This window comes from Nitrospirota bacterium (genome assembly GCA_016194305.1).
In the GTDB taxonomy this organism is placed as follows: Bacteria; Nitrospirota; Nitrospiria; order JACQBW01; family JACQBW01; genus JACQBW01.
The window spans coordinates 1-57,124 of sequence record JACQBW010000011.1; the positions used below are offsets into that span (position 1 = coordinate 1).

Below are 57,124 nucleotides of genomic sequence, written 5' to 3' on the forward strand. Positions count from 1 at the left end.
ACATTAGAATTAAACTGCATATATTTACCGGATTCATGAATTAAGGCGAGCGTATCCCGGTATCCCGCTATTTCCTGTTCAGATCTGTTTTTAGGGGTTGTGGTTTTCAAGACCAAAGCTTCAATCCGATCGTGAGGGGCGTTAATTCCCTCCAATCGATTGGAGGATTCATTGGATTCAATGATCGCAGTCTGTTTTAGACTTTCCAAAATTTCGGGGGACTGTCGAGTGTAAAGCTCCTGTTTTCCACGGCACTCTCCAATGGCGCGGAGTGTTGCCAGTTGATTGGAATCAAATGTGAGCGCAATTAAATAGTTAGAATCGAGTGAATGCATATCATTTTTCCAACAATAAGGTAATTTACCATATAAATAGGGTAACATCAATATAATTTTACCCCATTTATACTCTGGTTTACCCTATTTTAGACACAAACTCCAAGATTTCATCAATTTGGGTGAGCTGAAAAACACCCCGAATTCCCTGAGGATGGAAATTGGTAAAAGGACGATTAATGAGATTCTCTTTTTCGACTTTCCCTTGATTGAGAATAAAGGTCTTGATGATCTGAAGAAATTCCACCTGGTTCGCGGAATAGTCATTATGATGAGCGATAAAGTCGTCAAAAGCTTGCGCAATGACTTCGGAGCGGGATTGAAGTTTTTGGATTCCTAAAATATAACGGATAAAGTCGATAAAATGAGCGTTTTTGTTATCATAGACACGTTGCAAGACCTCCTCAGTGACATACGGATCTTCACTCCTGAGAAGTTCGGCCAGGCGCGAAATATCGTAGTCATCAACCGGCTCTCCTCTTTTAAGTTTTTGCAAAACCTCATTTCCAATTAAAAGGCTATTGATTTTCTCTTCGACTTTGTGACGATACTCTAATACTGTAGCTCGTTCCATTTCCGGACCGAATTCGACCCACTCTCTGACCAGAATAATATCTTCCAGATTGAGCTTTTCCATTTCGTTTATCTTTTTTTGCCGGTGTTTCATTAAACCACGCAAACGGACACGAACCTCTTCGAGACATTCTTCAGAAAGCGCTGCCCAAAACCTTTCTTCTTTAATTTTTCTGATCGTCTCTTCTTCTGCACGAATCTGATTAAGGGTCAAAGGGAGTGCGTCTATTTTCTCGCGAATGGTCTCTTTCATCCTATTTAGAGTTTCATCATCTCTATCCAATAACGCAGTTTGGGTCACGATGATATCGATATCAAAGCGGAGGGCATCGAAATCCTCCGCAGAACGGGTCCGCATTAAGGGGAGTATATTCTTTCGGAGATTCTCGATTTCATGGAGTCCGAACCCATACCAAGCAGTCTCTTCAGCAACAACAGACAATTCCTGGGTTTTTTCTTTTACCCGAACCGTCCCTTTGGGCAGGGAGGCAATATCCGCCCGGATCCCTGAAATGGTCTTTTCAAGTACAAGTTGGTCTCCCACCGTCAGGGCCGAAGTCGCCTTATCAAGCCGAACTCCAAAAAGCCTCTCCGGTACAGAAAGAGTGGGAGAGGGTTCTTTGCCAGGTGGATTCATTTGGAAATAGGCAAAGTTTTTCCAGTGATCGATAATGAGAAAATAAGCTTTATTCTCACCCTGGCCGAAAAGGTTTGGGCAAAGCCGCGTTCCCCTCCCTATCATTTGCCAAAACTTGGCGCGCGAGAAGACGGGCTTGGCAAAAACCAGGTTCACCACTTCCGGAATATCGATTCCAGTATCGAGCATATCGACCGAGATGGCGACTTTTAGCGGATCCTTTGGGTCTTTAAATTGATCGATCAATCCCCCTTCTGTTCCGGCACGGGGATCATGTGAGTCAATCACTCTGGCCAGCCTCCCTTTATATTCGGGATAGAGCTGGTTAAAATGTTCTTCCAAACGCAACGCGTGCTGATGGGAAATCGCAAAGATAATTGATTTTCCTGGACGGGTCCCGGTCTCATCTTTGATGCACTGTTCCATAAACTCACGAACAATCAGTTCATTGGTGCCGGAATTGGTGACCTGTTTTTCGAGGTCTGTTCCTTCAAAATCAATATCTTCCAGGTCTTTTCCCTCTTCGATCAGCTTTTTCTGGATTTGAACCGGAAGTTGTCCCGCTTTAATCCCTTCAAGTTGAAACCGGGATTGAATTGATAACACTTTAAATGGAACCAGGTAAGGAGGAGAGTTGTTTACCGCTTCTTCAAGTGTATAGTTGAAAGTTGGATCTTCGTTAGGAGTTTCAAAAAGCTGAAAAGTGTTACGGTCGATATATTCAACGGGAGTAGCAGTGAGGCCCAACTGATAAGCATCAAAATGGTCCAGAATTTCTTTATAGCGATTATAGATACTTCGATGGGATTCATCCGCCACAACCATATCAAAATAACCTGGAGAAATCGTCGGGTAAAGGCTGTGCATTGTCGGATAGGTGGAGAGATAAACTCTTTTTTCTGGCAACGGCTCTTTTGAAGAGATACGCGCCCAGGTTGCGTTGGGAAGATGTTCCTTGAAGGCATTGCGAGCCTGTTTGAGGAGTTCATTCCGATCGGCCAGAAAAAGAATCCGTTTCACCCAATTGCATCGCATTAAAACATCGATCAATGCAATGGCGACACGAGTTTTGCCGGTGCCAGTGGCCATCACCAGCAAAGCTTTTCGATGTCCTTGAGTGAGTGTTTCTAAAACCCTCCGGATTGCTTCAATTTGATAGGGCCGCCCGACGATCTTTGTATCGATTAGAGTGGTTGAAAGGGGTTTACGTTCTAGATTTTGGAATCGGACCCGTTCCAGGTCGGCTTGGGTATAGAACCCATAGATCTTTCTGGGCGGGTAACGGGAATCATCCCAGAAAAAGAGGTTATTCCCGTTAGTGTAAAAAATAAAGGGACGAGGATGTCCCATTTTTTCGAGGCCATCCGCATACTGTTTAGCCTGTTCCCTCCCAATTTCAGCATCGACGGTTGACCGTTTGGCTTCGACCACTGCCAGCGGTGAACCATCCCGGGCAAAAAGGAGGTAGTCACAAAACCCGGTTTTCGACAATGAACCGAATTGATGAAGAATCGGATGTTCGGAAGTGACCAGAGCAGGATCTTTTACATTCCATCCAGAAGCTTTTAATCGCTTGTCGATGATCTCCTGCCGGGTTTGCGCTTCGGACATCGGGCCCCTTTAAATTTACAAATAAAACTCTTTTCATTATAAATAGTTAGAACCTATTTGCAAACGGGATTTTTGTTAACGGCAGGCCTAAAGAACTCATGATTCCAGATTCAACGTTTACAGGTAACCCTGGACGGGCTCCTAGGAATTTCCACGCGGCGCGTGGAGAATTTCTGTGATCTTCAACAGCAGAGGAAAAGAAAGATCAAATTGTCTCATATAAATGGTTACACCAATTCAAGCCGAACTTTCCGGCCGACAATGGCAGCAGCACGTGTTAACGTTGCCAAGGTCACGCTTTCATTATCTGGGTCTAACAACCGGTCAAGCTGAGCCCGGCTTGTTTCCATGCGGCGTGCCATTTCTATTTTTGTAATTTTCCGTTGCTTCATGGCTTGTTCAAGTTGCCATGCCAAGACACGCTTGATTGCCGTAGCCTGCACTTCCTCGTAAATACCCTCTTCTTTGAGAAAATCATCGAACAAGCTACCGATATGTTTTTTCCCCTTCATGGTCATATACTCCTTTTATTGCTCTATTTCTCTCTGCCGTTGTCGCGCCAAAGCGAGAACATCCGGTGGAGTCTTTTGGGTCTTTTTTATAAATCCATGTAACAACATCATTCGACCAGTGTGAAGGGAGAAAACCACTCGCGCAATCCGTCGGCCTGTCAGATTGCTACGCACCTCCCACAGGCCATCACCCAAAGGGCGACAGGTTGGCATTCCAACGGGCCACCCATATTCAACAGTCGCTATGTCGTTTCCGATGATCCGTCGATCATTTCTCGGCAACTCTTTGAGCCACTCACGTACTGGTTCTTTGCCGTGTGCATTCCGGTAAAAGGTGGCATAAATCTTTTTAATCGGAACCAAGCCAATACCTTTCTCAAAGGGATAAAATAATTATGTATCAAAAAAGATACTTTGTCAAGTTGATTAGATACCGGGCAATAGTTGCATTGACTTCTTCCGCAAACGTCAACCCTAGTCCCCGCTGGCATTGCTCATAATACTCCACCACCCATTGCAACACTGCCTTGGCCTCATCGAGTGAAAAGTCCTATCGCTCATTTATTTGCTTAACAGCCACTTCGGATCGGTGAAGGAAAGTTTTTTAAGAAGAGTTTTGAAAGCCGGATGTTTCATATCATTACTTTACCAAAAGTACCCACTTTTATAAACTGGGTACTTATTGAAAAGTAGGATTATTTTATAGAACCATGCTGTAAAATATTAATGCAAACTAGATATCACTTCCCTCAGCCTTTCTATGGGATAAAAAGCATTTTTCGTGGCACTCATAGGTGTTCGGTTAATTTCGGCATTCATCTCCATCAACTGCTGTCCCTCGGCTCCTTGGGCTTGAAGGATACGGAACTCGTACTGCTTGGCGAAATCAATCATAAAACCAAGAACTTTTCTGTTCTGAGTTTTTGTAAACCCAATCTCTTGATACTCCTGCACAAGTTGGTTTATTAGCTCGGAACGAAAGCCCTCGTGTTGAAGATTGTCTGACAGATGATCGAGGAACAGATTCTTGATGTTTCTCAGATCTTTCTTGAGAATTCCCGGCACCAGAAACGTATAGAGGGTTTCCTCGTTTGTAAAGAGAAGATGTTTCTTTCTCTCAAACCTGAGCAAATTAGCATACCAGTTTCCGAGACCTTCGGTTGTGGGTGGAACATGACATGGTTCAGTAACAGGGCATTCAAGCGCTTTAAGAAGGTTCAAGGTGCAGTGCATCCATCTCATGCCGTCAACCTTTGAAAGATTTTCCCTAATTGAGGATTTTTCCTGTCTTTTAAAAATGTGCCGGCTTCTGATATCTTGATTACCAACTCCGATTCTCGGTAGTTTTTGAGATCGCTATATTTTAATACAAGGTTGATACAAACTAAAGGACAGATAAAAATGATGCCAACCATTCAGATAAGCCAGTCCAAGATTGATCGTATTATCCGTCCTATTTTGGGTCAATACTATGGGTCAGAAGATTCTTATCAGGATGTCCATGTAAAAATTCTCGAGCTTAGTCCTCAATCAGAAGAAGAGATCAAAGCAATTGCCTTAGAAGTCAAAAAGAAACATATAAGAGATTTTCTACATAAAAAGTTCTCGGAAAAAAGCCTCTATGAGCCTATCGAATCTCAAGGAGATGAAAAATTTACTTTCGAAAGCATACTGGCTGATAAAGAAACGGAGGTAGAACCAGAATCCCTTAGCATGGAGCCTGCTGCAAAATCAATTTTAAATTTCCTTATAAAAGAAATGGTCGATGGTAAATCATTGAACTGGTCCATTCTCTCGTTATTGAGAAAATCGTCAGAATTACTCAAACGACATCATCGCAGATGGGAAAAATGGGAAGAGGACATTCTACGAGAAAATTATATCCGCGGAGGCAGTTTGGCAGTTGCATTGTTTTTGAACAGAACTGTAAATGCCATCACTTCAAGAGTGTTTTATTTAGGAATAAGAAGGTATCCGCAACAATTCCAAATCACTAAAGAATATTCAAACGTTCAAGGGGAAAATGTTATTAAGAGAGAACAGTTAAAGAAACGTTCCACTAGAAATAGTGACCACAAGCGGCTTGAAAGTCTACGTGTAAAAAAAGAAAAGCTCCGTTTAGAAGAAAAAGAAGGATTAAAAAGGAAACGAAAACTGAAACATACTCGGTAAATGTTAAAAGCAAAAACTTCCGAGCAACTATCCGGAAAAAAGATTGGAAAAGGAAATGGAAATCGGAAAGGAAGTCGCAATGCCACCTTCCGAAAGGAAAATCGGAAAAGGCTTTCAATTGAAATTTCCGGAAAGAGGAAAGTGGAAAACACCGCTACGGGAAAAGCTGGAAATGGAAATGAAAAGAGGAATCGTATTTCCGCTTGATGATTCCCTTTTGTATCGGTCCTGTGGAGTGAAGGTGAAATATGGATAATATTCATTTTGAAAATACCCGAAAAACAGGAGAAAGATCTTCTATTATATGTCGGCAAAAAAGACTTCATTTAAACCCTTAAAACATTTACGCTTTTTCCTTTTTATGATTTTCGGAATTCAATAGCCTCTTCAATAGATCATTCAATAGAACTTTCAACGTCTGTTTCTGGGTTGAACTGCCCCCGGTTATTTGAGGAAAAAGTCGACTGTTAATTATTTAACCGGAAGAATAAAAGATGGGCTTGCAACGGGGTGAGACAAATTGACAAGGACTATGTCATCTCTGTTATCGAAGTTATTTTGGTGGGGCTTCAAAACTCAATTGAACGACCTGTCCTGTAGCAAAGGATAGCCAGTTTGAATCTGTTAACCCTCCTTTCAAAACCTCTTCAATATGGGAAAAGTAAATTCTCTTGGGCTTTCTTAATGTCTGAGCCGTATACTTTCGAAGGGAATCAATTCGCTCTTTTTGCGAGGTGATCACAAACAGAGTGCTATCTTCAGGCAAAGAGGAGAGCTTTTTCACAAATCTGCTCCGGATCAGGTTTAGCCCGTCCATTTCAATTAAAAGATCTTTACGGCCGGTCTGGCTTTGAATCTTTAATTCCAGGTCAGCATAATGGGTGCCTTTTACATGAAATTGATTCTTCATCTTCATCTGACCATCATCCAGGATAGACAATATTTCGTACCTCTTTGTCTCCCTTTCTTCCCGAAAAATTCTTCGAATGATCAGGGTCAACCAATACTCGTGTTGGAACAGGTGATCCGGAGGAACTTGAATCTTTAAATATATCGGATCATACCCGTGACTCAATAATATTGAAGCTCCCACAGGCGTTAAAAAGCAGAAAAGTTTAGAGGGCATGAAGGGGTAGTAAACCTTCCTGATTATTTTTCTTCTCGCCATAGTGCCAAGCTTGGCGTAAATCTGCTGGAAATGGAGAGAACGCCGCCCGGTATCGAGACCCCGATAAAACTCAAAGGCTTCTTTAATTGTACTTGGACCGAAGGAGAGATGCCGGAGCCATTCGAGGTCTCTCTGTTTGAATCCTGAATACACAAGCGTCATAGAAATTTTTCCTAATTAAAATGCCAGTTCCGATATGTTTTCTCTTTCAAATATATCCCAGTCAGGTATGACCAAAGTATGACCAGACCCCTGGTTATCCACAGAATTGGTGGTAACAGAAAGAAACGTCTGGAAATCTTTAACTGATTGATTTATATTATGAAAACTAATTCCAGTTAGAAATCAGGCCCTTGTGAAAAATGGTTAAATTGCTTTCACACGGCAGAGGTCGCAGGTTCGAGACCTGCATCGCCTATATCTTTTCAATCTCGGAGCCCGAAAGATCCCATTCCTGAAAATTCCTGTCGCTCTCAAAACCATCCGTAATCGCTTCCTTAACAGGGTTCAAGGCCTGATTGCATTTCCCTCCCGATAACTATTTTCTCTTCACTTTCTACTCTGTCAAACCTTTCTATCTCTGATCACTGTCCAAAATAAACAGTTAGTTCGTTGCAGTGTCCAGACAGATAGACGAACTGGAACGCACCCAAATTTCAATGAAAATCACACGTTTCGAAATAGTCAAGTCAAATAGATTAGACAATTCGTCTAAAATAAGCACGGCGCTCCAACCCAATGTCTTCAGATTTAACCTCGTAATAGATTGTTTTTATAAGATAAAATTCGTTCTTGCCAGGTCATCGTTTTGGCCAAAATTCATTGGTACAGGAATTGCTATTTTATCTTAATACCAGGAAGAGAAAGATGACCCATTAAATAGAAAGTGGGCTGACTGGGATAATAAGATAATGCAATGTTCAAGATGTAAAGGTCATGTGGTTATGGAACTATATCAAGATCTGAGAAGTGAAACCGGTAAATGCGGATTTTATGGATGGCGTTGCTTGAATTGTGGGGAGGCTGCGGATTCAAATACTCAGTCTCACCGTTATCAACCGTTTTCTCCCCGGATGCCAAGAATTAGAAAATGGGGACACCGGTTGCTTAAATAGGACTTTAGGCAGGCATGCCTTGAATTAAATATAAAGGAGACTTTAAAATGTTAAATTTACCTAAAAAAGAAGCTGAAGTCAAAACAAGTGCACCCTGGAGATCTTTTTGGAATCGGAGCGCGAAAGAGAGGGAAATGGACCGACTGTATCGGGAAATTTTTGAAGGGCCCTGGTTTAGTTTTGGCTGGCCCAAAGAATTAAGAGCGCTCGAAACCGAAAAGGGCGCTCTCGTCCCGAGGATTGAGGTTTATGAGGATCAAAATGACGTGGTGGTCAAAGCCGAGCTTCCCGGAATGAAAAAGGAGGATCTGGAAATCAAACTTCGAGGGGATATTTTAACCATCAAAGGAGAAAAAACCGTCGAGGAGAAAACAGAAAAGAAAGAATATTTCTATTCTGAATGCAGCTATGGCGCTTTTGAACGATCCATTGAGATTCCAATCAGTGTCTTGGCTGACAAAATTACCGCGAATTTCAAGGATGGGTTATTAGAAATCCGTCTTAGAAAAAATGAAGACGTCAAGGGAAAAGAGATCAATATAAAAGTGGCCTGACGTTTGGCCGGGTCAAATCGACCAGTTCGATCATGCTCGAACTTAAGCAATAACCGGATGTGAGAATCTAAAATGCTGGTTTCCTCTGTGGAAAAAATAGGCCAGACTATCCGGATCAAAAAAATAGTGCTTCCTTTTGACTTTTCGGACTGTTCACGTCAGGCTCTGAATTATGCGGTCTCCTTTGCCAGAGTTTTTGAGGCCAAGATTTTCCTCCTGCATGTCGTGGCCTTATCTCCCTATGTACCTGAAATATCCATTTCGCTTGAAGGAGATCAACTCGGATTGAAAAAAAAACTGAGTGAAATGGTAAACCGGGAAGTGTCCCTGATTAAGGAAATGGGAATTGAGAGTGAAGGATACTGTGTTATTGGAGAACCAACTCTTGAAATTGTCAACTTTGCAGAGGAGCAATTTGCGGATCTGATCATGATGGGTACACATGGACGGACCGGTTTTACCCATATTTTGTTGGGAAGCACCACTGAGCGGGTTATTGAACGCGCACCTTGCCCCGTGTTGACCCTAAAGGTCAAGAGAGAGGCGCCTTTGAAATCTGAAATGCAAACGACAAGCCTAAGCGGGAACGAAAAAAGTCACATCCCTCCTGCAGAAAATAGGAATTCCGGATCTTGTCGGGTCTGTTCCGAGCCTGCACAGGATATAATTTGCGATAAATGCAAGGTTCGCATCCAGGCTGAAGCCTTTGAGCAGAAATCAAAAGTTGAAAGGGCGGGGAAGGTCGAAACAGCCCGGAAATAGCGGATGACACGTTCCGTATCTCCTATCCATTCAAGTTAACAGTTTCCATATAGTCTGCTACCCGGCATCGCCATTTCATTTCTTCTTCGATTCGGTGTCTTAATGCGTCCGCAGGTGCTGGCTCTCCATGCGTAATAAAAGTCTCCTTCGGTGAGCTCTCAAATTGTTTTAACCAGTTCAAAATTTCACGGTAGTCGGCATGGGAAGAAAGCTGGTCAATGGCGACCACCTCCGCATTGACCGGAATATAGTGCCCATGAATTTTTATACTTTTGGCTCCATTCACCATATCCGCTCCCCTAGTTCCCCCTGCTTGAAATCCGACAAATAATATGGTGTTCCTCCCATCGGGAGCAAAAGCTTCGAGATGATGAAGAATTCGACCGCCGGAGGCCATACCACTCGCTGAAATAATGATCATGGGATCCCTCAGGCTGTTCAGTTTCTTTGATTCCTCCAAACTATTGACAAAACGGGCGGCCGATCCCAGATCCCGGCATTGTGCCAAAGTCAATCGATGTTCCTTTTGATGTTCCAAATAGATTTCGGTCGCTTCAACTGCCATCGGACTGTTCAGGTAGACTGGGATATCCGGAATGGCATTTGTAGATTTTAGGCGATGGATGTAATAAAGAATCGTTTGGGCCCGACCCACGGCAAATGATGGAATCAAAAGAACTCCTCCCCGTTTTACCGTGCGATTGATGACTTCTGACAAAACGATGCCAGGGTCTGCCGGATCGTGAAGCCGGTCTCCGTAGGTCGACTCGAGTACCAGATAATCGGTTCGACGGACTACGACGGGGGGATTCATGATCAGATCTTGAGGCCGGCCCAAATCTCCAGTAAATAAAACAGAGGTCCGGGGGCCCGTCAGCTTGACGAGGGAAGAACCGACAATATGGCCCGCCGGCTGGAATCGACAATGAATACTATTTCCAAGGTCTATCTCCTGGTCAAAGTCGACAGGAACTAACCGAAGGAGCGACCGCTCTGCATCCTGACGGGTATATAACGGCCGGGGCGGGACATGTTTTGAATAGCGATGCGCATCAGCAAACTTTGCTTCTTCCTCCTGAAGGTGTCCGCTGTCCGGTAGAAGGATTGAACAGAGATCCCTTGTTCCCTTACTGCAATAAACCTTTCCCGTAAATCCATTTTTCACGAGTAGGGGAAGATATCCGGTGTGATCGATGTGGGCATGCGTTAATACCACAGTATCTATTTCTTCAGCGCGAATGGGTAACGGGGCCCAATTTCTTAATCTGAGTTGTTTGAAACCCTGAAAAAGTCCGCAGTCTACAAGAATTTTTCGTTTACCTTCTACTATTAAGTATTTGGAGCCTGTCACGGTGCCGGCGGCGCCTAGAAATGTAATTTCCATATCTCTATCCCTGGTCCAGTTTTATCCTTGCGTTGATCATGCCTCGCCTTCGGGTTCTAACCTGAGTTGAGCGATTCGCCAGGGAATGTACTTCCATTGCGAACGATTCCCGAAAGGTGTATAAAAAAGGATAACTCAATCTTCAAAAGTGTCCCCCGGTGAGGAAGTACATCATTAAAATCATTTAGAAGTCAAGCTTCCAGTCCGAGCCCAAATGAAACAAGATCGAGATAATTATTTCAAGAATGCCATGAAACTGAAAATAGGTGTTATGGGGTCTGCAACGGGTAAGCTTTCCAAGGAGCAGAGATTGATTTCCTACAAACTCGGCCAAGCGATCGCCGAAAATGGCTGTGTCACGATAACAGGCGCATGTCCCGGATTGCCCTTCGAAGCGGCAAAGGGGGCAGCAGAGGTGGGCGGCCTCGTTGTCGGAATTTCGCCGGCACTCAGCAGATCGGAACATATCATGAGGTATCGTTCTCCAGTAAAGTACCACCATATTTTGATTTACACAGGAAGCGGTCTGATGGGACGAGAAGTGGTCAACATACGAAGCTCTGATATCATCATTATTGTTGGTGGCCGATCGGGAACATTGGGGGAATTTTCGATCGCGTATGATGAAGGAAAGCTCATCGGTATTCTTGAAGGAAGTGGCGGAATCACTTCTGAAATAAAAGATATCGTCAGAATCATCAAAAAGAAAACCGGATCAAAGATGATATACGACAGCAATCCAAATACCCTCGTTCAAAAACTGATCGAATATTTCGCTCAAAAAACATAAATCCTTGAATGGATAAACACCACGTGGAGTCCGTGAGAAGTCCTTAAATATTTGATTGATTTATTCCTTACCAAACGCTAAATTAACATGAGTCTCGCATCATTGTTCATACTAAGATCAAACAGCCTTCGTCTATTTTTGGTATAATGGAATTCTAATGGAACTGACTAAAAAGAGAATTGTCGTAACGGGAGGCGCGGGATTTTTAGGTTCCTATCTGACCGAAAAACTCAAAGTTCGGGGATGCCAACAGATTTTTACTGTCCGGAGCAAGGAGCTTGACCTCACAGAACATGAAAATGTCAAACGTCTCTACCGGGAGTTCAGACCTGATATCCTGATTCATCTTGCAGCGGTCGTAGGCGGTATCGGCGCCAATCGAGATAACCCGGGGAGTTTTTTCTATCAGAATCTCATTATGGGAGCCTTATTGATGGAAGAAGCTCGGCTTTACGGCCTGGAAAAATTTGTCGCTCTGGGAACAATCTGTGCTTATCCTAAATTTACTCCTGTTCCCTTTAAAGAAGATGCCTTGTGGGACGGGTACCCTGAAGAGACAAATGCCCCTTACGGGCTTGCAAAAAAGATGATGCTGATTCAGTCTCAGTCTTATCGACAGCAATATGGATTTAATTCGATTTACCTCCTTCCGGTCAATTTATATGGTCCAAAGGATAACTTTGATACCCGATCTTCCCACGTGATTCCCGCATTGATCAAGAAATGCATAGAAGCCGTTCAACTGGGAAAAAAAGAAATTGTCGTTTGGGGAACAGGACGTGCAACCAGGGAGTTTTTATATGTCGACGATTGTGCGGAAGGAATTCTGCTCGCCACTGAAAGGTATGATAAAGCCGATCCGGTAAATCTGGGTGCAGGATTTGAAATTTCGATCAAGGATCTGGCCGAATTAATTGCAAAACTCTCCGGTTTTACCGGAAAAATTGTTTGGGATGCGACAAAACCGGACGGTCAACCCCGTCGCTGTCTCGATACAACGCGGGCTTTTAAGGAATTCGGATTTAAAGCAAGCACTCCTTTTGAAGAAGGGCTGAAGAAAACAATTGCATGGTATTTTGAAAATCAGGTCTAACAATATTGAATGCCAAACTTTTGCCTTCAATGTGACAACCTTAAATGACAAGGAGTCTAATGATTAAGAAAAGCCTGGCCTGTTTAATTCTTTTGATGTCCATTCAACCCGCATTTGCAATTGACGATGTCAATGACTATCCAATCACCACGAACGTCAGAGGGTTATCCGGTTATTATTATGTCGATTCCGTTCAAACCCTTCAGCCGGGAAAATTTCAGGCCTCTCTTTTTGGAATTGGATTTTCAAATGATGCGGCTGACTATAAAAAGGGGACCGGTGAAGCGGTTTTGTCTGTCGGATTGCTTGACGGATTTGAAGGCGCTCTGGTTATTCCCTATATTGTACAAAGCGGAAGCATGAATGGGCTGGGAGATATCAAACTTGCAGGCAAAATTCATTTATTGGATCAGCTTGACGAAGACATTCCTGCTCTGGCTCTTGCCGCTTCTATTGAATTTCCCACCGGAGATAATAATAAAGGTCTTCGGATCGTCAACAGTTACGGAGCCGATCTGATGCTGGTCGCCCAGTCTAAAATCGATCTTCCCGATTATTCATTTAATCTGGTCGCCGAAGGGGGCATTTATGCCCAGGATATCAGTCAAACAACAGAGGAAAGGCATGCTCTGTTTGGAGCCGCCGGTCATTTTCCACTCGATGATATATGGGTCATCATTGTTGAAGGAGTGGGTACCAGCGGATATGGAAACAGTCTGGACTATACCACCTTTTCCGGTTCGTTGCGCCTCTTTATGAAAAAGTTTACTCTGACTGCGGGCATTGCGAGAACTCTGGCTACTGGACAAAATGCTTCAACCGGCAACAGCGTGCAAGGTTCTCTCAACTTTCCGTTCTAGAGACAACAGAGCAACAACCATTCTGCAGTAGCCGGTTTTTAAAAACGGTGCGATCTGCAGGTTGTTCAAAAACCTCCAGATACTAGGCCGCAGTTTTAAGGGCGATTGAGGCGTACATTACAAAGTACGCTGAAAACGGCCGAAAAACGAGAATGCAGCAGATGGACTTTTTCAACAACCTACTAGTTTCCCGGTTTGGGTCTTCTCGCTCTGGTCATAACCGGCATCATATAGACCTCTTTGCCTCGAAGCGCCTCTTTTTTCTCACCGAACTTTTTTTCTCCGGCTTTTTCTCTTTTTTCGGACTCTGATCCCCGATGTTTGCGCTGAAATCCCCGGTCCGCCCGCCCATCCCGGTCGCGATATCGAGAATCGGTTCGAGATTCGGAGCGGAAGCCTCTTTTGAATTCATCCTTATCGTTGTTTTCGACAGGTTCAACATGGTCAAACAGGTAAAGAAGCGCCGAAGCGACATCCTCCGGTGTATAAACCGAATAAAGCTCTTTTAACCAGGGGGTATATTTTTTGACGGCTCCTTTATTTAATACCTCAGCGATCTTGTTTTGAACGCCCTTGATTCGAGCATTTTTCACCTCGTGGTCTGAAGGAAGCTCTTTCTTGTCGATTCGAGTTTTCGACTGCGCCTGGATCGTTTTAAGGTCCCTGAATTCATGAGGCGAGATCAATGTGATTGCCACCCCTTCCATACCCGCACGGCCGGTGCGGCCAATCCGGTGAATATAGGTTTCAGTATTCTTGGGAAGATTGTAATTAATGACGTGAGAAACCGCCGACACATTGAGCCCACGGGCAGCGACATCTGTTGCCACCAGAATTTTCACCGTACCATCCCGGAATTTTTTCATCACCTTGTCCCGTTGCGCCTGACTCAGATCCCCGTGGATCGCTTCACTGACATGGCCGGCTTTGTTTAAGCGGGCTGTCAGTGTATCCACGTTTTGCTTGGTTTCACAGAAGATAAGCGTCAGAAGAGGCTGATGGACATCGAGAATCCTACAGAGGGCGTCAAACCGGTGGTGTCCGGAAGTTTCATAATAGAATTGCGTGACGCTTTCAACCGTAACATTTTTCTTGCTGATTCGAATTTCATGCGGGTTTCGCATATATTTACGTCCAATCTGTAAAATTGGATCAGAGAGAGTGGCTGAAAATAAAAGAGTCTGCCGTTCTTTTGGCGTCTCATTTAAAAGGGTCTTGATATCGTCTATAAAACCCATGTCCAGCATAATATCGGCTTCGTCCAAAACAACAGTCTGGACATTTTGAAGGCGAAGGGTTTTGCGATTCAGGTGATCGATTAATCTCCCGGGCGTTCCCACAACGATGTGAGCCCCCCTTCTCAAACCGTCCAGCTGGACAACGATAGACTGGCCTCCGTAAACGGGCAATGAATGGATTCCTTTGTCTCTGCCGATCCGGTTGATCTCTTCAGAAACCTGGATTGCCAGTTCCCGGGTCGGCGCCATAATAAGCGCCTGGACTTTTCGGTCCGATGGGTCAATTTTTTCGATAATGGGAATGCCAAATGCGGCTGTTTTTCCTGTACCAGTTTGAGCCTGTCCAATGACATCGGCACCGTTTAATGCATATTCAAGCGTGCTGACCTGGATGGGAGAGGGCTCTTTAAAGCCCATTCGCGCCAAGGCTTTCAATACGAGCGGGCTTATTTTAAAATCCTCAAATAAAATCTTCTTTTCGGAAGAAAAAGCCGGACTGGGGATTTCGGGGGGCATGGGTGTAGAATGAGATGGGCGCATCTCTCGCGTCAAACTATCCATTATTGTTTGTTCCATTCCTGGTAAAAGATTAGTTTATGTTGAAAGGAGTGACTCAGACAGATCAAACAAGATTTGAGAGGACATTTCAGCAGAAACTAACGTGATTGCCTGGCGCAATCATCTGTTTATTAAATTATGACTTGTGACTATATCTCATGCGGTGGTGAAATTGCAAGTAAATTATTTTTATGTCAGGCCGATTTTGAAAAAAGCTTTTTTGTTGTTCTCCTGTTTCAAAACTTGTATGATGCCGACAAGGTATTTGAGGATAAGATAGATAGGGTGTACCAGGCGTAACCTTCTATCAAGGCAAACTGCCGGCGACGGCAGGACGCAAAGCCATCGGGTCTCACCTTTCTGTTTGAGATAGCCGGGTTGCCGAGGTGACAAGATTGTCTTGTCGTTTCGGCAATCCGGCTTTTTTTACGTTTAAACGAAAATGAGCGAATGAGGGTAGATGCCTACTAAAGTCTTCGAAACCAATCGCCGGAACTTCAGAAGAATAGAAGTTGAATTAAAGGGTTCCTTTAACATACTCGGTCAGGAACAAAGTGAAGGATGTGCAGAAATTCAGAATGTGGGATTTGGTGGGGCCATGTTTATCGCCTCCGCTCCGTTAAACCGTGGGGAATTAATCGAAATGACGATCTACTGTCGTGAAATCGAAATTCCTTTTCACGCTCAGGTAGTCTGGATTGAAACATTGACTCCTAGTTTACCCGTTGAATTTAAGTTTGGGGTCAAATACACAAAGATTTCCGCGTTAGAACAAAATTACCTGTCTTTGATTATCGGTTCGATTAAAAAATAGTTCAAAGAAGAGAACTCAGGTGTCAGGAATTCATACTGTTCGATTCTCTCGAAACGAGGTATTGGTAAAGATCCTGATGCTCAGTCGCATTGATTTCATTTTCAAATTCTATGCCGATGCTGCCAAATTCTTTTTTCTTTTCTTCCGTTCGGATCTTTCCGGAAAACTGATAGTCGACCGGTCCTTTTCCCACGTCACAGAATAATTTGATTTTGACTCGCGATCCTTTGATCACCTTCTCTTTTGTGTAAACTCCGATGCCCCGTCTCGAGATTTCTTCTATCGGACCGGATATTCGGGTCTCTGATTCAAGCATTTCAATTAGCGCCAGTCCGGATAATGGAATTCGAGGATATTTTCGGTTGAATTCTGCCATTCATGACTCCTGTCTAATTGGGGGATTCTTTAAAGATATCGTATCGTCTGGACCTGTCAAACCGAGGAAGGAGTTACTTCTTTTTTTCTTCCAACTTTTTTAAACGGGTTTCCACAATAAAGCGGTTCGGATAACTAGGCAATATTTCCCGGAAAGCCTGAATAGCCTCCTCCTTTCGCCCGATCTCTTCGAGACAAACACCACGCTCGTATTTTGCTTCAATCCAGTATGGGGAATCTGAAAAAGTCTTGATAAACGCCTCCATTCCCTTCAATCCTTCTTCGTACTTTTGCTCAATGAGCGATGTCATGGCGACCTGAAATGAGGCCCGGTCGACCCATTTTCCCTTCGGATATTTCTTGATCAGTTCTTCCCATTCTATTTTGCTCTGTGCCAAATCACCCTGGTTGAAGTAAATGTCCCCGATCTTATAAAGATATTCATCTTCGTTGAGATGATCCGGGGTTTCTTCGATGAGCTTTTGATACTCTCCGATTGCCAGTCGCGGTTCGTTAAATTCCTTTTCATACATTTCGGCAAGATGCCCCCGCGTGGAAAGAACGAAATCTGACGCCGGATAGTCGACGATGATCTTGTGAAAGTAGTCGAGACCTCTCTGGGGCTCTTTGAGATATAAATAGGAAATCATCCCGGCCCAGTAGTAGGCTTCTGGGGCCTGCCGGCTTTTAGGATAACTTTCTGCGATCTGGAGGTAAATCGAGCGGGAGGTCTGGTAGTTCCCAGACCGGAATGCTTTTTCGGCCTCTTTGAGCTGAGTTTGGACTTGGTGCGAACAGGTAGATAAGGAAAGGACTATAAAGATCAGGATTCCGGCCGCAGAGACGTAGGTCACTACGTCTCCTCTTTTCAAGATTCCTGCTCCGGGTCATTCTCATCTTCTTCCTTCTCTTTCTCAACCAACATAGCCGTGGCGACAACCCGGTCCTTTTCCCCGACATCGATCAACTTGACCCCTTGAGTGTTGCGGCCGATTTCTCTGAGAGTATTGATCTTAAGCCGAATGATCTTCCCTTCCGCAGTAATCAACATCACATCTTCATTGTTAGAAACTTGAAGGATGCCCACAACATTGCCGTTTTTATCGCTCGTCTTTACCGTGATAATCCCTTTTCCCGCACGTCCTTGAACCCGGTATTCCTTCAGCGCGGTCTTTTTTCCAAATCCTCTGTCCGTGACAGCAAGAATCGAAGCGCCTTCTCGTTCATCAATAATCTCCATCCCGACAAGCTCATCTCCCTGATCCAGGTTCATTCCACGGACGCCACCCGCCGTTCGACCGGTCGGACGTACCGAATCTTCCTTGAACCGGATTCCGATTCCAGAGCGGCTCCCGAGAAAGATTTCCTCATGCCCGTTGGTAAGTTTTGCAGAAATCAGACTATCCCCCTCATCCAGTGAGAGCGCGATGATCCCGCCTGCACGTACATTGCTATAAGAATCCAGTGTGGTCTTCTTAATAGTCCCTTTCCGGGTCGCAAACACGACAAAACGATCTTCCCGAAATTCTTTCACAGGAAGAATCGCCGTAGGTAGCTCATCCGGACCCAGCGACAAGAGGTTGACCAGCGCCTTACCTTTCGAGATGCGGCTTGCCTCTGGAATTTGATAAACTTTCTGCCAGTAAAGCCTCCCCTTGTTCGTAAAAAAGAGGATATAATCATGCGTATTTCCCACGAAGAGTTGGCTGACAAAATCCTCTTCTTTTGTTCCCATGCCGATTTTTCCCTTGCCCCCTCTTCTTTGGGAACGGTAGATTGAAACGGGATGCCGCTTGATATAACCGGTATGGCTGATCGTAATAACCATCTCCTCGTCGGCAATCGTATCTTCGAGATTGATCTCGGCACTCTCCGCGATAATTTCAGTTCGCCTCGGGTCGCCGTATTTCTCTTTCACCGCCAGAAGCTCCTCCTTGATGATCTTCTTGACCAATGCTTTGCTGGCCAGGATCGATTTCAGATATTCAATTGTTTTCAGCAGCTCCTGATACTCTTCGATCAATTTCTGACGTTCCATCGAAGTGAGTCTCTGGAGACGCATATCGAGAATCGCCTGGGCTTGAAGGGTAGAAAGTTCAAATTGGCGCATCAACCCTACCCGCGCCTCCTCCGGAGTCGGAGAGCGTCGGATTAAGCTGATCACCTCGTCAAGATGATCAAGGGCGATCTTGAGTCCTTCAAGAATGTGTGCCCGATCTTCCGCTTTACGAAGTTCAAAGCGCGTCCTGCGAATGACGACATCCTGGCGATGATTGAGAAATACCGTGAGGATTTCTTTAAGATTCAGGACTTTGGGTTGATTGTCCACCAGGGCAAGCATAATGACACCAAATGTCGATTGCATCGCGGTATGTTTATAAATCTGGTTTAGGACGACGATCGAGTTTTCTCCCCGCTTGGTTTCAACAACGATCCGCATACCATCTCGGTCCGATTCGTCGCGCAAGTCGGAAATACCTTCAAGTTTTTTATCGCGGACCAACTCAGCGATTTTCTCAATCAGTCGTGCTTTGTTAACCTGGTAAGGAAGCTCGGTAATGATAATCGCCTCACGATCAGATTTTCCGATCTGTTCCGTCCGGGCTCGTCCCCGCATCTGAATAATTCCTCTGCCAGTACGGTAAGCGCTTTGAATGCCGCTAAATCCATGGATAAATCCTCCCGTTGGAAAATCTGGACCTTTGATGGCTTCGCAAAGCTCATCGATTGTCGTATCTGAGTTTTCCAAAAGGAGCGTGGCACCATCGATAACTTCTCCGAGATTATGCGGAGGAATATTCGTTGCCATTCCCACCGCAATCCCCGCTGACCCATTGATGAGAAGATTAGGAATTCTTGACGGTAAAACCAGCGGCTCGATCGTGGATTCATCATAGTTTGGACCAAAATCTACAGTCTCTTTATCAATATCGGCTAACATCTCTTCAGCCAGCGCCGCCAGTCTCGCTTCGGTATAGCGCATCGCCGCTGGCGGATCTCCGTCAATAGAACCAAAATTGCCCTGGCCATCTACGAGCATATAGCGCATGTTAAAATCCTGTGCCATTCGGACCATCGTATCGTAAATGGCCGTATCGCCATGAGGATGAAAGTTACCCATGATCTCTCCGACGATTTTCGCCGATTTCCGATACGAGCGGTTATGAAGGAGACCCATTTCATTCATGCCATGAAGGATTCTTCGATGAACCGGCTTTAGCCCGTCACGGGCGTCGGGAAGTGCCCGCCCCACAATGACTGACATCGAGTAGTCAAGGTAGGATGTTTTCATCTCCTCATCGATGGGGATATCAATTTCCTGATTCTGACGCTCCTGGGGATCTGGCAAGTTTTTCTTCCTTCCTAAATGTCTAGATTTTTCACTTCAAGAGCATGTCTCGAAATAAACTCACGTCTCGGTTCTACCTGGTCGCCCATTAGAACGGTGAATACATCATCTGTTTTAACCGTATCATTGAGCGTCACTTTCAACAAAACTCTTGATTCAGGATTCATGGTGGTTTCCCACAACTGATCTGGGTTCATTTCACCCAATCCTTTATAACGCTGTATACTTAATCCTTTTTTTCCGTTTTCAAGGATCGACGCAACCAGCGCCGAAACGGTAGAAAAAGATTTTTTCTCGGTGGGTATCTTCTTGCCCGCTTTTCCCTTCTTTTCCCCCTCTTCCGACGTTTCATTTTCTTCCAGAAAAAAGGGCGGATAACCCAGACCGAGGACCACGGGAGAGACCTGCAACAGTTCTTTAAATTCCGCCGTATTGATCCATCCTTCATCAACCGTCAGTTTTTCCGTATCACTCTCTTTCTTGAGCTTATTGACAATCTGAAACCCCTTATGTTCCTCATCTTGTTCCAGGCTGACCGTGATAGAATATTTCGGATAGTGTGTTTCAAAATATTTTTGGACTGCTTTTATGATTTTTTCTGTTTTTTTCTCGTTTTTCAGAGCCCCTTTTAATAACTCTGGCTCCAATACATAGGCGCGTATCAGCTCCAGGGGCGCATGTTTTTTCGAAAATCGTCCCAAAAGCTCTTCATAGTGAAGGAGTTTTTTGAGGTTCTGTTTTAAAGCGGGGCCCGTAAATTTCTCCCCTTGATCGCCATATATTGTCACGCTATCAGAGACCGTATCGATCAAATATTCACGCATGGCTTCTTCATTCTTGATATAAAGTTCCGATTTCCCCTTTTTCACTTTAAAAAGTGGGGGCTGGGCTATAAAAACATATCCCTTTTCGATCAATTCTTTCATCTGCCGGTAGAGAAAGGTCAACAGGAGAGTCCGGATGTGCGCGCCATCCACGTCTGCGTCAGTCATGAGAATAATCTTGTGATACCGTACTTTTGACACATCAAAATCATCCTGTCCAATTCCGGTTCCCAGCGCGGTGATCAGCGTCCGAATCTCGTCGCTGGTCAGCATTTTGTCAAATCGCGCCTTTTCCACATTCAGTATTTTTCCTTTCAGGGGAAGAATGGCCTGGTTTCTACGGTCTCTCCCCTGTTTTGCGGAACCTCCCGCCGAATCCCCTTCAACAATAAAGATCTCGCTCAAGGCAGGATCCTTTTCGCTGCAGTCAGCCAGTTTTCCTGGCAGAGATCCGACTTCCAATGCATTTTTTCGCCGGATCAGGTCCTTGGCCTTTCTTGCCGCTTCACGGGCACGAAGTGCATTGAGACTTTTTTCGACTATTTTTTTTGCCGTGGATGGGTTTTCCTCAAAAAATGATCCGAGCGCCTCATTCACCGCCGCTTCGACCAGTCCCTTGACTTCGCTGTTCCCGAGTTTTGTTTTGGTCTGCCCCTCGAATTGCGGATTAGGAATTTTGACTGAGATGACAGCTGTCAATCCCTCGCGGACATCGTCTCCCGAGAGGGTCTCCCCTTTTAAAATATTATTGAACGAACCATATTGGTTGATGGTGCGGGTCAATGCGGCTTTGAATCCGACAAGATGAGTTCCACCTTCTCTTGTATTGATGTTATTGGCAAAAGAAAAAATATTTTCCGTGTAACTGTCGTTATACTGGAGGGCCACTTCCATGATGAGCCCCTCTTTTTCCTTGGAAACGCTAATTGGTTTGTGGAGCGGAGTCTTATTCTCGTTGAGAAGTTCGACAAACTCCTTTATCCCCCCTTTATAATTAAACTCTTCCACTTTGCCGGTGCGTTCATTGGTCAGCGAAATGAACAGGCCTTTATTTAAGAAAGCAATTTCCCGAAACCGGGTCGCAAGGGTCTCGCTGATAAACTCCAGTCTCTCAAATATCTGCAGATCGGGCTTAAAAGTAACTCGGGTTCCTCTTTTTTTTGTTTTTCCGGTCAGGGCAAGTGGCGCACATGGCTTTCCTCTTTCGTAACGCTGGGTATGGACGCCACCGTTCTGCTTGATTTCAAGTTCCAACCATTCTGAAAGCGCGTTAACCACAGAAACCCCAACACCATGAAGACCTCCAGAGACCTGGTAGACTTTGTTGTCAAACTTTCCACCGGCATGGAGTACCGTTAAAGCCACTTCAGCCGCGGAGATTTTTCGATCTGGATGCATTCCGGTTGGAATTCCTCTCCCATTGTCGAGCACGGTAACAGAATGATCTATATGAAGGGTGACTTCGATTCGATCACAAAACCCGGCCATCGCTTCATCGACACTGTTATCAACGATTTCGTAAACAAGGTGGTGGAGGCCGTCAATACCGGTTGATCCAATATACATTGCCGGTCGTTTACGAACCGCTTCGAGACCTTCTAGAATTCTGATATTTTCGGCGCCGTAAATGTTCTCTTCCATTTTTTCCTTTTGTCAGTCGACCTGACAGATTGTGGTTCAGACTCTCATCGGCATGACGACACTGAGATATTTCTTGTCTCCCGGATCTTTAAAGAGCGTTGGACTTAATGGATCTTTGAGTTCTATCAGAATATCTTCATTGTCGATGACTGAGAGGATATCGAGCACATATCTTGCGTTAAAACCCGTTCCTATTTTCTCCCCTTTATAAACAATCGCGATTTCGTCTTCCGCCTCCCCTAATTCGGAAGATTGGGAGTTTAGGATAAGCTTGTCTCCGTCGAATATAAAATGTACGGCATGGGTCTTTTCTTTCGATAATATCGCCACCCGGCGAATCGCCCGTTCCAATTCCCACTTTTTAACTAATACCGATTTGTCGTTCCCTTTCGGAATGACCTGGGTATAATTGGGATAGTTTCCTTCCATCAGCCTGGAATAAAGGGTCAAATCTCCTTTTTTGAACAGAATCTGGTTTTTAGAAAGACTTAGGATGATATCCTCTTCTCCCTCCTCGATCAATTTTTTCATTTCAAAAATCGCCTTTTTGGGAACGACGACCTGAAAATCCTTTTCTGATTTTTCTTTTGGAATGAGCCGCTCCATCTCTTCACGTTCTATTGCCGCCAGACGATGTCCGTCTGTTCCGACAAAACGCACGATCTCTTTACCTCCCTGACTCTGAATGTTGATCAGGAGGCCATTCAAGATATAACGTGAATCGTTCTCCCCTACAGAAAAAATGGTCTTTCTAAAGAGCTCGGACAAGATTTTAGCCGGCACCCGAAGCGATATTTCTTCTTTGACCTGTGGGACGAGCGGAAAATCATCTGCTCCAAGGGCGGCGACTTTGAATTTTGATTTTCCCGATTCAATCTGTACCCACATATTTTCTTCCTGCCGAAGCGTCACGGGCGGTCCATCCGGAAGCTCTTTGACAATTTCATATATTTTTCTGGCCGAAAAGGTTGTTTTCCCTTTACGAATCACGTCTGCGGGATAGCTCCCGAGAATCGAGATCTCCATATCCGTCGCAAACATCGTCACGCGGTTATCCTGATCGGCTTCCATGAGGATATTGGAAAGAATCGGCATTGTATTTCTTCTTTCGACGACCCCTTGTACACGCTGGAGACCTTTTAAGAGCTCTCTCCTCTCAATGCTAATTTTCATAGGATCCCCCGAATTGCAGTCTTGCCCTGAGATTAATGACTCTAGAAACTTCATTGATATTCATCTTTTTTTCTGTCCGACTATAATTCCTTGATCTGGCGCCTGATCCGGTCAATCAAGATCTTTCCTTCCCCATCTGCCTGGTGAAGCCTTTCCATGCGACGGCAGGCATGGATCACAGTAGAGTGATCTTTTCCGCCAAAATGTTTTCCGATCTCCGGAAACGAAAGATCGGTCAACTCCCTGCACAGGTACATCGCAATCTGCCTGGGGTAAACCAGGTTCTTGGTTCTTTTTTTAGATTTGAGTTCGCTTGTTTTGACATGGAGCTTTTCAGAAACAATCTTCTGAATGTCTTCTGGTGTAATAATCTTCTTCTTTTCGACGATGATATCCTGTAATCCCCTTTTTGCCAACTCAATGGATAACGGCTCTCCCGTCAGAGATGAGAGCGCCCCGACCCTGTTTAAAGAACCTTCCAGAACTCGAATATTGTTTTTGATATGTGTGGCCAGAAAAAGGGCAAGATCATCGGGAAGATCGATCTTGTCTACGTCTGCTTTTTTTCTGAGAATCGCAATTCGGGTTTCAAGGTCAGGCGGCTGAATGTCCGCAATCAATCCCATTTCAAATCGCGACCGGAGCCGCTCTTCAATATCTGACATTTCCTTCGTCGACCGGTCGCTTGAGAGAACAATCTGTTTGTTTTCCTCATAAAGGGTATTAAAAGTGTGAAAAAACTCTTCCTGGGTTCTTTCTTTTCCCTGAATAAACTGAATGTCATCAATCAGGAGCAGATCGGTATTGCGATATTTCCCGCGAAATTCCTGCATTTTATCGTATCGTATCGAATTAATTAGCTCGTTGGTAAACTTTTCAGACGGAAGATAGACAATATTTAATTGGGGATTTTTGATATGCATTCTATTCCCAATGGCATTGAGCAGATGTGTTTTTCCTAATCCCGCTCCCCCGTAAATAAAAAGTGGATTATAGGATTTTCCTGGTCCCTCGGCAACCTTCAGCGAAGCGGCATGTGCAAACTGATTAGAGGAGCCGACCACAAAGGAACTAAAGACATGTTTTGGATTCAATCCTATTTTTCTTTTCTCTTTATCCACTCTTCGTTCAGGAACGGCCACTGACTCTTCTTCTGTTTTTCCTTTTGTTTCGTCAATGATAAAGATTATTTTTATGTCCTTTTGCTGAGTCAGTTTCTTTAAATTTTGATCCAATTGTTCTTTATAATGGGTATAAATATATTCTCCAAAGAATTTATTCGGAGCGAAAATAATAAAAGCATTTTCTTCAAAATTCTTATACCGGAGCGGTTTGAACCACATATCAAAGCTCTGTTTATTGATCTGGTTCTCAATAAGGTTTAGGTTTTGGTCCCAGATTTCTTTCATAGTCCGACCAAAAATCTTGGCTGTAGATGGTTAAAAGAGAGGTTTTTTGATCGATTTTGACGCTGGATTCGGCATTTGAGACGACATCTTTGTCTAAATTTTATGTTCATCCTTTTTTCAAGTTACCAACAGAGTTATTCACAATTGTTAATAACTTTTTTTAGTCCATTATTTCAACAGGTTCCATTAATTTTTTTGATTGTCTTCCAGAAATTAGATAAAGTTATTTATCAAATAAATCAATAACTTGCGTATTTACAGGGTTGTTTTGTGATAAAACTATAACAAACTTGATTTTTAAATACAAGGTAATTTAATATTCCTTTTTACCTATGAACAGTTGATAAGTATTTTATTAAAAAAATCACCAGATTTATGAGAACAAAATCATTTCAATTTAAATGAGTTACGAACTTTTCCACATTTTTTCAGTCTCTACTAAGACTACTATTATTTAATAATAATTTATAAAGATAAAAGAATACAAATTTAAAAAACTTAAAATTAGACCTTGACTTAAGACCAAAATGATCATAAATTATCGAGTTTGGATCACTCTCAATTTTTTTGAAAGGTTAATTCATGTCGCAGCTATCGGATACATACGGACAACCAAGCAAGTTAAAGAGAAAAAGAACCCATGGATTTAGGAAAAGAATGTCTACTGCGGATGGGAGAAAAGTTCTTAAGAGACGAAGAGATAAAGGGAGAAAGAGATTAAGTGTTGAATAATTTTTTTCAGAAAACTCGTAAAAAGGAAGGAATAAAACTGAACTGAAAGAGAGTTCAAACGAGATCAAGATAAAGAAAAGCAGGGAAATACAGTCTATTTTTGAAAAAGGTCAAAAAGTCAGAGGAAAACATTTTGACCTTATTTTTTTGGAAAACAGGCTCTCATTCTTCAGAATAGGCCTCATCGTCGGTAAGAAATGCGGTCGGGCCGTTGAGCGAAACTATATCAAAAGAATTTTCAGAGAAATTATATACCGGAGAAAATGGGAGAATTGTTTTTCGGTAGATATGCTGGTTGTTCCTAAAGGAGAGTCCAAAACCATTTTGTTTTCTAATCTGAAAGAAGAGTTTTTTTCTTCGGTGCAAAAAATTCTCCGTCAGGGCCCCCATCTTAAAAATTAAACACGCCTCATTAAAAAAAACAAAAAAATGACAAGAGCGGTGGTTTCAATTATTCTTTTTTATCAAAAATGGATTTCGCCTCTTTTTCCGCCCGTTTGTCGCTTTTATCCTTCCTGTTCTCACTATCAGATAGAGGCTTTAAAGAAACATGGTTTCTTAAAGGGTGTCTATTTGGGAATCTGCCGCATAATAAAATGTCATCCCTTTCATCCCGGCGGATATGACCCTGTGAGATAGCGCTTAGTATTTTTTCCGATCTGAGAAATGGATTTATTTTAAATGGATTCAAACGAAAAAAGGCTTATATTATTTATCATTATTTCCGTTGTTATCTTATTCGGAAGCGCCTATCTTTTTCCTGCCAAGACGCCTCGCCAGGATAAAATAGTTCAGCAGACCCCGGTGCCTCCCGCAAGAGACTCAAAAAACGTCCTATCACTCCCGAGCCCAGCTTCTGACCCGATTATCGCGGCAGTTTCATCGGACGAGAAAGAAGTCCTTGTGGAAACGTCTCTTTATAAGGCCATTTTGACCAATAGGGGAGGTGGTATAAAACAGTGGGAATTGAAGAGCTATTTTGAAAGCGATCGGACGACCTCGGTCAAACTTCTCCAGAGCGGCATATCGCTTCTTCCTCTTTCAATAGAAGTCGGAGAGGGAAGAGATCTTTTTTTAAACGGCATCTATTCCGTGGAAGGAAAAAACCTTCATTTATCCGGGGACCAAAAAGAGGGAACAATCACTTTTTCATTACGGGACTCAGTCACAGGGAAAGCCATTCAGAAAAAACTAACCTTTCACAAGGATACGTATACGGTTGATGTGGAGATCAGAACCGAGAACATTTCAAACTATGCGTTCTTGCTCGGTTCTAATTTTGGAATTCACCAGTGGGGAGACAAATCCTTTGTCGGATTTATCGGACCGACCAGCCTCGTGAACAACAAGGTTATAAAAGAAAACACCGCGAAGTTAAACCAGGACGTTCTCTATGATGGAAAGGTGGGCTGGACCGCCTTACAAGACAAATACTTTCTCTCCGCGTTGATTCCGGGTGATGAAACAGACCGGGGTCTGGTCAAAAAAGTCAAGGAAGGGGAGTATACCGCGGGAAACCAGGTTGCTCTGAAAGAACCCGCGGCATCCCTTCGAAAGTACACACTTTTTGCCGGTCCAAAGAAGCTGTCTGTACTGGAATCGCTGAATGTCTATCTCGAGGAAACCATCGATTTTGGCTGGTTTATAGCGGGGAGTTGGGCCATTGTCAGAATGATCGCCAAGCCGCTCTTTTTATTTTTAAACTTCTTTTATGCCTTTACTCATAATTACGGAATAGCGATCATTCTGCTCACAGTATCGATTAAAATTCTCTTCATTCCCTTAACGCATAAGAGCTATAAGTCGATGAAAGGGATGCAGACCGTTCAGCCACTGCTTGCGGAGATTCAGAAGAAGTTTAAAAACGACAAGGTTCGTCTTAACCGTGAGATTATGGAACTTTACAAAACCCATAAGATTAACCCATTAGGCGGATGCTTGCCCATGGTTCTTCAAATTCCTGTATTCGTAGCCCTTTTTAACGTTTTTTATACAACGATCGAGTTACGACAGGCTCCTTTTTTTCTCTGGATTACGGATCTCTCAGATTATGATCATAAATATGTTCTACCTGTAATCATGGGAATTACCATGTTTATCCAGCAAAAGATCCAGCCGACCAACATGGATCCGAAGCAGGCAAAAATCATGTTGATTCTTCCCGTCATTTTCACTTTTTTCTTTTTGAACTTCTCTTCGGGTCTGGTGTTATACTGGATCCTGAATAATATACTCAGTGTTTCCCAGCAGGTCATTACGGCAAGATATTTTTCCGGTCAAAAGGCAAAAGCTCTGACGGCATAAAATGGCACACCCTTCAGACGAAGAGACGATTTGTGCGATATCAACTCCCTTGGGGAACGGGGGTATCGGCGTCATCCGTCTAAGCGGCACGAAAGCCATTACGATCGGGGATCGCGTCTTCCAATCATCCCAAAACATATTCCTGCAAGATGCGCCGACGCATCGAATCTTCTATGGCAAGATCCTTGACCCGCGATCAAAAGTCATTCTTGACGAAGTCATCGTTTCTCTCATGCGCGCACCGAAATCCTATACTGCTGAAGATGTTTTGGAATTCAGCTGTCACGGGAACCTCCGCTCCTTGAGGAAAATATTGACCCTTTTGATTCAGGAAGGGGCCCGGGAGGCGCTGCCGGGCGAATTTACAAAAAGGGCTTTTTTAAACGGCCGGATAGACCTCGTTCAGGCTGAAGCGGTCATGGACCTGATTTCAGCGGAATCCGAAGCGGGGAGACGACAGGCACTTAAGAACCTAAGCGGAAAATTTTCAAAAATCATTTCAGAACTTCGTGATGAACTCATTGCCCTTCTGGTTAAAGTCGAGGCCAATATTGATTTTTCGGAAGAAGAGATTGAAGTGGTGTCAGCCGAAGAAGGGGAGCGGGCAGTCCAAAACTTGATTGATAAGGTTGAAACCCTTTTGAAGACTGTTCCAGATGGACGTATCGCTCGTGATGGCTATCAGGTCGCTCTCGCGGGACGGCCCAATGTGGGGAAATCGTCCCTCTTGAACCGATTGCTCGAAAAGGACAGAGCGATCGTCACTCCGTTCGCAGGAACGACGCGTGACATGTTGGAAGAGTCGATCATGCTTCGGGGATTAATGATTCGACTGGTGGACACTGCCGGAATCCGGTCGACTCTGGATCAAGCGGAAAAAGAAGGTATTCGGAGGACGGAAGAACTTCTTCATCAGGCCGATTTGGTCCTATGGGTTATCGATGCAAGTATGGGTTGGACCGAAGAAGATGACAAAGAGATTGATAAAATTAGAAAGAAAAACTATCTTATACTGATAAATAAGATCGACCTGATTTCTGACACGCCCTGTATTGATAAGAGGGGGATTCCGAAAGAAAAGGTGTTGATGATATCGACCTTGGCGAATCGGGGCATCAAAGAACTGGAAGAGAGAATGGTTGAAGAGGCTCGACGCACGGAGAGGCCCCTTTCAGAGGAAGAATCAGTCGTATTCAAGGGAAGGCACGAGAATCAACTCAAGGAGGCAAAAAGATCGCTTCTCCAGGCCCTGGATTCAATAAATCGGCAGATGTCCCATGAATTTGTAGCACTTGATTTAAAGGGGGCGGCAGACGCACTGGCGGAGATTCTCGGCATTTCGGCCCCGGAGGAACTTTTAGACCGGATTTTTAAAGAGTTTTGTATTGGAAAATAAATGACCCGAAGCGTAGAGCCAGGAAAATGACGTGGATTAAGTCGTACAAAGAAATCTATGACCTGATTGTGATCGGGGCGGGACATGCTGGCTGTGAGGCAGCGCTTGCGTCGTCCCGAATGGGAGCCAAAACTCTCCTTTGCACGATCAGTCTTGACAGGATTGCTCAAATGTCATGCAATCCTGCTGTCGGCGGGATTGCCAAGGGACATATGGTACGCGAAATTGACGCCTTAGGCGGAGAGATGGGGAAAAATACCGATAAAACTGGAATCCAGTTCAAAATGCTCAATACCCGGAAAGGTCCTTCTGTCCGAGCACTTCGGGCGCAGGCGGACAAGATTCTTTACCGAGAGGAGATGACCCGGACGATTTTGAACCAGGAGAACCTGGAGATTCTGGGGGAGATGATCGATCGGATTACGGTTGGAGATGGCCGTGTTGATGGCGTTGAAACGTTTAGCGGTAAAAAATTTTTCGCCCGTTCGGTTATCATTACGACAGGAACATTTTTGCGCGGACTGATTCATATCGGTCAGACCCATTTTCCTGCGGGGAGAGCAGGAGAGAAAGCCTCTGAAAATCTTTCAGATTCTTTTTTGGAACTTGGATTTCCGTTGGGACGGCTTAAAACCGGTACGCCTCCAAGAATTGACGGCCGCACAATCGATTTTGTAAAAATGACTCCGCAGTTTGGGGATTTGTCGCCTCAACCCTTTTCATTTGACACGAAACAGATTCCCCTTCGACAGGTTCCCTGTTATCTCACCTACACCAATGCTAGAACCCACCAGGTGATTAAAGACAATCTAGACCGTTCCCCGCTGTTTAACGGAGCCATTGAAGGTGTCGGGCCCCGGTACTGTCCATCCATAGAAGACAAGATCTTTCGTTTTGCAGACAAAGAGCGTCATCAGGTCTTTCTGGAGCCAGAGGGACTGGAGACAGATTCTTGGTATCCTAACGGCGTTTCGACCTCGCTCCCCATCGATGTCCAGCTTGCTTTCATACGAACTATCCCAGGCTTGGAAAAAGCAGAATTCCTTCAGCCGGGATATGCCATTGAGTATGATTTTGTTCCTCCGACGGAATTAAAACCGACGCTCGAAACCAAGAGAGTTGAGGGACTTTATCACGCCGGCCAGATTAACGGCACTTCGGGCTATGAAGAGGCGGCTGCCCAGGGATTGATGGCAGGTATTAACGCGGTTTTGAAAGTCAGGGGAGAAGAGCCATTTATATTGAAGAGATCGGAAGCGTATATCGGCGTTTTAATCGACGATCTGGTGACCAAGGGGACAAATGAACCTTACCGAATGTTTACCTCCCGGGCCGAGTACCGCCTTCTGCTTCGGCACGACAATGCTGATTTGAGGGTGACTGAAAAAGGGTACGCGATTGGTCTGATTAGAGAGGACCGGATTAGGCGCTTCCGGGAAAAAGAAGCGAGGATTCAGAATCGGATCGAACAACTGGATTTGACGCGAGTGGGGGATGTGGACGAACTCTCCACAAAACTGGAGGCACTGGGACAGTTCGCGGCCGCTGATTTGACACTGAGGCAGCTCTTAAAAAGACCGGAGGTCGATTACCGAATGTTATCCAAATGGTTGGACGAACTGGAAGAAGAGGATGCCATATCGGATCAAATCGAAATTCAGGTCAAATATGAAGGATATATCCAACGACAAAATCAGCAGATTGATCAGTTTCATCAAATGGAAAATAGAAAAATCACCGCAGAATTCGATTATGCTTCCATCCATGGTCTGTCCAAAGAGGTTTACCAAAAATTATCCGCCATTCGTCCGCTATCCGTAGGGCAGGCTTCACGAATTTCGGGTGTCACTCCGGCCGCTGTCTCCCTTCTTTTAATCGCGTTGGAACGGAACCGTCGAAAAACAAATCAAAACTAAATTCCTTTTCGTGGACCTCCCATTCTTTTGCAAACACTTTTCACGAATTTTCCTGAAATTGAGTCTTGTTTTCTTTTCACTTTCTTTTTTTCCATATCCGTCATTCGCAGGAGAGTCGGAAAAAATCTCAGTCATGGCTCACCCTATTGAAGATCAGCAGATTCAGATTGACGGACGTCTGGATGAAGAGATTTGGAAAAAATATCGCCCGATATCCGGATTTTTTCAACAGGAACCTAAAGTGGGGGAGAAAGAGCTTGCCGTGACAGAGGTATGGGTACTTTATGATTCAAAGTATCTTTATATTGGAGCACGTTTGATCGATCCGGAACCGAATGCCGTCCAGGGGGACGAAAGGCACCGAGACTCTGATTTCAGCCGAAGTGATACCTTTGGATTTGTCGTCGACACTTTTCACGACCATCAAAACGGATTTTATTTTGAGACCAATCCGTTGGGAGGAAAAGCCGACGGCCTGATTCATCAGGAGGGAGCGTTTATTAACACCGATTGGGACGGACTCTGGGATATTGGCGCAATCAGAACAGATTACGGCTGGTCAGCTGAATTTAGAATTCCGTTCGAAACGATACGGTTTCAACCGGGCGAGGCGGAGGTCTGGGGGATTCAGTTCCGGCGGAAAATCCCTCATTTGAAGGAGGTCGCATTTTGGAGCCCCCTGACATCCGATCAGAATTTCTATATGCTCTCAAAAGGAGGACATCTTACCGGAATACAACCCATTTCACAGGCTGGAGAAATCTGGATCAAGCCCTATGTGAAAGGGGGTGGGCTATTGAAAGAGGGGCTCGATTCTGGCTGGGAATTGAATCAGGATTCTGGTTTGGATCTCAGATATAAACTGAAGTCCAATTTAACGTTTGATTTGACCTTCCGGACCGATTTTGCAGAAACTGAAATTGACCGGATTCAGATCAATTTAACCCGATTTCCTCTTTTTTATCCTGAAAAAAGAGAGTTTTTTTTGGAGGGATCTGACTATTTTGATTTTGGGATTTCAGGCCGGGCGCAGCCTTTCTTTAGTCGGACGATCGGATTGCAGAATCAACAACCGGTTCCTCTTTTCGGAGGGATGAAACTTACTGGGAAGATCGATGGTTATGGACTTGGCCTTCTGTCAATTGGCAGCCGTTCACACAATGGGATTGAAAGGGAAGAGATGTCGGCTGTTCGGTTTACCCGGGATATGGGGTTGAGATCGAGGGCAGGAGTTCTGTTTACGGATCGAACAGGTGATGGAGGTTCCGATCAGAGTGGCGGCGCAGACCTGACGTGGGGACCCCTTCCACAGCTCGACCTTCAGGGATTCTGGGTCCGGTCAGGGTGGCCGAATCATTCACTTTACGGAGAGGGAACCGCAAGCTTTTCCGAAGCCTATTGGCATGATCCCTTTTGGAGGATTAGGATTAATCATTTGAGAATCTCCGATGGATTTGACCCTGCTCTTGGATTTGCCCAACAGACCGACCTCGATGAAACTTATGGATATGTCGATATACACCCTCAGCCGAACAACGGCCCGGTTCGGGAATTCGGATTCAAAGGGGAACTTACTTATCAGAACGATAGCAGGGGAGATTTTCTTTACCGGAGCAATTATTGGCGGGCCCAGGCCGTTTTCAGGAGCGGAGAGTTTATTCTTTTAAGCTGGGATCCCCAGATCGAACATCTTCCTGTGGATTTTATGATACGGCCTGGAATAACCCTACCAGCCGGAGACTACACGTATCAGCAATATAGCGAAATATTCCAAAGCGATTCACGGAGAGCTTTTTCAGTGACTCAAACCTGGTACGGGGGCCAATTTTATAACGGTAATAAGAACACCTTAACGTTCGGTTTCGCCTGGGGAGCAGTAGACACCTTTAAGATTGGCTTCTCGCTCGAACAGGATTGGGTGAATTTGCCCCAGGGGAATTTCGTCGCCGAAATTATCGAGCAGGATTTTCGTTGGGATCTCGATAACCAGATGACGGTTCAGGCCCTCAATCAATGGGATAAGGAATTGGGGGAGTTTTCAACCAATTTTCGTTATTCCTGGGAGTACAAGCCAGGAAGTTTCTTTTATCTGGTGATCAATCCCATTCAGACCGATTCCCAAACGAACTTTCTTTTCCAGGCTAAGGTCACGTACTTGTTTCAACCGTTTAAGAAAGAATGACCCCTTAATTTGAAGGCATCCTGGATTTCCGTCAGATTCGAATAGGAATTCCAGGATATTCCTGCAAGGGGCAGAGGTCTTATCCAATGGTATTTTCATCATGTCAGTCTCTCTTTGCTTTTCTCATTTGATCCTCCATCAGGGATGGGTCGACACATTCTTGCCATGTAAGTCAATCACGATGATTTTGCCCGTCATGAACGAATGGATAAAACAGGAGTAGTAATAGGTTCCTTCTTTATTAAAGGTGTAACTAAACACATTTTGTTCTTTGGTCAAAATGGGCGAAGCAGTAAACACCTTATCGCTTGAATCCGCAATCTTAATGCCATGCGGCATGAGGCCCTGTTCCCCATTTACCGTGACCAGGGGATCGTCATTGATCCATCTCATTTGTATTCCCGACGGAATAATCATGATTTGATTGTTCATGATCTGAGGGGTTCCCTTATTTGTAAATTCCAGATTCTTAATTCTAATTTCTATGGCATTCCCCACGATTCCCGGGACGATCGGTTCCCATTCACCGGAATAAGCGATCTGATATGAAATCAGAAGAAGTGTGATCATGAGAATTTGAACACGGGTTGTCGAAATATGGCTTAATGTTTTCATTTCCCAGCCTCCTTTTTTTTATTTGCATTGGTTTGTTTTTTACGCCGTTCTGGAACCGATAAAACCTTTTGTCCTTCGATTAAACAGATCCAAGATCTTTATCTCTCTGCTGTCTGGCTCACTTTCTGAAAGTCAAAAGCAAAGACCTTTCCTCTCATTGAGAAATGAATCAGACACCCATAGGTGTAAACTCCAGGTCGATCAAACTTGAAATGAAAAGTGGACTCGTCTGCCTTATTCATTATTTTTGACCGTGCAATTTCTTTACCGTTCGGATCATTCATAAACAAAAAATGGGCGACGAGTCCTTCCAGTCCGGTAGAGGTAATGTTCGGATCCACATTGATAAAGTTCAATTCCGTCCCGACGGGCAATACGAGCACTTCGTTTTTTAACGAGGCATTGTCAAGCTTGAAGTCCATGTTGAGGATCTGAATATCCAGGACATTGGGGTCATCCTCTGCCCAACCTGGAGAAATGAACCCAAGTAGCAAACTGGCAATAAAGGCCAGGAGAGAAAACAAATTTTTTGTTGAGAGCCGTTTATCCATTTTCGTTCCTCCTTTTTTAATATTGTATGAGCTAGAGTGTAGACGAGGAATCTTAAGACTTAATTAGAAAATGGTAAAAAAATCTTTTGGTCGCGTTAAGATTTGCTAAGGAGATGACCCAATTCGCTTTTTTCTTGACGCCTCGGCTCTTTCCCCGCTAAATTACTGGAATATCTGCAATCTATCTTGAATCTTTCCTTTCAAAAGGAAGTAAAAGGAGCGCTTATGACCCCTATTCAAATTCGTTTTTCGACCGTATTCATCCTGGGATTTTGGGTGGCTTTTGCCTTTGGATGTGTCTCACAGGCGAAGTATCGAGCTCTCGAAACCAGTTCAAATCAGGAGTTGGCCAAATTGAGAGAAGATATCGCTGCTCTGAACAGTCAGAAGATCTCACAGGAGGCTGCTCTGAATTTGGAAAAGAAACGATTGCAGGACGAGATATCAGGACTCAAGTCGCAAAAGACAGACCTGGAAGGAAAAAAGGAAGTTCTGGAACATGATTTGACATCGCTTAATGACCGGCTTTCTGTAACGGAAAAACAGACCGCAGAGATTAAGGCGCAGAAGGATGAAGAGATTAACCGTCTCAAGGGAACGTACGATAACCTGGTGAAGGATCTGAAGGGCGAAATTGAAAAAGGAGATATCAAAGTAACTCAGATTCGAAACAGGCTTTCAGTCAATTTGGTTGAAAAGGTACTATTCAATTCAGGCCAGGCCGAACTCAAATCGAAGGGCAAGGAGGTTTTGAAGAGAGTAGGAAAGAGTCTCAGGGATATCAAGGATAAAGAAATTCGAATAGAAGGGTACACGGATAACGTTCCGATTGGTGAATCGCTTCGGGATAAGTTCCCCTCCAATTGGGAACTTTCAACCCAGAGAGCGACGAATGTCCTCCGATTCCTGGAAGAAGAGGCAGATGTGGAAGGATCCCGACTTTCGGCCATCGGGTACGGGCCGTTTCATCCGGTGGCCAGTAACGAGACTTCCCAGGGTCGCTCCGAAAACCGTCGGATCGAGATCTTGCTAGCTCCTCTCGATACGCAAGACGTGCTCAAGAGTATCCAATGATTTCCCGCATTGGCCCGGCAGAATAGGGATTTTTCCCGGGTGAGATCCAACGTTCCGTGAATGCCAGAGTGCCATGGAAATGCCCATGACGAGAGAGGACGCCTCGAATTACATTTCTTTTTTTGTTTGCCAAAGACCTAAAGTCGCTCCGGTCGGATCCATGATGATACTCAACCAGCCCATGCCCGGAATCTCTGTGATCTCTTTGCAAATCTTGGCTCCAAGCAATTTCGCCTTTTTCGTGGAATCCTGGATGTCGTCAACCAAAACATAGGCGAGCCACTGCGACGAATCGTTGGGACTCTTCATGATGCCTCCACCAGTTCCTTCTCCTACCTGTATTATTGTGTAATCCATTCCGGGAAATTCTTCAAGTTTCCAGTCAAAGAGCTTCTTATAAAAGGTCTTTGCTTTTGCTAAATCTTGCGTTTGCAATTCGACGTGTACAAACGGATTGGCCATGGTCGCCTCCTTTTAATTTTAAAATGTTTTAGAAATACCGGACTTGAATTGAACCCATTTTGTTATATGACGAAATGAGGTCTCATTTCAATCCATCTTTCGGCGATCGTGACCATTTTGCGGTGACTTGCTCAGGAGCGGATCGAGCCAGCGAAACAACAGGACTGCGGCGGTGGCACCTAAAAGCTGGCCTGCCATCAATGCGCCGGTATCTTCAGGACGTATACCTGCAAAAGAGTTGGTTGCTGATCGAGCCAATGTCACTGCGGGATTTGCAAAAGAAGTTGACGCGGTAAACCAGTAGGCGGCCATGATGTAGCACCCCACTGCAAAGGCGATTATTTCTGTCCGGCGGCGAGAACAGCCTAAAATGACAGAAATCAGTCCGAATGTGGCAAGACATTCGCTCCCTGCTTGAGCAAATCCACTCCGGATATGTTGCGAAACTGAAAAAAGAGCCTCTCCAAACATCAGGTGAGCCGCCGCGACACCCAAGAAGGCAGCTGAGACCTGGACCGCAATAAAGGCCGGAACGTGACGCCAGGGGAGAGTTCTGTGAATTGCGCCTGCGAGGGTGACTAAAGGATTGAAATGTGCGCCGGAAATGGGACCAAATGTCAGAATGAGCGCGATGAGCCCGGCGCCTGTGGCCAGTGAATTGGCGAGCAGGGCAATCGCAGTATTAACCCCTGAAAGCCGTTCACCCATGATACCCGAGCCGACGATTGTGGCGAGTAAAAGGGCTGTTCCGATACCTTCTGCGGCGAGGCGGCGTGCAAGCATCGTCATTCAATTTTCAATTTATTTAATTTATTTTGAAGAGAAATGCGATCCAGTTTTTCGATGGGTAAACTAATTATTGCTTGGAGTCGACGGGAAATATCGTGATAGGTATTTAGAAATGCCTTTTCTCTTGCTTCAATATTTCCAGGAACCGTTGAGGGATCTGCCATTCCCCAATGGACCTTAATCGGTTGGCCGGGCCAGTTGGGGCAAACCTCACCCGCGGCGTTGTGACAGACTGTGACCACGATATCCATCTTAGGAGCTGCTGGACCTGCGAATTCATTCCAGCTCTTGCTTCTTAAGCTTCGGACGTCATGTCCCAATTTCTGCAAAAGTTTAATAGCAAGGGGATTAACGCTACCCGAGGGAGCGCTCCCGGCGCTAAAGGCCTTGAATCTTTCTTGGGAGAGACGATTGAGAATGGCTTCGGCCAGAATGCTTCGAGCCGAGTTATGGGTGCAAAGAAAAAGGATATGTATCAGACGATCCGACACTTAGCAACAGGCCTTCGAAACAGGTTGAATAAGTTGAGTCTGGTTGGTTGGCGCACAGCAGGCGGAGTCTGTATTCACCTGCTGGAAATCGTTTCCGTAAACCGGAGCGGTTTCTAAATTGTGAAAGGCTTCCCAAGCGATCCCTTGTGGATCAAGGGTCCAGTATTTGTCCGATTTGGCATAGCAACAAGTTGTCGCCAATTGTTCTGAGACAGGCAATGCGGCTGTTTTCATCTGTTGATTGATTTCATGAAGCTCTTCATTACTTTCAACTTGAATGCCGAGATGATCGAGGCCGGGTTCGGCCCCTCGCTGGGAAATTGCAAAATTGATTCGAGGATCGTCGATCATCCATTTGGCGTAATCAGGTTTTTCGATCGTCGGTCTTTGATTAAAGAGACCTGAATAAAAACGGATACTCTCGCTAAGATTTTCAACGGATATATGGGCATGGAATCGTTTCATGGGTTCTCCTTTTCTAAAAGTGGCGGTTTCTCAGAAATCTCCGGGTAACAAATTTCCGGGGATGCTGTCTCGCAGGGTGCCCCGGCGCAGCAATTTTCAGTGAGGAAGGAAATCAGCCTGTTCATGGTTTGATAGTCAGCGGAATAATGGATAAATCGACTTTGCGGACGGGATAGAACGAGGCCGGCCCGGCTCAATTCTTTCAAATGAAAGGAGAGAGTCGTATGAGGAACAGCCAGTTGCTCGGCCATTTTACCCGGTGTGATGCCTTCTGGACCTGTCGTAATCAAATATCGGAAAATGCCAAGTCGCGTCTCCTGTGCCAAGGCGGATAAGGCTCTTATTGCTGACTTTATATCCATGTTTCTATAATAATAGAAATATGGAACCATGTCAAGTTTAAAGAAGTTTGGGACTGGGTCTTATTTTCGATCATTCGGTTTCCAGCCGGATAAGACACATCGCTGAGCAATGAGTGGGATCAATGAGGACAGATCTTCAGATACGACCCGCATTACATCATCTGCAAGTTGTGGATTTTCAAAACATTCATAGGCGTCATCTAGAAAACCTCCACGAAGAAGAGGATGATACAAAAACTCCGGACCCGGACCGCTTTCAATCTCCAGAGGAGATTCGGTCACTTTGATTTGTTCAAGACCGAGAGAAGATAACCAGTTATTTCCGTCTTTTGCAGAAGGTCGTTCTGAAACATACGATTTCAGCTTTTCCTGTTCATTCAGTAGCCCGCGTTTTGCCATTTCCTGATTAATCCTTTGCCAAATTGAATCGAATGTGCCGAGAGATGGAAACGTCAGAACGATTTGCCCGCCCGGATTGAGGTGGTCTACCAAACCACGAAGAACTTCAAATCGGTTTGGACGAAAGAACATGACCGAGAGGTTGCCCGTAATTCGATCAAAGGAGGGAAAAGCGGGAGGGATTGTCCGCATGTCGAGACAAAGGAATTGAAGCCAGGGGAGTTTTCTCCCTTGGATCGCCCGAGCTCGGGCGATTTGATTCTCGCGAATGTCAATCGCCAGAATCTGACCCGTCGGACCCATTTGCTCAGCCAGGTAGAATGCGGGAATGCCGGGGCCGCAGGCGATATCCAGTAGGGTCAACCCCGCCGGCGTCAGGACGAGGTGTTTTAACAACGATTCGGCGAAGGGCGTGGACCAATAATCCTGTTTCGGCAGAGGCCACTCTAATTTCAAGTCACTCATAGCTTGTACCACCGGATCTGAACGGGTTATTCCTCTGGGAATATTTTGACACAATTTTGACCGACAGGGGAGAAATATATGGGCGAATCCTGTTAGCCTATTCCAGGAACTGCCTGCCGGAAGAAGTTTGCTTAGCTTCAGGATTCTGAATTTGGGAGAGAAATGAGCATGGCTGAAACCCTCAACGAACGTTGGCCTGAATGTGAGTGGAGAACTGGAACTCCTGAGATCCGAAACGAATTTTGCCTCACGACAAAACGGTCAATGTTTTTACTGATTAAGAATTGTTACTTCGTAAGAAGCTGGGCTGAAATCCCGCTGACCAATAGGGTTCCCAACAGTACCAGAGCCGTACCTGCTAACTGTAAGATCGATACCGATTCGCCGAGAAAAAGATAGGCGAGCCCAATGGTTATGACAGGTCCCGTTGAGCCGATGATCGAAGTTCGACTGGCACCTATCCGGTGAATCCCCTTTGAAATCAGAAAAGTCGGCAAAACCGTTGAAAAGAGAGCCATGGCGAGACTGAGTTCGTAGACTTTCAATGGGAGCCTTAACGTCGAGAACGGACGCGTCATGAGAAACTGAAAAATAACGGCGACGCTCGAGATCGTCATCGCGAAAGAGGTAAACCGGGTGGCCCCCATTTTCTCGATCAGTCGGGTACTTCCAACAAGGTAAACCGCGTAGGAAAGTGCACTGACAAAAACAAGCCCCGACCCGAGGATGACATCTTTTTGATTAAAAGAGAGGTCGTGAAAAACAACCAGCATGATTCCCGTGTAGCTGAGAAGAATCGCAAGGAGTTCCTTTTTTAAAACGGGCTGTTTCAGAAAAAAGGCGGTGAGCAGGACCACAAAGGTTGGATAGATAAAAAGAATTAATCTTTCCAGTCCGGCCGAAATGTACTGCAGACCCAGAAAATCAAAATAACTGGCGAGATAATACCCGATTGATCCCAACGCCACGATAGCGATCCAATCTGTCTGATTGAGCAGCGTCCCGTTACTTTGACGGATCTTCCAGAGCGCGATGATGAGGAAAAACGGGAGAGAAAACCCCATTCTCAAACTCAAAAGAGTGATGGGATCGACGGAATCATAATAGGCCAGCTTGATCAATATGGCCTTCGCGGAAAAGCCAATCGCTCCCAAAAAGACGAGACCGGCTCCAGTCATCGAACCTATCTTATCTGGATTGTTTCGATTAGATTCAGTGGGCAACTTAAAGATGCTTTACAGGTTCAGGGGTTTAGTCGGTGAGAGGACCGCTTCCGGCCGGTTCTGCCATATCGAGGGGTTGGCGTCAACATAGACTTCAACTTCGTTTCCGTCTGGATCGAGAATATAAATGCTTTGGGACACCGTGTGGTCCGACATTCCTTTAATCGAAACTTTTGCAGCCTCGAGTTCATTTTTGGCTGCACGCAGGGCATCCAGGTCATCACCAATTTTGATTCCGATATGGTAGAGTCCGGTCCTCTTTCCCGGGGAGGGACCCCTGGCATCTTCTCCGACTTCGATTAAGAGGATTTCATGGTGGTTACGGCCCGAAGTGAGTGCCGCTGCAGGAAAATCGAGCTGGCCATTTTCGATCCGTTTAAATCCAAGAAGGTCCTGGTAAAAAGCAAGAGACCGTTTCAAATTCCTGACGTAAAAAACGACATGACCTAAATGATGTGCCTTCATGTTAGGGAAATTATAGGCTCCGTTCACTTTTAATGTCAATGGAATCGGAATGCTTCATTTAGTTATCGTCCGAATGTTGCGGACGTATTGAGTGAAAAGGAAATGAGATTGATCGTATCTTGAAATTCTGTTAAAAATATCAGATAAATTTTATTTAATCGGACGGTTAGGAGTCGTATGAAGATATGTATGATCGGTTCGGGCTATGTGGGGTTGGTTACGGGAGCCTGTTTCGCTGAGTTTGGAGTTCAGACTGTTTGCATTGATAAAGATCTTTCGAAGATCAAAAAACTTGAAAATGGAGAAATCCCTTTTTATGAGCCCGGATTAAAGGAGTTGGTTGCAAAAAATGTTGCGCAGAACAGGCTCTCCTTTTCGACCGATCTCAGCCGGTCAATTGAGAAATGCGAGGTGATCTTTATTGCTGCGGGAACACCTCAAGGTCATAACCGGGAAGCAGATCTGACAGCCGTGAAAGAGGTGGCCAAGATGATCGGTCGCAATTTGAGAGGATATAAGGTCGTTGTGACGAAAAGCACAGTACCGGTCGGAACGAGTGAAATTGTCAAGGCGATCATCACCCGGAACGCGAAGAAACCAACTTTTGACATGGTTTCCAATCCGGAATTCTTGAGAGAAGGCTCGGCAATTGAAGATTTTATGCGTCCCAACCGGATTGTGATCGGATCGGATAGTCAAAAGGCGCTTGAAATCATGAAAGATCTTTATCGAGTCCTCTATTTAATTGAAACGCCGTTCGTCTTGACGGACCTGAGAACCGCGGAACTGATCAAATATGCTTCGAACTCTTTTTTGGCGACCAAAATTTCGTTTATTAATGAAATGGCCAATTTGTGCGAGGAGATCGGGGCCGATATTCAAATGGTGGCCAAGGGGATGGGCCTGGATCAGCGAATCGGGAGAAAGTTCCTCCATGCCGGGCCAGGATTTGGAGGATCCTGTTTTCCAAAAGATACTCAAGCGCTTGTTAAAATAGCCGAAAAAGCTGGCTATTCCTTTCAAATCGTTAAGGCAGCGATTCAAATAAACGAAAAACAGCGTTTTCGGATGGTTCAAAAAATCCAGACGGCCCTGGGAAGTTTCAAAAACAAGACGGTAGGCGTGCTTGGGCTGTCCTTTAAGCCGAACACGGATGATCTGAGAGAATCTCCTTCAATGGCCATTATTGAGCAACTGCAGGTTAAAGGGGTCGCTGTCAGGGCATTTGATCCTGTAGCCATGCCGGGGGCCAAACTCATGAATAAGAAACTGAACTGTTGCGAAGATCCGTATCAAACAGCGAAAGAGGCCGATGCCTTGATACTTATGACGGAATGGAACGAATTCAGAAGTCTCGATCTGGTCCGAATCAGGGAATTACTCAGAAAGCCGCTATTAATTGACCTCCGGAACGTATACGAACCACAAAAAGTTCGCGACGCGGGATTGACCTATGTCTCTGTCGGTCGTAAATAATGGAAAATATTCTCGTGACAGGTGCGGCTGGTTTTATCGGATCTCACCTTACTGAACGGCTCCTCGCCCATGGATATCGGATCCTGGGACTCGACAATTTCGATCCCTTTTATGATCCTGCAACTAAAAGAAACAACGTAGAAATTTTTAAGAATCATCCCCAATTTTCCATGCTGGAAGGAGATATCCGGGATATTTCGTTTTTAAAAGAGATTTTTTCACGTTACCCGATCGACAAGATCATTCATCTGGCCGCACGCGCCGGTGTCAGGCCATCGATCCAGGACCCATCACTCTATGAAGAGGTGAATGTCCGGGGGACTTTGAACCTTCTTGAATTATCAAAAGAAAAACAGATCCGACAATTTGTTTTTGCCTCATCCTCCTCCGTTTACGGTGGAAACAAGAAGATACCTTTTTCAGAAGGTGATCCCGTGGATTCACCGGTCTCCCCTTATGCCGTGACAAAAAAGGCGGGAGAGCTTCTTTGTTATAACTATCATCATCTTTTTAATATTCCAATGACCTGCTTGCGTTTTTTTACCGTTTATGGTCCAAGACAAAGGCCGGAAATGGCAATTCATTTATTTGCGCGCGCTATTCTTGAAGGAAAAAATCTCCCCCTTTACGGAGATGGAACTACCCGACGTGATTTTACCTATATCGAAGATATTATTGACGGGATTGTACTCGCTTTAGAAAAGACCTTTGACTATGAAATATTTAATTTGGGGGAATCGGTCTCTTACCCCATCATGGAAGTCATACAACTCCTCTCAAAACTGATTGGAAAACCAGCTCACATTCAGCATCTACCCTTCCAACCTGGCGATATGCTCGTTACCTACGCAGACATCTCGAAAGCACGCGATAGGTTAAAATATGAGCCAAGAACTCCCCTTGAAAAAGGACTGGAAATTTTTGTAAAACAGCTCAAAATAAATCATAAATAATTGAAATTATTATATTTTAATAATAATGTTCCACGTGGAACATTATTATTTGGCAGGAAAAAACTTTTGAATGAGCTGTTAATAAGGGGTTCAAACGCATTAGGAATTCCGCTTTCTGACCATCAGCTCTTGCAGTTCATGGAATATTATGCGTTTCTCCTTTTTTGGAACAAATCGGTCAATTTGACCACCATTACGGGGGAAGAAGAGGTGGCTCAGAAGCACTTTATTGATTCCCTTGCATATACCAAAGCTTTTCCTTTGGGCTATTTAAACCTAAAATTTCTCGATATCGGGAGTGGAGCGGGATTCCCTGGTGTTCCTCTCAAAATAGCTTTTCCATATCTTGATATCAGTCTTATGGAACCTTCCTTTAAGAGGACCTCTTTTTTGCATCTGCTCAATAGTAAACTTAATCTCAATGTGAGAATTATTGAGAAAAAGGCGGAAGTGTGGCTTGAGGAAGAGAGGGAAACTTTTGATATAATGATGATGCGAGCGGTTGGGCATATCGATAGTTTTGTCAATAAGATATTAGGTTATTTGAACAGGAACGGAAGAATGATTATCTCGAGTGGTCCCAGACCCTTTGATTTTAAGAACAATGGTCAGCGAAGAATTGAGACTTTTTCGTATACCCTTCCTTTTACTACAATTCAGAGAAGTTTATTGATTATTCATAGGGATTAAATTAAAAAAACATGACCCATGTAATCGTAAATAATTGAATTTATAGATGAATTAGAAATTGTTCCACGTGGAACAATTTCTTTGCACAAGAAATGACGTTAAAATGTTCCACGTGGAACATTTTAATCAAAGAATTATTGAATTTTTTATTATATGTGTTATTATCCCACTTTCTTTACATGATATTATTTTCATTTTTTCAAATCGGTTAATTTCTATCTATGAGTCGAATTATTGCAATCGCTAATCAAAAAGGGGGTGTGGGAAAAACGACAACCGCGATTAATCTTTCCGCCTCCCTGGCTGTTCTCGAGAAGAAAGTCTTATTAATTGATTCAGATCCTCAGGGAAACGCCACCAGTGGCTGCGGAATAGATAAAGGAGGTGATCATTTAACACTTTATAATATCTATTCGCAACAGAACGCCATGAAAGAAGTTCGGCTTGAGACGGAAATAAAAAACCTTCATGTGATTCCATCCACGGGGGATTTGGTTGCGGCTGAAATTGAATTGATCCAATACCCAAATCGCGAATTTGTTCTCAAAAATGCTGTTGACATCATAAAGGGAGAGTACGATTACATCATTATTGATTGTCCTCCCTCCCTCGGGTTATTAACAGTGAATTCCCTTGTAGCAGCTCAGGCTGTACTCATCCCGGTGCAGTGCGAATATTATGCGATGGAGGGTTTGACTCAACTCTTGAAAACCATCCAGCTTATTCAAAAGTCGCTCAATCCAGACTTGGAACTGGAAGGGCTTCTCATGACGATGTTTGACAGCAGAAATTCTCTTTGCAACCAGGTCGTCGAAGAGGTTAGAAAACATTTTAACGAGAAAGTTTTTGATATTGCGATTCCGCGCAATGTGGCACTTGCTGAGGCGCCCAGCCATGGGAAACCCGTTATCTTGTATAATATTTTATCCAAAGGAGCTCAAACTTATTTGGAAGCAGCAAAAGAATTAATCGTGAATTCCGTTACCTAATGGGAATGTCGTATATCCATTGACAAGAATGAGTTAAATGGTTCATAAATTAACATAATTTATAAATGGAGCAAAAAATGATTGATCGGCAAAAGTTGGGGAAAGGTCTGAGCGTTCTGATTAGACAGAATACCTTGGAAAATGAGGAAAGAAACCGAGATTTTATAGAGTTGGACCTTTCCAGGATCGTTCCGAACAAATACCAGCCAAGAATCGAGTTTGATTCGTCGGAGCTGGAAGAGCTTGCCGCGTCCATACAAGTCAATGGGGTGATACAACCTGTCATGGTCAGGAGTAAAGGACTCAATCAATATGAGCTCGTGGCTGGAGAAAGGCGGTTTCGCGCATCACAAATGGCTGGATTAAAAAAGATACCGGCCTATATTAGAAACATTTCAGATCGGGAGATGCTTGAGTTTGCACTGATTGAAAACATCCAGAGGGCAGATCTTAATCCGCTTGAAGAGGCGCGCGCCTATGAACGTCTCATCAAAGAATTTGGTTTGACTCAGGAGGGGATTGCAAAGCAGGTCGGAAAAGAGCGATCAAGCATCGCAAATAGCTTACGTCTTCTCGAACTTCCGAAAGAGATTAGAGATTTAATTTCTGACGGAAAGCTTTCGGTTGGACATGCTAAGATTTTGATGACGATACAGATGAGGGATCATCAAATGGAGCTCGTACATCAAATCCTGGAAAAAGGGATCTCTGTTAGACAGGCAGACCTTCTGGCAAAAAAAATTGCGCAACCAAGACACACTCGAAATAAAAGAAAAGAAGCCGTATGGGTTGATCTGGAAGACCGTCTGAAGAGATCATTAGGAACAAAGGTTTCTATTGAAACCGGCCGCAAGGGTGGAAAAATTATGATAGAATATTATGGTCCAGAAGATCTGGAACGATTGATGGAAATCATGCTCGGCTGGAACCAGCAGGGATAAACTATTAATAATCGGGCGAAAGAAACAGCGCCCTAAAATCTTAAATTATAGGAGCCGGCTCTATGCTGACAAAAGAAAAAGAACGGAAAGATTCGTCGACGACAAATTCCGGAGAGATTATCGCTTTTCTCGGAAAGGGAACTTCGTTTAAAGGGGTTATTACTTACGAAGGGACTGTCCGGATTGATGGCAACGTCGAAGGAGAGATTATTACCAAAGGCGCTCTCGTTATTGGGGAATCGGCAGAAATCAAGGCGGAAATTGAAGTCGGAACGCTGGTCTGCGGTGGAGCGATCAACGGAAATATCGTTGCATTTGAAAAAGTTCAACTCATTGCCCCGGCGATTGTCACCGGGACGATTAAAACTCCGATTCTGATCATAGAAGAAGGGGTCCGCTTCAATGGTTCGGTCGACATGGGAAAGTCCGCATCTCATCAATCGGTTGCCGAACTTCGTAAAGGTGAGTAAAGCACACACGCCATTCTATTAATCACCCATCCATTCTGGTTTTAACTGATGAAAATTGCAGTTGGAATGAGCGGTGGGGTCGACAGTGCAGTGACCGCAGCGCTTTTAAAAAAAGAGGGCCATGATGTAGTTGGAATCCATCTCCGTCTCTACAAGGATGAGGGGGATGACGCGAAACATTGGCTAGACCGCTCTTGTTGTAAGATAGGTTTGGCGAGGCATGTGGTCAATCAACTCAAAATACCCTTGGAGGTCTTTGATGTTCAGGAAGCTTTTCAGTCCGTGGTCATTGACAATTTTGCTGAAGAGTATCATAGAGGGAGGACTCCGAATCCCTGTGTGCGATGTAATGAAACGATTAAATTTGGCACTTTAATCGAAAAAGCGAAATCGCTTGGAGCGGATTCCATCGCGACAGGGCACTATGCGAAAATAAAATTTAATGATTTAAGAGAATCTTTTCAATTACTTAGGCCAAAGGATCTTCTAAAGGATCAGACTTATTTTCTCTACCGTTTGAAGCAAGATCAGCTCAAATCAGTCTATTTTCCTCTTGCAGAGATGGAAAAAAAAGAAATTTATCGTATTGCGGAAGAGCTCGACTTTCCTTATGAAGATGTTCAGGAAAGTCAGGAAGTCTGTTTTGTGAATCAAGGTGACTATCGGACGTTTTTGAGAGAAGAGCGGGGAATCTCTGGCTCAAAAGGAAGTTTTGTTTCAGGGGAGGGGAAAATCCTCGGAGAACATGAAGGAGTTCCTTTTTATACAGTTGGACAGCGAAAAGGTCTGGGAGTGGCTTTCGGAAAGCGACAATTTGTGATCGAGATTAAACCAAGAGAAAATCAAATTGTCTTGGGAAGTGAACCCGATCTCATGAAGAATGAGATGCGGGTAAGTGATTTAAACTGGATTTCGGGCGAGGCTCCAGTCAAGGCGGTTCAAGCCACAGTGAAGATTCGATATCGATCAAGGGAGGCGAAAGGAGAAATCCAACCGTTGGGACAAGACCGCGTCCGTGTCACTTTTGACGAGCCGCAAAAGGGAATTTCACCTGGGCAGTCGGCTGTATTTTACCAGAAAGAGGAAGTCCTGGGAGGCGGGGTAATCGATTGAGTCTCGAATATTATGAGATCAATCCCGAGAAAGGAATCCCGCTTGGCTGTCTGGTGTTTATTCATGGGCTGGGAGTCAATGGGAAGGATCTCATGCCCCTTGCCGCACAGTTAAACCTTCCGCAAACGAAGTTCGTATTTCCAAATGCCCCTTTTCCGGTTGATTATTCCTACGAAGGGAGAGCCTGGTATCAGCTACCTCGGGAAAACGGAAAAGGAATTTCGATTAGTCGAAAAGGGATTATCGAACTCCTCCAAAAAATAGAATTATCCGGAATTCCCGCGAATCAGATTATTATCGGAGGATTTTCACAAGGAGCAGTCATGAGTCTGGAAGCTGGCCTCCGATATCCTAACAAGATTTGCGGGATTATCGCGTTAAGTGGTTATCTCCATGCTCCAGAACAAATTTCGATTGAAAAAAATCAAGCCAATCAGGGGATTCCGGTTCTGGTCTGCCACGGAGAAGAAGATGATGTTCTTCCTATCGAAGGGAGCCGCGAAGCCGTTCGATATCTGGAAAAAGAGGGATACTCTGTTTCGTTTCACGAATATCCGATCGGGCACCAGGTGATTCCCGAAGAGCTGATTGTCATCCGGCAGTTTATCTTGGATTCCCTCCAGCAAGCTTTGTTTCCAGCGAAATAAAAAAGCCTTACCTAAATCGTCTTGCTCCCGGATTGGAAAGGGTCATTTTGGCTGGTCCATACCTCAAATATTGTTTGAAGCGAAGCCCTAATAAAATTTTTAACCCGAAGAATTATATTTTCATTCATATTTTTCCTTTCTCTAAAAGGTTTTTGAGTGCGGTGGGCCGTTGATACCAGAATTTTTCATAATATCTGATCCATTCTTCGGCGGACTTCAATGTTTCGGCATTGAGTGAAATCCGGTGAAAACTTCCTTCCCTTCTCCGTTCAATCAAATGTGCTCCTTCCAAAACCTTCAGGTGTTTTGAGACCGCGGCCAGCGACATTTTGAAGGGTTTGGCTATTTCAGAAATGGTCCGTTCTTTTACGGATACATTTCTCAAGATTGCCCTCCGGGTTGGATCTGAAACAGCGTGAAAGATAAGATCTAAATTAAGAGCCAATGATTTAACCATATGGTTGAATATAAATCAAAACCGGAAAAGGAGTCAACCCAATGGTTAAATCTTGAAATGACGGATCGCAATTCGGGAGTTCTTGGGATTTTTCTAAAGTCTTCCGGAGTTTTTGGCAGCTGTGCAGTTTTAGTTAAAGGCTTATTTCAAAATGTGATGCAGCGCAAAATCGGCGCCAATTGCAAGGAGCGCGGATAGATTCAGCCAGGCAATCCGAGTTTTTCCAACATTAAAAAAATAGAGGATATTAAACAGAATAAAAACCTCGGCAATATGGGAGATCGGCGCATGGAGCCAGCGCCACCTTCCGACTGCGAAGGTGAGAAAGTAAAATAGGAGTGCTCCCTGGAGACCGATCCATTCAATTCGATTCCCATGGCCTGAACGGTAGAGCCGGATGAGGGCCGCGATCAGGCAGAGCAAAACAATTAAAAAAAGAAGCGGAAAAAGGGGCCACCAGTCTTTTACATACATGGTTAGAAACTCGTCATATTAAAAAGCCCCGGCAAGTTTAAACAAGAACACTTATCGACTATCTGATCGTCAGGACCGGGCACTTGGCCATCCGGACTACTTTTTCGGCCACACTGCCCAGCAAAACATGTTCCACGCCGGTCCGACCATGGGTTCCCATGATAATCAGGTCGACTTTTTCCTGAACGGCTTTCATGACAATTTCCCGGGCAGGGGATCCTACAGACATGGACGCTTTGACCGGAATACCCTGCTTCCTGAGAAGGGAGGTGAAGTTCTTGATTAGAGAATCGGCAATACTTTTTAGCGCTTCACTGTTATCCACGACCATAAATGCATCGGTGGTCGTGTAAGGAAACGGTTCAATTGCATGAAAGAGATGAATTCTGGCCCCAAAACTTTTTGCGGTCATTACGGCGTATTTTAATAATCTTTCAGATTCCGGCGAAAAATCAGTGGGCACCAGTATTTTTTTTATCTTTGCGGCAACTCTTTTTCTTCTTGCCATTTTTTTCTCCTTGATTAAACGCATCAGTCATCATTGACTATAGAATAATTTGTTTCCACTATGCAAACTTGGAGACAAAAGAAATGTCATGTCTGTTTTTGATGAAAACAGCCAGGGCGAATCAAGCGACATAGTAAAGAATCGTGAAATAATGGCTGGCGCTTCCGGCCATTACAAAAAGGTGCCATATTCCATGACCATTTCGAATCCGGCCTTCCAATGCATAAAAAATGACTCCGATTGTATAAAACAGTCCGCCGATAACAATCCATATTAGACCTGTTGCAGGGAGCGCACGAGAGAGCGGTTTGATTAAAAAAATGACAGTCCAGCCCATGAATATATAAATAATGACCGGGAGAATCCGAGGCTCTTTTTTCCAGATCATCTCTTGTATCATGCCGAGGACAGCCAATAGCCAGATAATCCAAAATAATGTCCATCCGAGCGATCCCCTTAAGGTGACAAGCGTAATGGGCGTATAAGTCCCGGCTATTAAAAGATAAATAGTCAAATGTTCAAGTTTCTGAAAAATAATTTTAGTTTTCCCGCGAAAGAGATGATAAAGAGATGAAAATAAATAAAGGAGCAACAATATGGTGCCGTAAACCGTGACGCTTATGGTTTTGAGCGCATCGTCCCCTCTGAAAGAGACTGCGATCAGAACAAATAACCCTGTTGTTGAGAGGAGGAATCCAATTAGATGGGTTACAAAATTAAATCGCTCTCCTCGATCCATATCTCCGGCCAGCCAATAGAGTTTGTGATCAAATGAACTTAATCAAGAGTTATTTTGGAATCATTCAAGCCAATAAAGATCTTGTAGACACAAATCGAACTGACCTATGATAACAAAAATGAATTACATTTCGATAGGGATTGACCAAATTATTTCCAGGCCGCTTCACCGACCGTAACAACCGATTATTTTAGTGGTATCATCCATTCTTGTTAAAATCGGGGGATTTATCGTGCCATTAAACTAAGAATTCTGAGATTTCACTGAACCAGAGTTTATTCAAGGGCAGAAGGAGGATTATATTATGGCATGGATCACAAATATGGTTATTGCCATTGTGGCGTTCTTCCATTTTTACTTTCTTATCCTCGAAATATTTTTTTGGGATACTTCTTTTGGTCGGAAAGTTTTTGCGATGACTCCTGATTACGCGAAAACCACGAAGGTGCTTGCCTCTAACCAGGGTGTTTACAACGGATTTTTGTCTGCAGGTTTGGTTTGGGGCCTGACGCTTGGTGCGGCCGGAAATTCGGTTAAGATCTTCTTCCTGGGATGTGTCATTGTTGCGGGTATATTTGGTGGATTGACCGCCAATCGCAAAATACTCTGGATCCAGGCTCTTCCTGCCGTCATAGCCCTTGTGTTAAAATTGCTGGAGTGACATTCATGAATCATTGATATTCTTTGAATCAGACCTTTCCTTTCCAGAAATCTACAATATCTTTAAGCAGAACTAAAAAAATGCCAAAGGCTTTATCCAAATTCTCCCAATGGTATTCTTGGCTAAAATAGAATGGAGGAAATTCACAAGTTGCGTTATTATCGGGTTCACAACCTGAAGGTATGGATTTTCATCTGGATTCTGGCGATAATCCATTTCAATCGCTGTGCATGGGCGGAACAGGCATTTGAAGGAACAGGACCGTTTCCTGTGCGAAACTACAGCCCGATTCAATTATTGTTTCTATCCATGCCTGCGGAAAATGCCACAACGCTTCCCCGAGGTTTATATGAGGTCAGATTTGAAGCGGTAGAAAGTAATATTCTCCTGGTCGAATCTACTCCCAAGATCAATCTCCTTCTCAAGTTTGAAACCTTTCGCTCCGAATTACAGCTTAAATATGGATTCAAAAAATCGATCGAATTGGGATTGGAAATTCCGTTTCTTGACCGCATGTGCGGTTTTCTAGATCCTTTCATCATGAGCGTGGAAGAAGGTTTCTCGAATTTAAACGCGAATCGCGTCAAGTTAGGCATAAGTTCGTTTGGAGGGTATCTGATCACTCAGAATGGAAAAACGATTCTATCGGGTGCAGACAATGAGACGGGAATGGGCGATATTGTCTTAAGCGGAAAATGGGGACTCGTTGCCGAAGGTCTATGGCAACCTGCTTTTGCCGTTCGCGGAGCGGTCAAATTTCCAACCGGCGATTTTAGCCGGGCATTTGGTAGCGGAAGGTCAGATACGGGAATCGGTCTGGCGCTTCATAAACAGATTTATGGCCGCTGGTTTCTCTATTTTAATCAGAATGTTGTATTTCCTGGAGGTCATTTTGGATCCACTGATATCACATTGAATCCTATTTACTCGACTTCAATTGCCTGTGAATATTTATTATCGTCCCGGTTTTCTTTTACCGCTCAATTTGATTACTATTCATCTCCTTTCCATGATACGGAGTCTCACATTTTGGATAACGGCACAGCTGAATGGGTTCTGGGATTCAATTATAAGACCAGGCATCAAATAGTTTGGCAATTTTATGCGATTGAAAATTTTGAAAATCCTGAAGGCTCGGCGGCTGATTTTTCGCTGGTCACCGATTTGACCTATCGGTTTAATTAATATTGAGTGTTTGGATATCCTGCTTTCATTTCTGAGCATACAGGGCATTCACTGAATGTCCGGATTTTCCTGATTTCAAATTACCTTGACACGATTAAGCGTCCTGGCCGATCCTGTATGGGAAGCAAGTGCTTTGGATTTTCTCTGAATATCTATCCAAACGGAGAATCGCATGAAAGTGGGAGTTATAGGTTCGGGAGTGGTTGCACAGGTTTTGGGAAGTGGTTTTCTTAAACATGGTCATGATGTGATAATGGGGACCCGAACACTGGCTCATCTGGGGGATTGGGCGAGACAACATCCAGGCACCCAAGTGGGAAGCTTTGCCGAAGCAGCGAAGTCATCCGACTTGATTGTATTGGCGGTCAAGGGAACGGCGGCAGCGGATGCGCTAAGGGCTGCTCAGGCAGAGAATTTAAAGGGAAAAATTGTCATGGATGCGACGAATCCCATTGCAGAAACTCCGCCCGTAAATGGCGTATTGAGTCTCTTTACCACTACGAATGACTCTCTCATGGAGCGTTTGCAAAGAGAGTTTGGAAATGCACGTTTTGTTAAAGCCTTTAATTCAGTTGGGAACGCGTGTATGGTGAATCCAACGTTCAATGCGGGCAAGCCCACCATGTTCATCTGTGGGAACGATGAGGTTGCAAAAGAAACCGTAAGTGGTATTCTTGACCAATTCGGCTGGGAAACGGCAGATATGGGTCAGGCTGAGGCTGCACGAGCGATCGAACCACTTTGTATCCTATGGTGTATCCCCGGATTTCTTCATAATGAATGGTTTCATGCCTTTAAGCTCCTTACTTGATTCATCATCAATTGTTTCATCCACGCTATCTGATCTCCCGTCCATGTCTATCGTGATGTTCTTCAGCCTGAAAATGCCTTTCTCTGAAACGCAATTTCTGTTCACGATGATCTTCCCGGGCATGTCTTTTGATTTCTCTGATTTCTTCCATTCGATAGCGATTCAGTCCAGGGGGAATGCCAGGTCCTTCTGTGTGGACCCAGGGCCCTTTATAATACGGCGACCGGTACCAGTCTCCGCCATGGTGATAGAAATAGACGTGTTCAAAATAAAATAAATCTTGAGGGATGCCGACAGCAATATAGGCTCTCAGGCCATCGCTGTAAACCATTCTCGGAGGGGCTTCTAAAACAATCGGCGGGGGAGCGGGCCGATTGCCAATATGAAAATCAAAGTCCACCGATTGAGCGAAAGCCGGCAATGGAAGAAATCCGCTTATGATCCATCCGAGCAGCAAAAATAAGGTTTTCATAGATGAACCTTTCACAGTTCCATGAGTTTGAGGAGTCATGCCCGGATTGATGGGGAACATGACTCCTCATCCTTCTCTTGTTAAAGCAATTTATTTTTCTTTATTTTCGGCTTTAACATGTCGGTCATGACGTAAATCTTTCCGATCTGCTTTTCGATCATGGCGATCTTTATGGAGAGACTTCCGGTCTTGATGAAGATCTTTTTTGTCAACTCGCAAATCTCTGCGATCTTGGTGAACATCGCGATTATCTTTTGCCAATTCGGCCTTTTCCTTTGCTACCCCCGAAGTGTTACCACTTTTCAAATCTGCAGCCAGTTCATGTCGGTCCTCGGACCGCTGTTTTAAATCGCCGATTACTTCCCGGCGATCGGCTCGGATATTTTGCTTGTCATTCGTGATATCCTGTCTGTCCCGGCGCACATCTCCATTGTCCTGACGGAGTTCCTTTTTATCCTGGTTGATATCCTGCTGAACGGTCTGTGCGAATACCTTCGTTGAAACGGAGGCAATCATCACTCCGAGTGCGATTCCCAAAAAAAGCGTGAGTCTATTCATTTGAAACTCCTTTACATGCGGTTTTTAATCATGTTTCCACCTCCCGTATAGAGCAAGGTCTATGCCACGAAACCCGTTCCCCTAAACCTTGAAAATTCAATTATTTTTGTACGAGGATGTTTCTAACCTCTGTTAACACTGACTCAAATCAGTTGTCACATGCCTCAATTGAGGCATCTTCCCAGGAATGTCAATCAATTCATCTTTGAATGCGCTGTTGATTTTCCCTGAGATTTTTTGTATTATACCATTTAGTTAATTAACTAAATGGTATAATACAATATGGCAAATGATATCCTTAGCTCGACCTTTTCGGCTTTAGCCGATCCGACGCGGCGGGCAATTCTTGCGCGACTTGCTTCCGGTGCCGCTTCTGTGACAGAACTGGCAGAGCCGTTCGAGATGACTCTGCCCGCCATATCGAAGCACCTGAAAGTCCTTGAACGGGCGGGACTGATTGCTCGCGGGCGCGAAGCGCAAAGGAGACCCTGCCGGATCGAAGGTAAACCGCTTAAAGAAGTAGCGCGTTGGGTGGAAGATTTTCGTACCTGTTGGGAGCAGAGCTTGGATCAACTGGATGCCTATATGCGAAAATTAGGAACCTCTCAAAAGAAAGATAAGAAAAACAAACTCGGCCGCAAAAAGGAAATAAAGCCGCTCAAACGGTGGCAGTGAAATGGCTTCCGATCAATGCATCGATAGAAGAGTGGAAGACCTTTGATGGGGGACGCGAAACCATGAAGCAGGGTTGGGACGGGAGTCTGGATCAGTTGGAAAAATACGTTGAACACCTGGAGAAATCGAAATGAAGCCACGAATTACTGTTATCACCCTGGGCGTCGACCATTTGGAAAGATCTCTACATTTCTATCGCGATGCGCTCGGATTTGAAACCAAAGGGATTGTCGGTCAGGAATTCGAACGTGGTGCTGTCGTCTTTTTTGATTTGCAACCCGGACTGAAACTCGCACTCTGGCCGCGTGATGAAATTGCCTATGATGCAGCCCTTTTAAAAACACCGCGAAGTCCGACTGAACTCACCCTTGGCCACAACGTCAACAGTCGGGAAGAGGTCGACTCTGTGATGGAACTTGCGAAACGGGCGGGTGCGAAGATTACGAAAGTGGCTCAAAAAACCTTTTGGGGCGGTTATGCTGGATATTTCCAGGATCCCGATGATCATCTCTGGGAAGTGGTCTGGAACCCCGAATGGACGATTAAGGATTAGGCTCATAGTCGTTCTCAATTCTTGCCTTGAGACCAATTGACATCAAAAATGTTTGTGTGTATTCTCACCTAAAATCTCGGGATTTATCTGTGAGGAGCAAAAATGTCTCGCTACAGTAATGACAAGAGAGCTTTTCTTGCCATGGGTTTTATTTTCTGTTTTCTCGCAGCGGTTCTGGCATGCCAGAAAAAAGAAAACACCATTAAAATAGGGATTGCTGGTCCCATGAGCGGTGATCAAAGCAAAATGGGCATCGACGAAAAGAATGGCGCAGAACTGGCCGTTGATGAATGGAATGGCCGGGGGGGAGTCTTGGGCAAAAAAATAGAACTTTTGGTGGAAGATGATCAACACGATCCCAAACAGGCGGTTGCCGTTGCTAATAAATTGGTCAATTCGGGAGCTGTGGCTGTTGTCGGACACTGGAACAGCGGCTCCTCCATTCCCGCTTCGGACGTCTATCATCAAGCCGGCATTCCGATGATTACTCCGGCCTCCACCAATCCGGAACTGACTGAACGGGGATATGAAAATATTTTCCGGATTTGCGGAAGAGATGACCAGCAGGGAAAAGTCTCAGCGGCGTTTGTTATCCATCACCAGGAATTTAAAAGAATTGCGATTCTGCATGACAAAAGCACCTATGGACAGGGCCTTGCGGATGAGTTCAGAAAAAATCTGACAGACTCCGTTGAAGTGATCCACTATGGCGGATTAACCCAGGGGGACAAAGATTTTAGAGGAATTCTGACAACGCTAAAGGAAAAACGCCCCGATTTGCTCTTTTTCGGAGGGATCTATCCTGAAGCCGGACAGCTGGCAATGCAGGCAAAAGAAATCGGCATCAACGCGCCTTTGATAAGCGGTGATGGCACCTTCGACCCCACCTTCATCAAGATTGCCGGAAGTGCAGCGGATGGCTCTTATTTGACCTTTTCATCAGACCCTTCAAGAGAGAAAGATGCCGCTCGGGTATTAGACCGTTACCATCAGAAATACGGTGAACATGGCCCCTATTCTCTTTATGCCTATGATGCAGCTAATGCGCTTTTGAAAACGATTTCGGAAATCAAATCGACAGATCCAAAGTCCCTCTCCAGGGGATTGCACCAGATCCAGTTGAAAGGGACGACTGGAAAGATAGAATTTGACGCTAAAGGGGATCTGCTGGTTTCTCCGTATGTCGTCTGGGTAGTCAAAGAAGGAAAATTTATTGAATTTTGGAAACCCTAGCTAAATGTTTTTACAGCAAGTCATCAATGGTTTGATACTGGGTTCGATCTATGCATTGATTGCTCTAGGTTACACGATGGTCTATGGCATTCTCGAGCTGATCAACTTTGCCCATGGTGAAATTTATATGATCGGAGCCTATCTTTCGATCATTTCCTTTGGTTTTTTTACGACGATGGGGATCACGCAGCATTATTTGATTCTCTCGCTGATTTTATCTTTTTTTTTCTCCGCGCTATTTTGCGCGGCCTATGGTTTTACCATGGAGAAATTGGCCTATCGGCCGTTGCGGCAGGCTCATCGGCTCTCTCCGCTGATCTCTGCAATCGGCGTCTCCATTTTTCTACAAAATTATGTTATGCTCACCCAGGGTTCCGGAGATCTTGTCTTCCCCCATCGTTTCACTGTCGGTGAACTTTACTTCTCAGGTATTCGGATCACCGTGCTTCAGCTTGTGATATTGGGATCCGCGATTGTTTTGATGGGCTCCCTCTACTTTCTTGTTCAAAACACCTTAATCGGAAAAGCCATGAGGGCCACCGCGCAGGACAAGGTGATGTCCAATCTCCTGGGGATTGACACCGATCTCATCATTTCTGTCACCTTTGTCCTCGGATCCCTGCTGGCTGCCGCGGCCGGAATGATGGTCGCCATGTATTATGGAACCGTCAATTTCTTTAT

General features: G+C 44.5%; 62 protein-coding genes and 1 riboswitch (1 of these 63 cut by a window edge). Of the genes, 32 read left to right on the top strand and 30 right to left on the bottom strand.

Annotated features, from left to right (window positions below; translation table 11 throughout):
- From HY200_04705 to HY200_04725, 5 genes are all read right to left on the bottom strand, one after another.
- A partial coding sequence (locus HY200_04705; GenBank protein MBI3594237.1) for a cell filamentation protein Fic occupies nt 1-335 on the bottom strand: 335 nt, incomplete at its 3' end.
- Nucleotides 336-414: 79 nt separating this feature from the next.
- Entirely contained in the window at nt 415-3,156 is a 2,742-nt protein-coding gene (locus HY200_04710) for a DEAD/DEAH box helicase family protein (protein MBI3594238.1), read from the bottom strand.
- Between the two features lie 227 nt (nt 3,157-3,383).
- Nucleotides 3,384-3,668, bottom strand: coding sequence for an XRE family transcriptional regulator (locus HY200_04715; protein MBI3594239.1), 285 nt, complete (start codon nt 3,666-3,668; stop codon nt 3,384-3,386).
- 15 nt (nt 3,669-3,683) lie between these two features.
- Nucleotides 3,684-4,022, bottom strand: a complete 339-nt coding sequence (locus HY200_04720) for a type II toxin-antitoxin system RelE/ParE family toxin (protein ID MBI3594240.1) — start codon at nt 4,020-4,022, stop codon at nt 3,684-3,686.
- Between the two features lie 369 nt (nt 4,023-4,391).
- A complete protein-coding gene (locus HY200_04725) occupies nt 4,392-4,910 on the bottom strand; it encodes a hypothetical protein (GenBank protein MBI3594241.1) in 519 nt (172 codons plus the stop codon).
- Between the two features lie 159 nt (nt 4,911-5,069).
- On the opposite strand from HY200_04725, the gene HY200_04730 reads away from it, so the two are divergent.
- Together HY200_04730 and HY200_04735 are read left to right on the top strand one after the other, a co-directional pair.
- Entirely contained in the window at nt 5,070-5,840 is a 771-nt protein-coding gene (locus HY200_04730) for a hypothetical protein (protein MBI3594242.1), read from the top strand.
- A 55-nt stretch (nt 5,841-5,895) separates the two neighbouring features.
- Nucleotides 5,896-6,096: a hypothetical protein gene (locus tag HY200_04735; GenBank protein ID MBI3594243.1), complete on the top strand. Its 201-nt coding sequence runs from the start codon at nt 5,896-5,898 to the stop codon at nt 6,094-6,096.
- A 297-nt stretch (nt 6,097-6,393) separates the two neighbouring features.
- Here the strand turns inward: HY200_04735 and HY200_04740 are convergent, their stop codons facing one another.
- Nucleotides 6,394-7,170 (bottom strand): hypothetical protein, encoded by a 777-nt coding sequence (locus HY200_04740; GenBank protein ID MBI3594244.1) that lies wholly within the window; start codon nt 7,168-7,170, stop codon nt 6,394-6,396.
- A gap of 1,000 nt (nt 7,171-8,170) precedes the next feature.
- On the opposite strand from HY200_04740, the gene HY200_04745 reads away from it, so the two are divergent.
- Both HY200_04745 and HY200_04750 read left to right on the top strand, forming a co-directional pair.
- Nucleotides 8,171-8,677 (top strand): Hsp20/alpha crystallin family protein, encoded by a 507-nt coding sequence (locus tag HY200_04745; GenBank protein MBI3594245.1) that lies wholly within the window; start codon nt 8,171-8,173, stop codon nt 8,675-8,677.
- Nucleotides 8,678-8,749: 72 nt separating this feature from the next.
- Entirely contained in the window at nt 8,750-9,439 is a 690-nt protein-coding gene (locus HY200_04750; GenBank protein MBI3594246.1) for a universal stress protein, read from the top strand.
- Between the two features lie 22 nt (nt 9,440-9,461).
- Here HY200_04750 and HY200_04755 read toward each other — a convergent pair whose 3' ends face one another.
- Nucleotides 9,462-10,823 carry an MBL fold metallo-hydrolase gene (locus HY200_04755; protein ID MBI3594247.1) on the bottom strand — a complete coding sequence of 454 codons (1,362 nt, stop codon included), beginning with the start codon at nt 10,821-10,823 and terminating at the stop codon, nt 9,462-9,464.
- A 214-nt stretch (nt 10,824-11,037) separates the two neighbouring features.
- On the opposite strand from HY200_04755, the gene HY200_04760 reads away from it, so the two are divergent.
- The 3 genes from HY200_04760 (at nt 11,038) to HY200_04770 (ending at nt 13,566) form a co-directional block, all read left to right on the top strand.
- Nucleotides 11,038-11,613 (top strand): LOG family protein, encoded by a 576-nt coding sequence (locus HY200_04760; protein ID MBI3594248.1) that lies wholly within the window; start codon nt 11,038-11,040, stop codon nt 11,611-11,613.
- Between the two features lie 157 nt (nt 11,614-11,770).
- On the top strand, nt 11,771-12,706 hold the full coding sequence (locus HY200_04765) for a GDP-L-fucose synthase (GenBank protein ID MBI3594249.1): 936 nt from the start codon (nt 11,771-11,773) through the stop codon (nt 12,704-12,706).
- A gap of 59 nt (nt 12,707-12,765) precedes the next feature.
- Nucleotides 12,766-13,566, top strand: a complete 801-nt coding sequence (locus HY200_04770; GenBank protein MBI3594250.1) for a transporter — start codon at nt 12,766-12,768, stop codon at nt 13,564-13,566.
- Nucleotides 13,567-13,748: 182 nt separating this feature from the next.
- Here the strand turns inward: HY200_04770 and HY200_04775 are convergent, their stop codons facing one another.
- Complete coding sequence (locus HY200_04775; protein MBI3594251.1) at nt 13,749-15,365, bottom strand: DEAD/DEAH box helicase; 1,617 nt, start codon at nt 15,363-15,365, stop codon at nt 13,749-13,751.
- A 298-nt stretch (nt 15,366-15,663) separates the two neighbouring features.
- Nucleotides 15,664-15,748, top strand: a riboswitch (cyclic di-GMP riboswitch).
- A gap of 74 nt (nt 15,749-15,822) precedes the next feature.
- Here HY200_04775 and HY200_04780 point away from each other — a divergent pair.
- The gene (locus tag HY200_04780; protein ID MBI3594252.1) at nt 15,823-16,176 is read left to right on the top strand and encodes a PilZ domain-containing protein; all 354 of its coding nucleotides are present in this window, start codon (nt 15,823-15,825) and stop codon (nt 16,174-16,176) included.
- A gap of 22 nt (nt 16,177-16,198) precedes the next feature.
- Here HY200_04780 and HY200_04785 read toward each other — a convergent pair whose 3' ends face one another.
- From HY200_04785 to dnaA, 6 genes are all read right to left on the bottom strand, one after another.
- Complete coding sequence (locus HY200_04785) at nt 16,199-16,552, bottom strand: PilZ domain-containing protein (protein MBI3594253.1); 354 nt, start codon at nt 16,550-16,552, stop codon at nt 16,199-16,201.
- A 73-nt stretch (nt 16,553-16,625) separates the two neighbouring features.
- On the bottom strand, nt 16,626-17,423 hold the full coding sequence (locus tag HY200_04790; GenBank protein MBI3594254.1) for a tetratricopeptide repeat protein: 798 nt from the start codon (nt 17,421-17,423) through the stop codon (nt 16,626-16,628).
- Entirely contained in the window at nt 17,420-19,843 is a 2,424-nt protein-coding gene (gene gyrA / locus HY200_04795; GenBank protein ID MBI3594255.1) for a DNA gyrase subunit A, read from the bottom strand. The genes HY200_04790 and gyrA overlap by 4 nt, the downstream gene beginning before the upstream one ends.
- Before the next feature lie 71 nt (nt 19,844-19,914).
- A complete protein-coding gene (gene gyrB, locus HY200_04800; GenBank protein MBI3594256.1) occupies nt 19,915-22,365 on the bottom strand; it encodes a DNA topoisomerase (ATP-hydrolyzing) subunit B in 2,451 nt (816 codons plus the stop codon).
- Nucleotides 22,366-22,401: 36 nt separating this feature from the next.
- Entirely contained in the window at nt 22,402-23,538 is a 1,137-nt protein-coding gene (locus HY200_04805) for a DNA polymerase III subunit beta (protein MBI3594257.1), read from the bottom strand.
- Nucleotides 23,539-23,618: 80 nt separating this feature from the next.
- Nucleotides 23,619-24,947 (bottom strand): chromosomal replication initiator protein DnaA, encoded by a 1,329-nt coding sequence (dnaA, locus tag HY200_04810; protein MBI3594258.1) that lies wholly within the window; start codon nt 24,945-24,947, stop codon nt 23,619-23,621.
- A 582-nt stretch (nt 24,948-25,529) separates the two neighbouring features.
- Here dnaA and rpmH point away from each other — a divergent pair.
- From rpmH to HY200_04845, 7 genes are all read left to right on the top strand, one after another.
- Nucleotides 25,530-25,679 carry a 50S ribosomal protein L34 gene (rpmH, locus tag HY200_04815; GenBank protein MBI3594259.1) on the top strand — a complete coding sequence of 50 codons (150 nt, stop codon included), beginning with the start codon at nt 25,530-25,532 and terminating at the stop codon, nt 25,677-25,679.
- A 42-nt stretch (nt 25,680-25,721) separates the two neighbouring features.
- Nucleotides 25,722-26,081 (top strand): ribonuclease P protein component, encoded by a 360-nt coding sequence (gene rnpA / locus HY200_04820; GenBank protein ID MBI3594260.1) that lies wholly within the window; start codon nt 25,722-25,724, stop codon nt 26,079-26,081.
- Nucleotides 26,082-26,108: 27 nt separating this feature from the next.
- On the top strand, nt 26,109-26,318 hold the full coding sequence (gene yidD / locus HY200_04825) for a membrane protein insertion efficiency factor YidD (protein ID MBI3594261.1): 210 nt from the start codon (nt 26,109-26,111) through the stop codon (nt 26,316-26,318).
- A 42-nt stretch (nt 26,319-26,360) separates the two neighbouring features.
- Nucleotides 26,361-27,983: a membrane protein insertase YidC gene (yidC, locus tag HY200_04830; GenBank protein MBI3594262.1), complete on the top strand. Its 1,623-nt coding sequence runs from the start codon at nt 26,361-26,363 to the stop codon at nt 27,981-27,983.
- Nucleotide 27,984: 1 nt separating this feature from the next.
- Complete coding sequence (gene mnmE, locus HY200_04835) at nt 27,985-29,379, top strand: tRNA uridine-5-carboxymethylaminomethyl(34) synthesis GTPase MnmE (protein ID MBI3594263.1); 1,395 nt, start codon at nt 27,985-27,987, stop codon at nt 29,377-29,379.
- A 26-nt stretch (nt 29,380-29,405) separates the two neighbouring features.
- Nucleotides 29,406-31,295 carry a tRNA uridine-5-carboxymethylaminomethyl(34) synthesis enzyme MnmG gene (mnmG, locus tag HY200_04840; GenBank protein ID MBI3594264.1) on the top strand — a complete coding sequence of 630 codons (1,890 nt, stop codon included), beginning with the start codon at nt 29,406-29,408 and terminating at the stop codon, nt 31,293-31,295.
- A 133-nt stretch (nt 31,296-31,428) separates the two neighbouring features.
- Nucleotides 31,429-33,477 carry a carbohydrate binding family 9 domain-containing protein gene (locus HY200_04845; GenBank protein MBI3594265.1) on the top strand — a complete coding sequence of 683 codons (2,049 nt, stop codon included), beginning with the start codon at nt 31,429-31,431 and terminating at the stop codon, nt 33,475-33,477.
- Nucleotides 33,478-33,615: 138 nt separating this feature from the next.
- Here the strand turns inward: HY200_04845 and HY200_04850 are convergent, their stop codons facing one another.
- Both HY200_04850 and HY200_04855 read right to left on the bottom strand, forming a co-directional pair.
- A complete protein-coding gene (locus HY200_04850; protein MBI3594266.1) occupies nt 33,616-34,092 on the bottom strand; it encodes a hypothetical protein in 477 nt (158 codons plus the stop codon).
- 98 nt (nt 34,093-34,190) lie between these two features.
- Nucleotides 34,191-34,643, bottom strand: a complete 453-nt coding sequence (locus tag HY200_04855; GenBank protein ID MBI3594267.1) for a hypothetical protein — start codon at nt 34,641-34,643, stop codon at nt 34,191-34,193.
- Between the two features lie 225 nt (nt 34,644-34,868).
- On the opposite strand from HY200_04855, the gene HY200_04860 reads away from it, so the two are divergent.
- Nucleotides 34,869-35,717 (top strand): OmpA family protein, encoded by an 849-nt coding sequence (locus tag HY200_04860; protein ID MBI3594268.1) that lies wholly within the window; start codon nt 34,869-34,871, stop codon nt 35,715-35,717.
- A gap of 108 nt (nt 35,718-35,825) precedes the next feature.
- Here HY200_04860 and HY200_04865 read toward each other — a convergent pair whose 3' ends face one another.
- From HY200_04865 to HY200_04900, 8 genes are all read right to left on the bottom strand, one after another.
- On the bottom strand, nt 35,826-36,179 hold the full coding sequence (locus HY200_04865; protein ID MBI3594269.1) for a VOC family protein: 354 nt from the start codon (nt 36,177-36,179) through the stop codon (nt 35,826-35,828).
- A gap of 87 nt (nt 36,180-36,266) precedes the next feature.
- On the bottom strand, nt 36,267-36,968 hold the full coding sequence (locus tag HY200_04870) for an aquaporin family protein (protein MBI3594270.1): 702 nt from the start codon (nt 36,966-36,968) through the stop codon (nt 36,267-36,269).
- Nucleotides 36,965-37,459, bottom strand: coding sequence for an arsenate reductase ArsC (locus HY200_04875; protein ID MBI3594271.1), 495 nt, complete (start codon nt 37,457-37,459; stop codon nt 36,965-36,967). Before HY200_04875 ends, HY200_04870 begins: the two co-directional genes overlap by 4 nt.
- Nucleotides 37,460-37,924 carry a glyoxalase/bleomycin resistance/dioxygenase family protein gene (locus tag HY200_04880; protein ID MBI3594272.1) on the bottom strand — a complete coding sequence of 155 codons (465 nt, stop codon included), beginning with the start codon at nt 37,922-37,924 and terminating at the stop codon, nt 37,460-37,462.
- A complete protein-coding gene (locus HY200_04885) occupies nt 37,921-38,286 on the bottom strand; it encodes a helix-turn-helix transcriptional regulator (GenBank protein ID MBI3594273.1) in 366 nt (121 codons plus the stop codon). Before HY200_04885 ends, HY200_04880 begins: the two co-directional genes overlap by 4 nt.
- A gap of 60 nt (nt 38,287-38,346) precedes the next feature.
- Nucleotides 38,347-39,141 carry a class I SAM-dependent methyltransferase gene (locus tag HY200_04890; GenBank protein ID MBI3594274.1) on the bottom strand — a complete coding sequence of 265 codons (795 nt, stop codon included), beginning with the start codon at nt 39,139-39,141 and terminating at the stop codon, nt 38,347-38,349.
- A 296-nt stretch (nt 39,142-39,437) separates the two neighbouring features.
- Entirely contained in the window at nt 39,438-40,328 is an 891-nt protein-coding gene (locus tag HY200_04895; protein ID MBI3594275.1) for a DMT family transporter, read from the bottom strand.
- A gap of 57 nt (nt 40,329-40,385) precedes the next feature.
- Nucleotides 40,386-40,838, bottom strand: coding sequence for a VOC family protein (locus tag HY200_04900; protein MBI3594276.1), 453 nt, complete (start codon nt 40,836-40,838; stop codon nt 40,386-40,388).
- A gap of 177 nt (nt 40,839-41,015) precedes the next feature.
- On the opposite strand from HY200_04900, the gene HY200_04905 reads away from it, so the two are divergent.
- The 8 genes from HY200_04905 to HY200_04940 all read left to right on the top strand — a co-directional run bounded on the left by HY200_04905 (nt 41,016) and on the right by HY200_04940 (nt 48,117).
- Nucleotides 41,016-42,314: a UDP-glucose/GDP-mannose dehydrogenase family protein gene (locus HY200_04905; GenBank protein ID MBI3594277.1), complete on the top strand. Its 1,299-nt coding sequence runs from the start codon at nt 41,016-41,018 to the stop codon at nt 42,312-42,314.
- Nucleotides 42,314-43,267, top strand: a complete 954-nt coding sequence (locus HY200_04910; GenBank protein ID MBI3594278.1) for a GDP-mannose 4,6-dehydratase — start codon at nt 42,314-42,316, stop codon at nt 43,265-43,267. Before HY200_04905 ends, HY200_04910 begins: the two co-directional genes overlap by 1 nt.
- A gap of 66 nt (nt 43,268-43,333) precedes the next feature.
- Nucleotides 43,334-43,957, top strand: a complete 624-nt coding sequence (gene rsmG, locus HY200_04915; GenBank protein MBI3594279.1) for a 16S rRNA (guanine(527)-N(7))-methyltransferase RsmG — start codon at nt 43,334-43,336, stop codon at nt 43,955-43,957.
- Nucleotides 43,958-44,178: 221 nt separating this feature from the next.
- Complete coding sequence (locus HY200_04920) at nt 44,179-44,946, top strand: ParA family protein (protein ID MBI3594280.1); 768 nt, start codon at nt 44,179-44,181, stop codon at nt 44,944-44,946.
- An 80-nt stretch (nt 44,947-45,026) separates the two neighbouring features.
- Entirely contained in the window at nt 45,027-45,887 is an 861-nt protein-coding gene (locus tag HY200_04925) for a ParB/RepB/Spo0J family partition protein (protein MBI3594281.1), read from the top strand.
- A 62-nt stretch (nt 45,888-45,949) separates the two neighbouring features.
- Entirely contained in the window at nt 45,950-46,357 is a 408-nt protein-coding gene (locus HY200_04930; GenBank protein MBI3594282.1) for a polymer-forming cytoskeletal protein, read from the top strand.
- Nucleotides 46,358-46,405: 48 nt separating this feature from the next.
- Nucleotides 46,406-47,470 carry a tRNA 2-thiouridine(34) synthase MnmA gene (gene mnmA / locus HY200_04935; protein ID MBI3594283.1) on the top strand — a complete coding sequence of 355 codons (1,065 nt, stop codon included), beginning with the start codon at nt 46,406-46,408 and terminating at the stop codon, nt 47,468-47,470.
- Nucleotides 47,467-48,117, top strand: coding sequence for an alpha/beta hydrolase (locus HY200_04940; protein MBI3594284.1), 651 nt, complete (start codon nt 47,467-47,469; stop codon nt 48,115-48,117). Before mnmA ends, HY200_04940 begins: the two co-directional genes overlap by 4 nt.
- A gap of 124 nt (nt 48,118-48,241) precedes the next feature.
- On the opposite strand, the gene HY200_04945 is transcribed toward HY200_04940, so the two are convergent.
- From HY200_04945 to HY200_04960, 4 genes are all read right to left on the bottom strand, one after another.
- Nucleotides 48,242-48,574: a winged helix-turn-helix transcriptional regulator gene (locus tag HY200_04945; GenBank protein MBI3594285.1), complete on the bottom strand. Its 333-nt coding sequence runs from the start codon at nt 48,572-48,574 to the stop codon at nt 48,242-48,244.
- A gap of 141 nt (nt 48,575-48,715) precedes the next feature.
- The gene (locus HY200_04950; protein ID MBI3594286.1) at nt 48,716-49,048 is read right to left on the bottom strand and encodes a hypothetical protein; all 333 of its coding nucleotides are present in this window, start codon (nt 49,046-49,048) and stop codon (nt 48,716-48,718) included.
- A 58-nt stretch (nt 49,049-49,106) separates the two neighbouring features.
- Nucleotides 49,107-49,556, bottom strand: a complete 450-nt coding sequence (locus HY200_04955) for a universal stress protein (GenBank protein MBI3594287.1) — start codon at nt 49,554-49,556, stop codon at nt 49,107-49,109.
- A 121-nt stretch (nt 49,557-49,677) separates the two neighbouring features.
- A complete protein-coding gene (locus HY200_04960) occupies nt 49,678-50,295 on the bottom strand; it encodes a hemolysin III family protein (protein ID MBI3594288.1) in 618 nt (205 codons plus the stop codon).
- A 304-nt stretch (nt 50,296-50,599) separates the two neighbouring features.
- Between HY200_04960 and HY200_04965 the strand changes: the two genes are divergently transcribed.
- The 3 genes from HY200_04965 (at nt 50,600) to HY200_04975 (ending at nt 52,952) form a co-directional block, all read left to right on the top strand.
- The gene (locus tag HY200_04965; protein ID MBI3594289.1) at nt 50,600-50,956 is read left to right on the top strand and encodes a DUF1304 domain-containing protein; all 357 of its coding nucleotides are present in this window, start codon (nt 50,600-50,602) and stop codon (nt 50,954-50,956) included.
- A gap of 150 nt (nt 50,957-51,106) precedes the next feature.
- On the top strand, nt 51,107-52,141 hold the full coding sequence (locus HY200_04970) for a DUF3187 family protein (GenBank protein MBI3594290.1): 1,035 nt from the start codon (nt 51,107-51,109) through the stop codon (nt 52,139-52,141).
- A 172-nt stretch (nt 52,142-52,313) separates the two neighbouring features.
- The gene (locus tag HY200_04975; protein MBI3594291.1) at nt 52,314-52,952 is read left to right on the top strand and encodes an NAD(P)-binding domain-containing protein; all 639 of its coding nucleotides are present in this window, start codon (nt 52,314-52,316) and stop codon (nt 52,950-52,952) included.
- Between the two features lie 25 nt (nt 52,953-52,977).
- Here the strand turns inward: HY200_04975 and HY200_04980 are convergent, their stop codons facing one another.
- Nucleotides 52,978-53,424, bottom strand: coding sequence for a hypothetical protein (locus HY200_04980; GenBank protein MBI3594292.1), 447 nt, complete (start codon nt 53,422-53,424; stop codon nt 52,978-52,980).
- A 90-nt stretch (nt 53,425-53,514) separates the two neighbouring features.
- Complete coding sequence (locus HY200_04985) at nt 53,515-53,982, bottom strand: hypothetical protein (GenBank protein ID MBI3594293.1); 468 nt, start codon at nt 53,980-53,982, stop codon at nt 53,515-53,517.
- Between the two features lie 282 nt (nt 53,983-54,264).
- Here HY200_04985 and HY200_04990 point away from each other — a divergent pair, with 282 nt between their 5' ends.
- From HY200_04990 to HY200_05010, 5 genes are all read left to right on the top strand, one after another.
- Nucleotides 54,265-54,657, top strand: coding sequence for a winged helix-turn-helix transcriptional regulator (locus HY200_04990; GenBank protein ID MBI3594294.1), 393 nt, complete (start codon nt 54,265-54,267; stop codon nt 54,655-54,657).
- The gene (locus tag HY200_04995) at nt 54,654-54,791 is read left to right on the top strand and encodes a hypothetical protein (protein ID MBI3594295.1); all 138 of its coding nucleotides are present in this window, start codon (nt 54,654-54,656) and stop codon (nt 54,789-54,791) included. The genes HY200_04990 and HY200_04995 overlap by 4 nt, the downstream gene beginning before the upstream one ends.
- A complete protein-coding gene (locus tag HY200_05000; GenBank protein ID MBI3594296.1) occupies nt 54,788-55,210 on the top strand; it encodes a VOC family protein in 423 nt (140 codons plus the stop codon). The genes HY200_04995 and HY200_05000 overlap by 4 nt, the downstream gene beginning before the upstream one ends.
- 102 nt (nt 55,211-55,312) lie before the next feature.
- On the top strand, nt 55,313-56,443 hold the full coding sequence (locus HY200_05005; GenBank protein MBI3594297.1) for a branched-chain amino acid ABC transporter substrate-binding protein: 1,131 nt from the start codon (nt 55,313-55,315) through the stop codon (nt 56,441-56,443).
- A gap of 4 nt (nt 56,444-56,447) precedes the next feature.
- Nucleotides 56,448-57,124: the 5' portion of a branched-chain amino acid ABC transporter permease gene (locus tag HY200_05010; GenBank protein MBI3594298.1), read on the top strand. The gene runs 226 nt beyond the window's last position; the window shows 677 of its 903 coding nt (coding positions 1-677); the start codon lies at nt 56,448-56,450; its stop codon lies beyond the right edge, outside the window.

Bases quoted from the DNA above. Each gene is read 5' to 3' on its own strand.
- HY200_04710 (MBI3594238.1), bottom strand. From the start codon at position 3,156: ATGTCCGAAGCGCAAACCCGGCAGGAGATCATCGACAAGCGATTAAAA.
- HY200_04715 (MBI3594239.1), bottom strand. From the start codon at position 3,668: ATGAAGGGGAAAAAACATATCGGTAGCTTGTTCGATGATTTTCTCAAA.
- HY200_04725 (MBI3594241.1), bottom strand. From the start codon at position 4,910: ATGAGATGGATGCACTGCACCTTGAACCTTCTTAAAGCGCTTGAATGC.
- HY200_04730 (MBI3594242.1), top strand. From the start codon at position 5,070: ATGATGCCAACCATTCAGATAAGCCAGTCCAAGATTGATCGTATTATC.
- HY200_04735 (MBI3594243.1), top strand. From the start codon at position 5,896: ATGGAAATCGGAAAGGAAGTCGCAATGCCACCTTCCGAAAGGAAAATC.
- HY200_04740 (MBI3594244.1), bottom strand. From the start codon at position 7,170: ATGACGCTTGTGTATTCAGGATTCAAACAGAGAGACCTCGAATGGCTC.
- HY200_04745 (MBI3594245.1), top strand. From the start codon at position 8,171: ATGTTAAATTTACCTAAAAAAGAAGCTGAAGTCAAAACAAGTGCACCC.
- HY200_04750 (MBI3594246.1), top strand. From the start codon at position 8,750: ATGCTGGTTTCCTCTGTGGAAAAAATAGGCCAGACTATCCGGATCAAA.
- HY200_04755 (MBI3594247.1), bottom strand. From the start codon at position 10,823: ATGGAAATTACATTTCTAGGCGCCGCCGGCACCGTGACAGGCTCCAAA.
- HY200_04760 (MBI3594248.1), top strand. From the start codon at position 11,038: ATGAAACAAGATCGAGATAATTATTTCAAGAATGCCATGAAACTGAAA.
- HY200_04765 (MBI3594249.1), top strand. From the start codon at position 11,771: ATGGAACTGACTAAAAAGAGAATTGTCGTAACGGGAGGCGCGGGATTT.
- HY200_04770 (MBI3594250.1), top strand. From the start codon at position 12,766: ATGATTAAGAAAAGCCTGGCCTGTTTAATTCTTTTGATGTCCATTCAA.
- HY200_04775 (MBI3594251.1), bottom strand. From the start codon at position 15,365: ATGGATAGTTTGACGCGAGAGATGCGCCCATCTCATTCTACACCCATG.
- HY200_04780 (MBI3594252.1), top strand. From the start codon at position 15,823: ATGCCTACTAAAGTCTTCGAAACCAATCGCCGGAACTTCAGAAGAATA.
- HY200_04785 (MBI3594253.1), bottom strand. From the start codon at position 16,552: ATGGCAGAATTCAACCGAAAATATCCTCGAATTCCATTATCCGGACTG.
- gyrA (MBI3594255.1), bottom strand. From the start codon at position 19,843: ATGAAAACATCCTACCTTGACTACTCGATGTCAGTCATTGTGGGGCGG.
- gyrB (MBI3594256.1), bottom strand. From the start codon at position 22,365: ATGGAAGAGAACATTTACGGCGCCGAAAATATCAGAATTCTAGAAGGT.
- HY200_04805 (MBI3594257.1), bottom strand. From the start codon at position 23,538: ATGAAAATTAGCATTGAGAGGAGAGAGCTCTTAAAAGGTCTCCAGCGT.
- dnaA (MBI3594258.1), bottom strand. From the start codon at position 24,947: ATGAAAGAAATCTGGGACCAAAACCTAAACCTTATTGAGAACCAGATC.
- rpmH (MBI3594259.1), top strand. From the start codon at position 25,530: ATGTCGCAGCTATCGGATACATACGGACAACCAAGCAAGTTAAAGAGA.
- yidD (MBI3594261.1), top strand. From the start codon at position 26,109: ATGACAAGAGCGGTGGTTTCAATTATTCTTTTTTATCAAAAATGGATT.
- yidC (MBI3594262.1), top strand. From the start codon at position 26,361: ATGGATTCAAACGAAAAAAGGCTTATATTATTTATCATTATTTCCGTT.
- mnmE (MBI3594263.1), top strand. From the start codon at position 27,985: ATGGCACACCCTTCAGACGAAGAGACGATTTGTGCGATATCAACTCCC.
- mnmG (MBI3594264.1), top strand. From the start codon at position 29,406: ATGACGTGGATTAAGTCGTACAAAGAAATCTATGACCTGATTGTGATC.
- HY200_04845 (MBI3594265.1), top strand. From the start codon at position 31,429: ATGGCTCACCCTATTGAAGATCAGCAGATTCAGATTGACGGACGTCTG.
- HY200_04850 (MBI3594266.1), bottom strand. From the start codon at position 34,092: ATGAAAACATTAAGCCATATTTCGACAACCCGTGTTCAAATTCTCATG.
- HY200_04855 (MBI3594267.1), bottom strand. From the start codon at position 34,643: ATGGATAAACGGCTCTCAACAAAAAATTTGTTTTCTCTCCTGGCCTTT.
- HY200_04860 (MBI3594268.1), top strand. From the start codon at position 34,869: ATGACCCCTATTCAAATTCGTTTTTCGACCGTATTCATCCTGGGATTT.
- HY200_04865 (MBI3594269.1), bottom strand. From the start codon at position 36,179: ATGGCCAATCCGTTTGTACACGTCGAATTGCAAACGCAAGATTTAGCA.
- HY200_04870 (MBI3594270.1), bottom strand. From the start codon at position 36,968: ATGACGATGCTTGCACGCCGCCTCGCCGCAGAAGGTATCGGAACAGCC.
- HY200_04880 (MBI3594272.1), bottom strand. From the start codon at position 37,924: ATGAAACGATTCCATGCCCATATATCCGTTGAAAATCTTAGCGAGAGT.
- HY200_04885 (MBI3594273.1), bottom strand. From the start codon at position 38,286: ATGGATATAAAGTCAGCAATAAGAGCCTTATCCGCCTTGGCACAGGAG.
- HY200_04895 (MBI3594275.1), bottom strand. From the start codon at position 40,328: ATGACTGGAGCCGGTCTCGTCTTTTTGGGAGCGATTGGCTTTTCCGCG.
- HY200_04900 (MBI3594276.1), bottom strand. From the start codon at position 40,838: ATGAAGGCACATCATTTAGGTCATGTCGTTTTTTACGTCAGGAATTTG.
- HY200_04905 (MBI3594277.1), top strand. From the start codon at position 41,016: ATGAAGATATGTATGATCGGTTCGGGCTATGTGGGGTTGGTTACGGGA.
- HY200_04910 (MBI3594278.1), top strand. From the start codon at position 42,314: ATGGAAAATATTCTCGTGACAGGTGCGGCTGGTTTTATCGGATCTCAC.
- HY200_04920 (MBI3594280.1), top strand. From the start codon at position 44,179: ATGAGTCGAATTATTGCAATCGCTAATCAAAAAGGGGGTGTGGGAAAA.
- HY200_04930 (MBI3594282.1), top strand. From the start codon at position 45,950: ATGCTGACAAAAGAAAAAGAACGGAAAGATTCGTCGACGACAAATTCC.
- mnmA (MBI3594283.1), top strand. From the start codon at position 46,406: ATGAAAATTGCAGTTGGAATGAGCGGTGGGGTCGACAGTGCAGTGACC.
- HY200_04945 (MBI3594285.1), bottom strand. From the start codon at position 48,574: ATGGTTAAATCATTGGCTCTTAATTTAGATCTTATCTTTCACGCTGTT.
- HY200_04950 (MBI3594286.1), bottom strand. From the start codon at position 49,048: ATGTATGTAAAAGACTGGTGGCCCCTTTTTCCGCTTCTTTTTTTAATT.
- HY200_04955 (MBI3594287.1), bottom strand. From the start codon at position 49,556: ATGGCAAGAAGAAAAAGAGTTGCCGCAAAGATAAAAAAAATACTGGTG.
- HY200_04960 (MBI3594288.1), bottom strand. From the start codon at position 50,295: ATGGATCGAGGAGAGCGATTTAATTTTGTAACCCATCTAATTGGATTC.
- HY200_04965 (MBI3594289.1), top strand. From the start codon at position 50,600: ATGGCATGGATCACAAATATGGTTATTGCCATTGTGGCGTTCTTCCAT.
- HY200_04975 (MBI3594291.1), top strand. From the start codon at position 52,314: ATGAAAGTGGGAGTTATAGGTTCGGGAGTGGTTGCACAGGTTTTGGGA.
- HY200_04980 (MBI3594292.1), bottom strand. From the start codon at position 53,424: ATGAAAACCTTATTTTTGCTGCTCGGATGGATCATAAGCGGATTTCTT.
- HY200_04985 (MBI3594293.1), bottom strand. From the start codon at position 53,982: ATGAATAGACTCACGCTTTTTTTGGGAATCGCACTCGGAGTGATGATT.
- HY200_04990 (MBI3594294.1), top strand. From the start codon at position 54,265: ATGGCAAATGATATCCTTAGCTCGACCTTTTCGGCTTTAGCCGATCCG.
- HY200_05000 (MBI3594296.1), top strand. From the start codon at position 54,788: ATGAAGCCACGAATTACTGTTATCACCCTGGGCGTCGACCATTTGGAA.
- HY200_05005 (MBI3594297.1), top strand. From the start codon at position 55,313: ATGTCTCGCTACAGTAATGACAAGAGAGCTTTTCTTGCCATGGGTTTT.